General features: G+C 34.6%; 45 protein-coding genes (1 of these 45 running past the window's edge). 24 read left to right on the forward strand and 21 right to left on the reverse strand.

Annotated elements, in window-relative coordinates:
* Positions 1-243: 243 nt before the first annotated feature.
* From Q0845_RS00005 to Q0845_RS00015, 3 genes are all read right to left on the reverse strand, one after another.
* Complete coding sequence (locus tag Q0845_RS00005; protein WP_298507291.1) at positions 244-846, reverse strand: FAD-dependent oxidoreductase; 603 nt, start codon at positions 844-846, stop codon at positions 244-246.
* Positions 846-1,052: a hypothetical protein gene (locus Q0845_RS00010; protein ID WP_298507292.1), complete on the reverse strand. Its 207-nt coding sequence runs from the start codon at positions 1,050-1,052 to the stop codon at positions 846-848. Before Q0845_RS00010 ends, Q0845_RS00005 begins: the two co-directional genes overlap by 1 nt.
* An 86-nt stretch (positions 1,053-1,138) precedes the next feature.
* Positions 1,139-1,723: a MarC family protein gene (locus tag Q0845_RS00015; RefSeq protein ID WP_298507294.1), complete on the reverse strand. Its 585-nt coding sequence runs from the start codon at positions 1,721-1,723 to the stop codon at positions 1,139-1,141.
* Between the two features lie 159 nt (positions 1,724-1,882).
* Between Q0845_RS00015 and Q0845_RS00020 the strand changes: the two genes are divergently transcribed.
* The 3 genes from Q0845_RS00020 (at position 1,883) to Q0845_RS00030 (ending at position 6,297) form a co-directional block, all read left to right on the forward strand.
* Positions 1,883-2,452, forward strand: a complete 570-nt coding sequence (locus tag Q0845_RS00020) for a DUF3109 family protein (protein ID WP_298507296.1) — start codon at positions 1,883-1,885, stop codon at positions 2,450-2,452.
* 272 nt (positions 2,453-2,724) lie between these two features.
* Positions 2,725-3,705, forward strand: a complete 981-nt coding sequence (locus Q0845_RS00025) for a ribonucleotide-diphosphate reductase subunit beta (protein ID WP_298507297.1) — start codon at positions 2,725-2,727, stop codon at positions 3,703-3,705.
* A 153-nt stretch (positions 3,706-3,858) separates the two neighbouring features.
* Positions 3,859-6,297: a ribonucleoside-diphosphate reductase subunit alpha gene (locus Q0845_RS00030; protein ID WP_298507298.1), complete on the forward strand. Its 2,439-nt coding sequence runs from the start codon at positions 3,859-3,861 to the stop codon at positions 6,295-6,297.
* Between the two features lie 207 nt (positions 6,298-6,504).
* Here Q0845_RS00030 and Q0845_RS00035 read toward each other — a convergent pair whose 3' ends face one another.
* Both Q0845_RS00035 and Q0845_RS00040 read right to left on the reverse strand, forming a co-directional pair.
* The gene (locus tag Q0845_RS00035; RefSeq protein ID WP_298507300.1) at positions 6,505-7,209 is read right to left on the reverse strand and encodes a DUF6503 family protein; all 705 of its coding nucleotides are present in this window, start codon (positions 7,207-7,209) and stop codon (positions 6,505-6,507) included.
* Between the two features lie 110 nt (positions 7,210-7,319).
* Positions 7,320-9,791: an inorganic phosphate transporter gene (locus Q0845_RS00040; protein WP_298507301.1), complete on the reverse strand. Its 2,472-nt coding sequence runs from the start codon at positions 9,789-9,791 to the stop codon at positions 7,320-7,322.
* 230 nt (positions 9,792-10,021) lie between these two features.
* Between Q0845_RS00040 and Q0845_RS00045 the strand changes: the two genes are divergently transcribed.
* The 5 genes from Q0845_RS00045 to Q0845_RS00065 all read left to right on the forward strand — a co-directional run bounded on the left by Q0845_RS00045 (position 10,022) and on the right by Q0845_RS00065 (position 20,987).
* On the forward strand, positions 10,022-11,365 hold the full coding sequence (locus tag Q0845_RS00045) for a deoxyguanosinetriphosphate triphosphohydrolase (protein ID WP_298507302.1): 1,344 nt from the start codon (positions 10,022-10,024) through the stop codon (positions 11,363-11,365).
* Between the two features lie 40 nt (positions 11,366-11,405).
* Positions 11,406-14,303 (forward strand): M4 family metallopeptidase, encoded by a 2,898-nt coding sequence (locus Q0845_RS00050; protein ID WP_298507304.1) that lies wholly within the window; start codon positions 11,406-11,408, stop codon positions 14,301-14,303.
* Positions 14,304-14,361: 58 nt separating this feature from the next.
* On the forward strand, positions 14,362-17,166 hold the full coding sequence (locus tag Q0845_RS00055) for a T9SS type A sorting domain-containing protein (protein WP_298507305.1): 2,805 nt from the start codon (positions 14,362-14,364) through the stop codon (positions 17,164-17,166).
* 345 nt (positions 17,167-17,511) lie between these two features.
* On the forward strand, positions 17,512-20,328 hold the full coding sequence (locus Q0845_RS00060; RefSeq protein ID WP_298507307.1) for a T9SS type A sorting domain-containing protein: 2,817 nt from the start codon (positions 17,512-17,514) through the stop codon (positions 20,326-20,328).
* Between the two features lie 224 nt (positions 20,329-20,552).
* Positions 20,553-20,987 carry a DUF1801 domain-containing protein gene (locus tag Q0845_RS00065; RefSeq protein WP_298507308.1) on the forward strand — a complete coding sequence of 145 codons (435 nt, stop codon included), beginning with the start codon at positions 20,553-20,555 and terminating at the stop codon, positions 20,985-20,987.
* Between the two features lie 81 nt (positions 20,988-21,068).
* Here Q0845_RS00065 and Q0845_RS00070 read toward each other — a convergent pair whose 3' ends face one another.
* Positions 21,069-22,841, reverse strand: coding sequence for a 1-deoxy-D-xylulose-5-phosphate synthase (locus Q0845_RS00070; RefSeq protein WP_298507309.1), 1,773 nt, complete (start codon positions 22,839-22,841; stop codon positions 21,069-21,071).
* Between the two features lie 84 nt (positions 22,842-22,925).
* On the opposite strand from Q0845_RS00070, the gene Q0845_RS00075 reads away from it, so the two are divergent.
* Together Q0845_RS00075 and Q0845_RS00080 are read left to right on the forward strand one after the other, a co-directional pair.
* A complete protein-coding gene (locus tag Q0845_RS00075) occupies positions 22,926-23,381 on the forward strand; it encodes a nucleoside deaminase (protein ID WP_298507310.1) in 456 nt (151 codons plus the stop codon).
* Between the two features lie 372 nt (positions 23,382-23,753).
* Positions 23,754-24,674 carry a dockerin type I domain-containing protein gene (locus Q0845_RS00080; RefSeq protein WP_298507312.1) on the forward strand — a complete coding sequence of 307 codons (921 nt, stop codon included), beginning with the start codon at positions 23,754-23,756 and terminating at the stop codon, positions 24,672-24,674.
* A 140-nt stretch (positions 24,675-24,814) separates the two neighbouring features.
* Here Q0845_RS00080 and Q0845_RS00085 read toward each other — a convergent pair whose 3' ends face one another.
* The 7 genes from Q0845_RS00085 to aspS all read right to left on the reverse strand — a co-directional run bounded on the left by Q0845_RS00085 (position 24,815) and on the right by aspS (position 31,067).
* Positions 24,815-25,009 carry a cold-shock protein gene (locus Q0845_RS00085; RefSeq protein ID WP_298507314.1) on the reverse strand — a complete coding sequence of 65 codons (195 nt, stop codon included), beginning with the start codon at positions 25,007-25,009 and terminating at the stop codon, positions 24,815-24,817.
* 82 nt (positions 25,010-25,091) lie between these two features.
* Positions 25,092-25,331, reverse strand: coding sequence for a hypothetical protein (locus Q0845_RS00090; protein WP_298507315.1), 240 nt, complete (start codon positions 25,329-25,331; stop codon positions 25,092-25,094).
* A gap of 10 nt (positions 25,332-25,341) precedes the next feature.
* Complete coding sequence (locus tag Q0845_RS00095) at positions 25,342-25,863, reverse strand: hypothetical protein (protein ID WP_298507316.1); 522 nt, start codon at positions 25,861-25,863, stop codon at positions 25,342-25,344.
* Between the two features lie 15 nt (positions 25,864-25,878).
* Positions 25,879-27,657 carry a chloride channel protein gene (locus tag Q0845_RS00100; protein WP_298507318.1) on the reverse strand — a complete coding sequence of 593 codons (1,779 nt, stop codon included), beginning with the start codon at positions 27,655-27,657 and terminating at the stop codon, positions 25,879-25,881.
* 116 nt (positions 27,658-27,773) lie between these two features.
* On the reverse strand, positions 27,774-28,718 hold the full coding sequence (locus Q0845_RS00105) for a hypothetical protein (protein WP_298507320.1): 945 nt from the start codon (positions 28,716-28,718) through the stop codon (positions 27,774-27,776).
* Positions 28,690-29,226: a hypothetical protein gene (locus tag Q0845_RS00110; protein WP_298507321.1), complete on the reverse strand. Its 537-nt coding sequence runs from the start codon at positions 29,224-29,226 to the stop codon at positions 28,690-28,692. Before Q0845_RS00110 ends, Q0845_RS00105 begins: the two co-directional genes overlap by 29 nt.
* A gap of 92 nt (positions 29,227-29,318) precedes the next feature.
* Positions 29,319-31,067: an aspartate--tRNA ligase gene (gene aspS / locus Q0845_RS00115; protein WP_298507323.1), complete on the reverse strand. Its 1,749-nt coding sequence runs from the start codon at positions 31,065-31,067 to the stop codon at positions 29,319-29,321.
* 321 nt (positions 31,068-31,388) lie between these two features.
* On the opposite strand from aspS, the gene Q0845_RS00120 reads away from it, so the two are divergent.
* The 3 genes from Q0845_RS00120 (at position 31,389) to Q0845_RS00130 (ending at position 36,041) form a co-directional block, all read left to right on the forward strand.
* Positions 31,389-31,964, forward strand: a complete 576-nt coding sequence (locus tag Q0845_RS00120; protein ID WP_298507325.1) for a sigma-70 family RNA polymerase sigma factor — start codon at positions 31,389-31,391, stop codon at positions 31,962-31,964.
* A gap of 67 nt (positions 31,965-32,031) precedes the next feature.
* Positions 32,032-33,033 carry a FecR family protein gene (locus tag Q0845_RS00125; RefSeq protein ID WP_298507327.1) on the forward strand — a complete coding sequence of 334 codons (1,002 nt, stop codon included), beginning with the start codon at positions 32,032-32,034 and terminating at the stop codon, positions 33,031-33,033.
* Between the two features lie 20 nt (positions 33,034-33,053).
* The gene (locus tag Q0845_RS00130; protein ID WP_298507329.1) at positions 33,054-36,041 is read left to right on the forward strand and encodes a TonB-dependent receptor; all 2,988 of its coding nucleotides are present in this window, start codon (positions 33,054-33,056) and stop codon (positions 36,039-36,041) included.
* A gap of 66 nt (positions 36,042-36,107) precedes the next feature.
* Here Q0845_RS00130 and Q0845_RS00135 read toward each other — a convergent pair whose 3' ends face one another.
* Positions 36,108-37,007, reverse strand: a complete 900-nt coding sequence (locus Q0845_RS00135; protein ID WP_298507331.1) for a hypothetical protein — start codon at positions 37,005-37,007, stop codon at positions 36,108-36,110.
* A 27-nt stretch (positions 37,008-37,034) separates the two neighbouring features.
* On the reverse strand, positions 37,035-37,712 hold the full coding sequence (locus tag Q0845_RS00140) for a DUF6345 domain-containing protein (RefSeq protein WP_298507333.1): 678 nt from the start codon (positions 37,710-37,712) through the stop codon (positions 37,035-37,037).
* 251 nt (positions 37,713-37,963) lie between these two features.
* Here Q0845_RS00140 and Q0845_RS00145 point away from each other — a divergent pair, with 251 nt between their 5' ends.
* Positions 37,964-38,323, forward strand: coding sequence for a nicotinic acid mononucleotide adenyltransferase (locus Q0845_RS00145; protein ID WP_298507335.1), 360 nt, complete (start codon positions 37,964-37,966; stop codon positions 38,321-38,323).
* A 74-nt stretch (positions 38,324-38,397) separates the two neighbouring features.
* On the opposite strand, the gene Q0845_RS00150 is transcribed toward Q0845_RS00145, so the two are convergent.
* The 5 genes from Q0845_RS00150 to Q0845_RS00170 are packed head-to-tail and all read right to left on the reverse strand — an operon-like array spanning position 38,398 to position 45,608.
* Positions 38,398-41,931, reverse strand: coding sequence for an efflux RND transporter permease subunit (locus tag Q0845_RS00150; RefSeq protein ID WP_298507336.1), 3,534 nt, complete (start codon positions 41,929-41,931; stop codon positions 38,398-38,400).
* 12 nt (positions 41,932-41,943) lie between these two features.
* A complete protein-coding gene (locus Q0845_RS00155; RefSeq protein ID WP_298507338.1) occupies positions 41,944-43,113 on the reverse strand; it encodes an efflux RND transporter periplasmic adaptor subunit in 1,170 nt (389 codons plus the stop codon).
* Between the two features lie 53 nt (positions 43,114-43,166).
* Positions 43,167-43,529 carry a four helix bundle protein gene (locus Q0845_RS00160; protein WP_298507340.1) on the reverse strand — a complete coding sequence of 121 codons (363 nt, stop codon included), beginning with the start codon at positions 43,527-43,529 and terminating at the stop codon, positions 43,167-43,169.
* Between the two features lie 41 nt (positions 43,530-43,570).
* Positions 43,571-44,995: a TolC family protein gene (locus Q0845_RS00165; RefSeq protein ID WP_298507342.1), complete on the reverse strand. Its 1,425-nt coding sequence runs from the start codon at positions 44,993-44,995 to the stop codon at positions 43,571-43,573.
* A gap of 1 nt (position 44,996) precedes the next feature.
* Entirely contained in the window at positions 44,997-45,608 is a 612-nt protein-coding gene (locus Q0845_RS00170) for a TetR/AcrR family transcriptional regulator (protein ID WP_298507344.1), read from the reverse strand.
* A gap of 131 nt (positions 45,609-45,739) precedes the next feature.
* Here Q0845_RS00170 and Q0845_RS00175 point away from each other — a divergent pair, with 131 nt between their 5' ends.
* On the forward strand, positions 45,740-46,714 hold the full coding sequence (locus Q0845_RS00175) for a polyprenyl synthetase family protein (RefSeq protein ID WP_298507346.1): 975 nt from the start codon (positions 45,740-45,742) through the stop codon (positions 46,712-46,714).
* 142 nt (positions 46,715-46,856) lie between these two features.
* On the opposite strand, the gene Q0845_RS00180 is transcribed toward Q0845_RS00175, so the two are convergent.
* Entirely contained in the window at positions 46,857-49,130 is a 2,274-nt protein-coding gene (locus Q0845_RS00180) for a TonB-dependent receptor (protein ID WP_298507348.1), read from the reverse strand.
* A gap of 105 nt (positions 49,131-49,235) precedes the next feature.
* On the opposite strand from Q0845_RS00180, the gene Q0845_RS00185 reads away from it, so the two are divergent.
* From Q0845_RS00185 to Q0845_RS00225, 9 genes are all read left to right on the forward strand, one after another.
* A complete protein-coding gene (locus Q0845_RS00185) occupies positions 49,236-49,889 on the forward strand; it encodes a metal-dependent transcriptional regulator (RefSeq protein WP_298507350.1) in 654 nt (217 codons plus the stop codon).
* Between the two features lie 134 nt (positions 49,890-50,023).
* On the forward strand, positions 50,024-50,938 hold the full coding sequence (locus Q0845_RS00190) for a zinc ABC transporter substrate-binding protein (RefSeq protein WP_298507352.1): 915 nt from the start codon (positions 50,024-50,026) through the stop codon (positions 50,936-50,938).
* A 494-nt stretch (positions 50,939-51,432) separates the two neighbouring features.
* Positions 51,433-52,170 carry a metal ABC transporter ATP-binding protein gene (locus tag Q0845_RS00195; protein ID WP_298507354.1) on the forward strand — a complete coding sequence of 246 codons (738 nt, stop codon included), beginning with the start codon at positions 51,433-51,435 and terminating at the stop codon, positions 52,168-52,170.
* 109 nt (positions 52,171-52,279) lie between these two features.
* Entirely contained in the window at positions 52,280-53,353 is a 1,074-nt protein-coding gene (locus Q0845_RS00200) for a metal ABC transporter permease (RefSeq protein ID WP_298508751.1), read from the forward strand.
* Positions 53,346-54,737, forward strand: coding sequence for a metal ABC transporter permease (locus Q0845_RS00205; RefSeq protein WP_298507355.1), 1,392 nt, complete (start codon positions 53,346-53,348; stop codon positions 54,735-54,737). The genes Q0845_RS00200 and Q0845_RS00205 overlap by 8 nt, the downstream gene beginning before the upstream one ends.
* A 17-nt stretch (positions 54,738-54,754) precedes the next feature.
* Complete coding sequence (locus Q0845_RS00210; protein WP_298507357.1) at positions 54,755-55,315, forward strand: cysteine peptidase family C39 domain-containing protein; 561 nt, start codon at positions 54,755-54,757, stop codon at positions 55,313-55,315.
* A 490-nt stretch (positions 55,316-55,805) separates the two neighbouring features.
* A complete protein-coding gene (locus tag Q0845_RS00215) occupies positions 55,806-56,453 on the forward strand; it encodes an outer membrane beta-barrel protein (RefSeq protein WP_298507359.1) in 648 nt (215 codons plus the stop codon).
* A 170-nt stretch (positions 56,454-56,623) separates the two neighbouring features.
* Positions 56,624-57,286: an autotransporter domain-containing protein gene (locus tag Q0845_RS00220; protein WP_298507361.1), complete on the forward strand. Its 663-nt coding sequence runs from the start codon at positions 56,624-56,626 to the stop codon at positions 57,284-57,286.
* A 21-nt stretch (positions 57,287-57,307) separates the two neighbouring features.
* Positions 57,308-57,671, forward strand: the 5' portion of a protein-coding gene (locus Q0845_RS00225; RefSeq protein ID WP_298507363.1) for an outer membrane beta-barrel protein. The gene runs 281 nt beyond the window's last position; the window shows 364 of its 645 coding nt (coding positions 1-364); the start codon lies at positions 57,308-57,310; the stop codon falls past the right edge of the window.

Genomic DNA, 57,671 nt, shown 5'->3' on the forward strand with positions numbered 1-57,671 from the left:
AAAACTTGGAGTGACTTGATAGTGTATCTTTTCCATTTTTAAGTTAATGATTTATTGAATGCTAATCTAAAGGAGTGGTGAATCTCTGATTCGTTGTATCGAGAAGTCCTTTGAATAGCTCATTCTCGTCATACTGAACTTGATTCAGCATCGCATCAAAAACATTTAAAAGTATTCATTTACATCTTACACAATACCATAAGCGAGAAAACAATTCGTGGATTCGTGACAAAAAATAAAAAATCAAACCTTATCATGCACTTTCGTATGATTTCCATCATTCCAAAGTGTCAAAATATCGGTGGCTACTTGTGCGCCACTTCCAGCGGCAATGGCAAACTGACTTCTCCAGCCAGCAATCGTTCCACAAACGTACAAACCTTCTTTTATCAAATGATCTTCATTTTTTAAATACACACGATCTTTCTTTGCTGCGGCTCTTGGATGTGGAGCAATAAACTCGTCCAAACCATCAATAGTAAATGGTTTTGCATAATTTAGCGCAAGTACTACAAGCTTACTTTGATAGGTATTTTTATTGGTGATGATTTGAAAATTGCCAGCTTCACCTGTAATTTCGCATACTTTTTCGTTGGCAATTTGTTGTACATGCGGATATGTTTCTGACAATTGCGCTTGTCCTTCTTCCAGCACAGAAGCGCCTGTTTTTCCTTTCGGTAAACCTAAAACATTATTAAACAATGCATTTTGTAAATGTGAAGACTTTTGGTGTAGTACAATACCAATCTTCTTATCTGCCGCAAATGGTTTTTCCTTTGCAGAACCTAATACGAGCGCGCATTGCATTCCTGAAACGCCGCCGCCAATTACAAGTACATCAAACATTACTTCTTATGATTGTCTATTTTCTCTTGAATCTTTTTAGAAGTCAGAAAAATTAATAAAATCATAATGGCACACAAAGCTGCCACAATACTAATTGCAGCTACCAAACTGTCACCTTGAAACAGATTGTTAAAATCTAGTTTTGTTGCATTATAAATACTAAGTATTACTGCAAGTACAATAAATATATAAGAGAATTTTTTCATTTTCGATTTTCTTTAGAGCTGAATTTTTGTGCGCATGCAAAATCGAGTAGACTTTGCGTGCGCATCAATTTTTTCAGTTTACAAATTTACTTAAATATTTCCTGAATACCTGTGGTAAATATTTTAACAGCAATGGCTAATAAAATAACACCAAAGACTTTTCGTAAAATACGAATTCCATTTTGTCCTAACCAACGTTCAATTTGAGCAGAAGCTTTCAACACAGCATACATAATAATCATGTTGATTAAAATAGCAATGACAATGTTTGTGGCACTAAATTCTGCACGAAGTGATAGGATAGAAGTCAAACTTCCAGGTCCAGCAACTAATGGAAAAGCAATAGGAAATACGGAAGCATCACTCATACTGCCTTCACCATCTTCTTTAAATAAGGTAATTCCTAAAATCATTTCCAAGGCTAAAAAGAACAGCACAAACGAACCTGCGATAGCAAACTGACTAGCAGAAATGTCTATCAAGCTCAATAAGCTCTCTCCAACAAATAAAAATACGGTCAAAATAATGCCCGCAATAATGGTGGCTTTTCCCGATTGAATATGTCCTGTTTTACGACGTAAATCGATAATAATAGGAATGTTTCCAATAATATCAATAACAGCAAAAAGCACCATGCTCGCTGTTAAAATGTGTTTAAAATTTAAATCCATTTCGATACATTTTTAAATTCGCGGCAAAAGTACACTATTCGCCTAATTATCAAAGCGAAAAGACATATTTTTTAGGTTAAAAAAAAGGAAATAAATAGCGGGTTTTAAATTTGAATATGAAGTCAAAAAAAACAGTCAGAAAAAAAGTATATTTGCCACATGTTTCAGATAGGAAAAACCATCATTTCAGAAGATATTATTGAGAATGATTTTGCATGCAATTTATCGGCATGTAAAGGAGAATGTTGTATAGCAGGTGATGCCGGTGCGCCACTTGAAAAAGAAGAAGTCAAAATATTAGAAGACATATATACTAAGGTAAAACCATTTTTACGTAAAGAAGGTATTGAAGCCATTGAAAAGCAAGGAACCTATATAGTTCAAGAAAATGGAGACTTAGAAACGCCTTTGGTAAATGGTGCAGAATGTGCCTATGTTATTTTTGATGATAAGAAAACTGCTTTGTGCGGAATTGAAGAAGCATATAACAAAGGTTTGGTCGATTGGAAAAAACCTATTTCCTGCCACTTATATCCAATACGTGTGGAAGCTTACAGTGATTTTTCAGCTGTCAATTATCATAAATGGCCAATTTGTGATGATGCATGTTCTTTAGGAAAAGAATTGCAAGTGCCGATTTACAAATTTGTAAAAGAAGCACTGGTTCGAAAATTTGGAGAAGATTGGTATAGCGAATTGGAAAAGACTGCAAAAAAATTAGGTCGCTAGTTGTTAAAAAATCTTTTTCCCATTTTTTTTTAAAAACGCTGGTTTTATCGCTGCTAACAAAGGATTGATTCTTGTAAGTGTTTGATAATCAACAAAAAATGCCATTTTAGAAAATCTTAAAAAAGTAAGAAAAAACTGTATTGTTGTTAAAAACTCATGAACTTTGTGAATAAGTTACACTTTCATTTCCGACGACAATTTCCAATCTTTGTTATTCCCAAATCAAACAATAGTCTTTTACCCAATTTTACATTAAAAAACTCGATAATTTTATGTCATCAGCAATAGAACCCATCTTACAAGAGAACAAAGACAGATTTGTGATTTTCCCAATAAAACATGCAGATATTTGGGAGTGGTACAAAAAATCCGAAGCTAGTTTTTGGACGGCAGAAGAAATTGATCTTCACCAAGACTTGACAGACTGGACAACTAAATTAAATGATGACGAGCGTTATTTCATTAAACACATTCTTGCATTTTTTGCTGCATCAGACGGAATTGTAAATGAAAACTTAGCGGAGAACTTTGTAAATGAAGTTCAATATTCAGAAGCTAAATTTTTCTACGGATTCCAAATCATGATGGAGAACATTCATTCAGAAACATATTCGTTATTAATTGACACATATGTTAAAGATGAAAAAGAAAAAGAAAAGTTGTTTAAGGCAATTGATAATTTCCCTGCAATCAAAAAGAAAGCAGATTGGGCTTTACAATGGATTGAATCGCCAAGTTTTGCAGAACGTTTAATTGCGTTTGCAGCTGTAGAAGGTATTTTCTTTTCAGGAGCTTTCTGTTCTATTTACTGGTTAAAGAAAAGAGGAATTATGCCAGGATTAACGTTTTCTAACGAGTTAATTTCTCGTGATGAAGGTGTTCACTGTGATTTTGCAGTGCATTTACACAATAATCACTTGATAAATAAAGTTCCTAAAGAGCGTATTCGTGGTATTATAGTGGATGCACTAAATATAGAACGCGAATTCATTACAGAATCTTTACCTGTAAGTCTTATTGGAATGAATGCTAAATTGATGACACAATACCTGGAGTTTGTTACCGATAGACTTTTACAAGAATTAGGTTGTGAGAAAGAGTACAATGTATCAAATCCATTCGATTTTATGGATATGATTTCGCTACAAGGTAAAACCAACTTCTTTGAAAAAAGAGTATCAGAATATCAAAAAGCAGGTGTCCTGAATAAAGAAGAAGAGAAAGACAAATTTAGCTTTGACGCTGATTTCTAAAAGAAAACTCCTTTGATTTTGGTTGTACTACAATCAAAATTTTAAAACACATTAATAAAATCCCAACTACTGATTTTTTCGCCGAAAAATTGGTAAAATAACTAACCCCTTTTCTGAACGAGAGTCAGAAAAACAAAAAAAACAGATGAGCGTATGTTTGTAGTAAAAAGAGACGGAAGAAAAGAGCCAATGATGTTTGACAAGATCACTTCGAGAGTGAGAAAGTTATGCTATGGCTTAAACGATTTGGTAGATCCTGTAAAAGTTGCTATGCGAGTTATTGAAGGCTTGTATGATGGTGTAACTACTTCAGAATTAGATAACTTGGCAGCAGAAATTGCGGCCACAATGACGACAACGCATCCCGATTATGCACGATTGGCTGCGCGTATTTCCGTGTCAAACTTGCACAAGAATACAAAGAAATCATTCTCTGAAACAATGGTTGATTTGTATGAATATGTAAACCCAAGAACTGGTAAAGATGCTCCATTATTATCGGATGAAGTATATAAAGTAATTATGGATAATGCAGATCGTTTAGATTCTACTATTATTTATAACCGTGATTTTGGATATGATTATTTCGGATTCAAAACTTTAGAACGTTCATATTTACTAAAGTTAAACGGAAAAATTGCAGAACGTCCACAACATATGTTAATGCGTGTTTCTGTTGGAATTCACTTGAATGACTTAGATGCAGCGATTGAAACGTATGAGTTAATGTCTAAAAAGTACTTTACACATGCAACTCCAACGTTATTCAACTCAGGAACTCCAAAACCGCAAATGTCATCATGTTTCTTGTTAGCTATGCAAGACGATAGTATTGATGGAATCTACGACACTCTTAAACAAACGGCGAAAATATCACAATCAGCAGGAGGAATAGGCTTATCTATCCACAACGTTCGTGCTACAGGATCATATATTGCAGGAACCAATGGAACAAGTAATGGAATTGTGCCAATGTTACGTGTATACAATGATACGGCACGTTATGTAGATCAAGGTGGAGGAAAACGTAAAGGTTCGTTCGCTATTTATGTAGAACCATGGCATGCAGATATTTTTGACTTCCTTGATTTAAAGAAGAATCACGGAAAGGAAGAAATGCGTGCGCGTGATTTATTCTACGCAATGTGGATTCCAGATTTATTCATGAAGCGTGTAGAAGAAAATGGGCCTTGGACATTAATGTGTCCAAACGAATGTCCAAACTTATTCAATGTACACAGTGAAGAGTTTGAAGCAATGTATTTAAAATACGAATCAGCTGGAAAAGGAAGAAAAACAATCAAGGCGCGTGAGTTATGGGAGAAAATTTTAGAATCTCAAATTGAAACAGGAACGCCATACATGTTATATAAAGATGCTGCGAACCGTAAGTCGAACCAAAAGAACTTAGGAACCATTCGTTCATCAAACTTATGTACAGAAATCATGGAGTATACATCTCCAGATGAAGTAGCGGTTTGTAACTTGGCTTCGATTGCGTTGCCAATGTTTATCAAAGGAAAAGAATTTGATCATGACGAACTATTCCGTGTAACAAAGCGTGTAACAAAGAATTTAAATAAAGTAATTGATAGAAACTACTATCCTGTAAAAGAGGCAGAAAACTCTAATTTCCGTCACCGTCCAATTGGATTAGGTGTACAAGGATTGGCAGATACATTTATCAAATTAAGAATGCCGTTTACTTCAGATGAAGCTAAGAAACTGAACCAAGAAATATTTGAAACCTTATATTTTGCAGCAGTTACAGCTTCTATGGAAATGGCAAAAGTAGAAGGACCATACCAAACTTATGAAGGTTCGCCAATATCGCAAGGAGAATTCCAACACAATTTATGGGGAATTAAAGATGAAGAATTAAGCGGTCGTTGGGACTGGGGAAGTTTACGTAAAGAAGTTGCTGAAAATGGAGTGCGTAACTCATTATTAGTAGCGCCAATGCCAACAGCTTCTACATCACAGATTCTTGGAAACAACGAATGTTTTGAACCTTATACATCAAACATTTATACGCGTAGAGTACTTTCTGGAGAATTCATCGTGGTAAACAAGCACTTATTGGAAGATTTAGTGAACTTAGGATTGTGGACAGAAGATTTAAAGCAAGAATTAATGCGTGCTAACGGTTCTATCCAACACATTGAGGAAATTCCACAAGACATTAAAGATTTATATAAAACGGTTTGGGAATTGAGTATGAAAGATATCATTGACATGTCGCGTCATAGAGGATACTTCATTGATCAATCACAGTCATTAAACTTATTTATGGAAGGCGCAACGATGGCAAAATTAACATCAATGCACTTCTACGCATGGAAATCTGGATTAAAAACAGGAATGTACTACTTACGAACAAAATCGGCAGTAGATGCAATCAAGTTTACAGTGAAAAAAGAAGTGAAAAAAGCACCTGTAGCGGTAGAAGCTGCGGCTGCAATTTCAGTAGAAACTGTAGGAACAAAGCCAGCACCTGTTGCGGTGGAGCCATTAACGCCAGAAGAAATGAAAGAAATGATTGCAAGAGCAAAAAATGGTCAAGATGACGATTGCTTAATGTGTGGTTCTTAAATCATACGTTTTTATAGAAAACCGACAAATAAAAAAGGGAATACTATTTAAAGTATTCCCTTTTTTATTTTTTTAACTTGAGTTAAACGTGTAATTTCAGTCTAAGCAAGTCTAAGCAAGTCTAAGCAAGTCTAAGCAAGTCTAAGCAAGTCTAAGCAAGTCTAATATCTAGTAGCGAAGCGGTCTAAAATCTAACAGCAAAGCGATCTACTTTAATATATCTGTTCCTAAATATCCATTATCTTTATTATAATACCAAGCGCGTTTCTTTGGCATTTTAACTCCGTTAATGACAGTTTCTTCTGTTAATAAAATGTATTCTCCATCATTTTTTGCTTCATTCTTATAAAACTGATACACTTCCATCGCGTAAGTTTTTGGATCAAAATAAAAGTACCATGTATCTTTTCCGACACTTTCTTTATAAGTAGCTTTCAAAACCAAATATTCTTTGCCTTTAAAGGTTTTCTTCTGTACTGTAGGACTAATAATAGTACCTTCATCCTTCAATTTCATTGGCAAACCATACAAATACGTATAATAATTCTTGTATAAATTGGCGCGTTCGCAAGTTAAGTTGTTCTCCTTAGCAACTTCTTCAGAAATATCTGTTTTGCCGTTAAAAGCAATCGTACAGTCGTTTTTCTCTACGGTATATTCGGTTGTTTTTTCATCGCGCGTAGCTTTTACATAAAAATATTCTTTAGGTAAATTGATTTTAATAGTGCTTACGCGATTTGCATTATTGGGAGTTTCCATGGTAACCTGTAATGTTCCGTTGAATATTTTCCAATTTCCATTCGGATCGTGGTATTGAATGGCTTTATCGAGTAGTTCTTGCCCTGTCAATTCTTGTCCAAAAGAAATGGCAGTACATACTAAGAAAATGTATGTTAAGATTGGTTTGATCATGTTGGTAATTTTAAATTGATCTGTCTAAGATAGTATTTTTGGATTAGATCAAAACAAAAAAAACACAATCGCTTTGATTGTGTTTTTTAATACTGTATGTATGATTATTTTTATTCTTGTTCGTCGTTTTTATCCTTAATCTTAGCAGGTTCTACAGAGCTATCGTGTGCTTTATAATACACTTCCAATAAATCCATGGTAGCTTTAATTAAATCTTTAGTCTCTAATAATAAACCAAAATATAAAGTGGTATTCTTCGGACTTGATTCTTCTGTACGCGTACGTTCTACCTGTTTCTGAATCTTTTGTTCTACCAATTGAAAAATGGCTTCTCTATTTGAGAGTACATCTCCAATTTCTTCAAACGAACGAGAATCAAAAGCTTCTTTCGTTTTATTGAACAAGGTTTCCAACGCTTCATCAACTTGTTTCAATTCTTTAATCTGATTGAATTTAAGTTTCTTGTGATTGTTGTTTACGTGTTTTAAACTCGCTTTCGAAATATATTCTAACGACTGTGTAATGTCTTGTAAATACCCTAATATGTTAATATAGAAATTACTTGCACCTACACTAGTTTCGTCTAAATTTTTAATAAAGAAGAAAATATTGTCACGCAATTCATCAATCTCGTCAGAAAGTTTAGAGATGTTTTTTCGGTTCTTTTTCAGTTTATTTAAATCTTGCTTAGCCAAACCATTAATAGCGCTCGTGTAAATTCTATTTCCTCTCTTTAATACATTGGCAATATTGTCTGCACTTTCGTGAATAACACCTTGTACCGAACTGCTTTCTGCTTTCTTCAGACTATCTTCTACTTTTGCTTCTTTTGCTTTTTTATTGTGAATCATGTAGTTTCTGATTAACAAGAATGCTGCTAAACTTAATAATAGCAACAACATAATTTCAAGATGAATGTTCAGTAAAAATGCGATCAATCCTGCAGCTAAAAAGGCAACAATTGCCGTGAAGAACCAACCTCCAATAACATTCAATACACCTGCAACTCTGTATACAGCACTTTCTGCGCCCCAAGCTCTATCGGCTAATGATGTACCCATGGCTACCATAAAAGTCACATATGTTGTAGACAAAGGTAATTTCATAGAAGTTGCAATAGAAATCAATACACTGGCTACCATTAAATTTACTGCGGCACGAACCATGTCAAACGCAGGTATATCCTCTTTACTTTTATATGTTTTAGCTGGAGGCATGGTAAACTGTTTGTCGATCGTCTTTTTCCATGAATTTGGTGTGATTTGTGAAATTCCTTGTGAAATTCCAATAGAAGCACGCACAAAACCTCGTGATAAGGAATTTGGTCTAAAACGTTCTTTAGTTTGTTCTTGACTAGATAAATCTATCGATGTCTTTACCACCGCTTTTGCTTTGCTTGAAAACCAAAGAGTAATTACCATAATTAATCCTGCCAGGACTAAGAAAAGTGTAGGTGTTTCTACCGTTTTATCTAGAAAATCCATTTTAAAGGTAGTAGCAGCGTTATAAATTTCAGTCGCTGAAGCAGTATCTAAAGGTATAGATTTTGAAAATTCACCGTACGATTGCCAACCTGCAATAGGTACGCCAATAAAGTTAACCAAGTCGTTTCCAGCGAAAGCCAAAGCCAAAGCAAAGGTTCCAACAATAATAATAAGTTTATAAATATTCGTTTTAAGGAACGACATGATTGCATACGAAATCATAGACCATGCAACGAAACTGATAGCTACAATTGGCAATACATATACATCTAAGAAACCTTTAAGTGTTAATGCAGTTTCTCCTGTTGTTTCATTAATCTTAACAAGCCCTTTTGTGTCATCATGCTTTAGGATTTCTTCAATTGTTGTTAACGTTGTTCCAAAATATTCATTAACAAAAGCGACAACTCCATCAAGAGAACCATTATAAATAACACCTAGCGCTGATTTTGCATAATCAGTTCCTTTAATTCCTTTTACAAAAATAAAATAGGTAATAGCTGTTAAGGCGACTCCGCCAAACAAGGCGCCAACCCAACGTGCTTTTTTATTAAAATTATAGGATAATAATAATCGCGAAACCCACTGTACCAGTGCACCAATACTAAAGGCGACGACGACGGAAAGTAGAATTCCTATAATAATCTTTGTGGCTTGTGAGGTATTTATATATTGAAGTAAGGTATCGTACCCTTCGTCCTGGTTACTAATTTTTATTAACGCCATAGCTACCGCGGCACCAAGCAATTCAAATACAATGGAAACCGTAGTAGAAGTAGGCATTCCAAGCGTATTAAAAAAGTCGAGCAGTAAAATATCGGTAATCATGACGGCCATAAAAATGATCATGATTTCATGAAAAACGAATAATTGTGGCGTAAAAATTCCTTTCCGGGCGACTTCCATCAATCCACTGGAAAAAATAGCCCCAATGGCTACTCCAATACTAGCAACAATCATAATCGTTTTAAAGGAAATGGCTTTTGAGCCAATGGCTGAATTTAGGAAGTTTACTGCGTCATTACTAACTCCAACGACTAAATCGGCAATTGCCAACACAGTCAAAGCAATAATCATCAGTAAGTAAATATTGTCCATATGAGGATATTAAAAATAATTTACAAATATCAATACTGTCATCAAATGTAATGTTACCATAAGGTTATATCTTACGCATATGATAGCTTTGATAAATATAACAAATAACTCAAAAAGCACGGAAATATCTTTCATTTTACTTTAAATATTGCTATTCAACTCCTATAATTGTTAAGGATTGGCATTTCAATTATTAATGTAGTATATTGCGAGGAAAATGCTATTTTCTAATGAATTGGGAACAATTACTCTCGTTAAAACGTCACGGAGATACCCATAAACGATTGCGTAAAGAACAAGATGAAACCCGATTGGGTTTTGAAGTTGATTATGACAGGGTAATTTTTTCATCTGCTTTCAGAAGCTTGCAAGACAAAACGCAAGTTGTGCCTCTATCCAAAACAGATTTTGTACATACACGACTTACACACAGTTTGGAAGTATCGGTAGTTGGACGAAGTTTAGGAAGGAAAGTAGGAACAAAACTCTTAGAAAAATATCCGCATTTAAAAGAAGTTCATGGATTTCAATTCAATGATTTTGGTGCTATTGTAGCCGCAGCAGCGTTAGCACACGATATTGGAAATCCGCCATTTGGTCACTCTGGTGAAAAAGCAATTGGGGAATATTTTAAAATTGGAAATGGAACTCAATTTCAATCAGAATTAAGTGCAAAAGAATTTCAAGATCTATGTGATTTTGAAGGAAACGCTAATGGTTTCAAGATTTTAACAGAAAGCCGTAAAGGTGTTGATGGAAGCTTACGATTAAGCTATGCGACCTTAGGTGCTTTTATGAAATATCCGAAACAATCGCTTCCTAAAAAACCAACATCACATATTGCCGATAAGAAATACGGAATATTTCAGTCGCAAAAAGAAGCATTTGTCGATGTTGCTAATGAATTAGGTCTAAAAACCTATGGAGAAGGAGAAGAAGTTCGGTATGCAAGACATCCGCTCACCTTTTTAGTAGAAGCTGCAGATGATATTTGTTATACAATTATCGATTTTGAAGACGGAATTAATCTTGGATTAATACAAGAAGAAAAAGCACTAGAATATTTAATCAATTTGGTGCGAGATACCATTCAAAAGGAAAAATATAGCTTATTGCAACATCGTGAAGATCGTTTGAGTTATTTAAGAGCGTTATCGATCAACACACTTATAGAAGATGCAGTTCGTATTTTCTTAGAAAATGAAGAAGCCATTTGTGCAGGTGAATTTTCTATCGGATTGATGGAAAAAAGCAAATACAAAGCACAAATTGATGACATTATTAAAATAAGCATTGACAAAATATATAAAAGTGATGAAGTTATAGAAAAAGAAATCTCAGGATATCATGTATTGCAACATTTACTTAACACTTTTATTACTGCTGTAGAAAATCATCACAAAGGCACACTTTCTAACTATGACAAATTGATTTTGAAAGTTTTGCCTGAAAATGTAGACTATGAAGTAAACCATTTGTATAAACGACTGATGAACATTACCAATTACATATCTAGATTATCAGATAGTAAGGCGGTAATTCTATTTAACAAACTCACAGCAAAAACTGTGTAAATTATAAAAATATTTAGCCTCTTAACCTAATTTACTAAATATGTATTCAAATTACATTAAAACAGGAATACTTGTTTTTTGTGCCTTGCTAGCGATGCAAATGAAAGCACAACAAGCAGTTTCCGTGAACAAAACGATTAAGTTCACAAAAGAAATTTCTCCAGAAAAAGCACAAGGAGAATTTCTGCAAAAATTCAATTTAGATAGCAATCATACATTCCAAACAACGATTGTCAACCAAGACAGGACAGGAATGAAACATGAACGAATGCAACAGTATTACAACGGAATCAAAATAGAATTTGGAACGTTGATTATTCACTCAAAAAACAATGCTGTAAAAAGTATCAATGGAGAAGTGTATAATGGTCTTGGAGTCAATCTTTCTCCAGCCTTATCGCCACAAGAAGCTTTTGAAAAAGCAACTGCTTTTGTTGGAGCGCAAGAATACTTATGGTCAAATCCTTCGGAAGCAGCAGCAATGAACTACTCAAAGCCAGCAGGCGAATTGGTATTACTTCCAGAAATGGATCAATATTCAGGATTGCTAAACTTAGCTTACAAATTTGATGTGTATGCAACACAACCTGTAAGTAGAGGAGAAGTATATGTGGACGCACAAAATGGAGAAATTTTGTTTAATAACAAGATTATCAAACACGCCAACAATGAAGGACGTGAAATGTTAAACAATCCAGCAAACCTTAAAGTTACATCGGAAGCATCAACTGCTTTTGTTACAGGTTCTGCACAAACAAGTTATAGTGGATTAAGAGATATTGAAACACGTTTGGAAACAAGCGGAATGTATACGTTAAATGATGACGCTAGAAGTGTATTTACAAGAGATGCACAAAACATACCTTTTGGTGGTGGATACATCAACAACTTTGCTGAATTTACAGATGATGATAACATTTGGTCATTTCCAGGCTTAGACAATGCAGCATTAGACGCACATTGGGGCGCAATACAATCATATGATTATTGGTTAAATGTACAAGGAAGAGACGGAATTGATGGAAATGGTTTTGCAATGCGAAGCTATATTCATGTTGCCAATCCTAATGGAGGCGGAAGCTGGGTAAATGCAGCTTGGAATGGTTCTGTAATGTCATACGGAGATGGAGGCGGAGGTTTCCAACCCTTAACAAGTATTGATATTTGTGCACACGAAATAGGACATGGAGTTACACAATTTGCAAACAACTTAGTATACGCTAGAGAATCAGGTGCATTAAATGAAGGATATTCCGATTTATGGGGAGCAGCTATTGAATTCTATGCAAAAGGAAACGGCGATGACTTAAATCCAAATGCAGAAACTTGGCAAATTGGTGAAGATATTGCAGCAAACGGACTTGGAATTCGTAGTATGAGCAATCCAGGTTTATTTGGAGATCCAGATACTTATGAAGGAAACAATTGGAGACCAACATCGCTAGCGGGTTGTCCAACACCAAATAATAGCAATGACCAATGTGGAGTTCACAGTAATAGTGGTGTACTAAACTTTTGGTTTTACTTATTAGTACAAGGTGGATCGGGAACAAATGATGCATTCAATGCGTTCAATGTAACGGGAATTGGAATGCAAAAAGCTGAAGAAATAGCATACATAGTGCTAAGAGACTACTTAACTCCAAACAGTACATTCCTTGACACAAGAAACGCAGCGGTAGATGTAGCACTAAGCTTATACGGATCAAACAGTCCAGAAGCTATTGCAACACAAGATGCTTTTTATGCAGTAAATGTTGGACCACAATATGTAGCACAAGCTACAGATGCTAGATTGGTATCTGTATCAGATCCAGAAATTCACTGTGGATTAAATACGTACTCACCAAGAGTTCGTGTAGAAAACTCTGGAATTACCACAGCGATCACAAGTTTAGATATCAACTATACAATTGATGGAGGCGCGGTAAACACATACACATTTAACGGAAATATTCCTGTTGGAGCAACACAAGACATCGATATTCCTGCAATTACTTTAACGAAAGGATTGCATGCATTGAGTTTTACAGTTGACTTAACAAATGATGGTGATGTAACAAACAACCAAGAAGGTTTTGCGCTACGTGTAAACGAAATTGGTACAGTGCAAGAAGTCTATGATTTTGAATCTGCAGATGATGAATTATTAACCTATGCCGATGGTATTCCGCAATTATGGAGTAGAGGTCTTTATTCACAAGCGGGAAGTGTATTTGAAACAACTACTTTAGAAGGAAATGTATATGCTACCAACTTAAATGGAAACTATTTCCAAAATACTAGAAGCTACTTGGTAACAGATTGCTATAACTTAGATGGTGTTGTAAACCCAGAGCTAAGATTTGATATGGCATTTGATATTGAGCAAAACTGGGATTTCTTATATGTAGAATATTCAACAAATGGTGGTTTAAACTGGAATGTACTTGGAAGCGCAACTGATGCAGACTGGTATAACAGTGATCGAACATTTGCTTCTTCTGGAAACACAGATTGTTTTACATGTATTGGATCACAATGGACAGGTACAGACACAACAATGCAAGAATATAAATATAATTTATCAGCATTTGATGACCAGTCAAGTATTGTATTCAGATTTGTGTTAGTTACAGATCAAGCAACAAATAATGAAGGAGTTATTGTTGATAATTTAATTGTAGATTCTGTATTAAGTGTAGAAGATATTGCAAACAACAATGCTTTTTCAGTATATCCAAATCCATCAAATGGAAGCTTTAGCATCAAAGCAGCAAGAAACTTAGGTGACGTATCTGTAAATGTATATGACATCAACGGAAGAAGCTTATATACAAAAGATGTAACGTTAACAGGAACTATTGATTTTAATTTAGATAGCTTACAATCAGGATTGTACATCTTGCAAGTTGCAGGAGAAGATTTTGTGCAGTCTACTAAAATTATTATTGAATAGTCGCCTGAACCATATATAAAACCAATCCTACCAAAAAAGAAAAAGAAAACAAAAATTGATGGAAAGGAAAACAAAAATAAAGGCATTTGCTGGCCTTTTATTTCTAGGAATACTTGGGTATACGGTTATTGACAAATTTGCTAACGAAGAAAAAGAAAGCATCTCGGAAGTTCAAACACTGCAAGAGAAGCATGCGTATTACTTAGCAAACAGTCCTTTTAAAGAGACACAAAAATTATCTAGAAAAGAGCGTAAGGCACAAGGATTACCTCCAAATGCCTATAACGAACAACGATGGGAATTAACGATGAATCCAAACATAGGAAGACCAACTCCAGAAAATCTTCCTGCGATTCAACGACAACTAAATCAATCTCAATTGCAAGAACGTGCGCCAGGAGATGCCATCGATAATACATGGGAAGAAAGAGGTCCTAACAATATTGGTGGTCGTACACGAGCATTGCTATTTGATCCTAATGATATCAACAATGCAAATCCTGCGGATGACTATACACGTGTATTTGCAGGTGGAGTTGCTGGAGGATTATGGGTAAATGAAGATATTACGGATGCAAATTCATCTTGGCAAATTGTAGAAGGATTTCCCGGAAACCTTTCGGTTACTGTAATTGTTTCAGATCCTAATGATGCTAATACAATGTATATTGGTTCTGGAGAATCTTATACTTTTGGATCTGCAGTTGGAAGCGGAATTTACAAGTCTTCTGATGCTGGTGTCACTTGGCAACAAGTTGTTGGAGGAAATGCAGGAACAACAGATTCTTTAAACGGAATATTTCTTGTAGATGGTATTTTCTATGTAAATGATGTTGTGGCAAGAGATAATAACGGAACTACCGAAATTTATGCAACGTTTGCTAGTGGAAGATATAGAGAAGCACAAGGACCATTTAATGTTTTAGGATTTAACGAAAGAGGATTGTACAAATCGGATGATGGCGGAGCAACGTGGTCGCGTTTTCCAATCCAATTTCCTGATGGAACGTACATGAATCCAAATGATATTGAGATAGATTTAAACAATGATATTTGGTTGACAACAACTAGTGATAACTTTGGAAACCAAGGAGGCGCAATTTACCAATCTACAGATGGAAATACATTTGACTTTGTATTTTCTTTACCAAATACGCAACGTACAGAGTTAGAACCTTCATCTCTAACGCCTGGAACATTTTGGGTAGCGGCAGATGTTGGAAACGGATCGCAAGCAAACTTATATCAAACTACAGATAGTTTTAACTCTATTACATTACTAACAGAACCAAATGATGCAGATAATGGGATTCCTCCAACAGATTATACAAGGCAACAAGCTTTTTATAACTTGCCGATTGAAGTAGATGAAAATGATAACCTATACGTAGGTGGTATTGATTTATTTAAATTTAATACGACTTCAAATACTTGGGATCAGATTTCTAAATGGCAAACTGGAGGTGGACAACAGAATATTACAGCTTCTTTTGTGCATGCAGATCAACATGCGATTGTGTTTCGTCCAAATGATAACACACAAGCCATCATAGGAAATGATGGAGGTGTGTATTACAGTGCTGACTTTGCAAACTCAGCTGGAAATGCTACAGCAATTCAAGCGAGAAACTTAAATTATAATGTAACGCAATTTTACTACGGAGCTATTGGCGATACAGATGCTGCCGATGGAGATGATATTGCTGGAGGAACACAAGATAATGGAAGCTTAACGGCAATTGATGCCGCTGCAGGAATAAACAGCTTTGGCGAACTTTTAGGAGGAGATGGAGCGTTTACAGACATTGATGGTAATGATGGATATATGATTGCATCATTTCCGTTTTTAACTCATGCATTTATTCCATATCCAGCATTAAACTTCTCTGGAGCTTATTTTTTAGCGAATGATGGAAATAGTGGAGACTTTATCAATACAGCAGAATTAGATAAAAATACCAACACATTTTATGCCAATACATCGGTTGGTGGTACAGCACGTATAGGACAGTTTCAAAATATTACAGGCGGAGCTGGAAATGTAGTGCGAGCCGATTTAACAAATGGGTTATTAAACAGTAGACCTTCCGCTTTCAAAGCAACTACGGATGGACAAACATTATATGCTGGACTTCGAAACGGACGTTTATTAAAAATTGAAGCAGCATTAACACCTATCAGAATTTGGTCAAATATACAAGATCCAGGATTTGTTGGAAGTATCTCAGATATTGAATTCGGAGAAACTGAAAATGACTTATATGTTACTTTCCATAACTACGGAGTAAATAATGTGTGGTATTCACCAGATGCAGGAGTTACTTGGGAACAAAAAGATGGAGACTTACCAGACATTCCTGTCATGGCAATTCTAAGAAATCCATTAGTTGCTGATGGAGCCGAAGTAATCATTGCTACAGAATTAGGAGTTTGGAGATCAGCAAACTTTAATACGGCAAATCCAAATTGGGTACGTTCTAACAACGGAATGCGTTCAGTGCCAGTATTAGATTTAGACTTAAGAGCTTCAGATAATAAAGTACTTGCTACGACACACGGAAGAGGCTTCTTTACAGGTCAATTCTTGCCGGGAATCTTAAGTACAGAAGAATTTAGTGCTGTCAATAACTTTTCTATCTATCCAACAATTTCAGACGGAAATATTACGCTGAAAGCAAAAGATAGCGGAAAAACTACGATTACAGCTTATACATTAGCAGGACAACAAGCAAGTGTAAAAGAAATCAACTTAAGTAGAAATACACCATCAAACTTAAACTTATCTGAGTTATCATCGGGAATTTATATTTTAAAAATTCAACAAAACGATGCCATCAAAACTCAAAAGATTGTCATAGAATAATTAGTGCTTAATTGTTACTAAAAACAAAAAGCGAGCTTATCTATAAAGCTCGCTTTTTTTGTATGATATAGTCTAGGTTGTTTCGCATTTGTCGTTTTAAGCGCAGTCAAAAAACTAAAGAAAACAAACATTTCCACTATGCCATGCGCATATTTTTAAGTATCTTCTAAATGGAATATCTCTACTGATGCATCTGTTCAACACAAATTAAAGGTAATTTATCTACGAAAAGATGCAAATTCAGTAAGAACAGTTAACTTTGAGTTAGGTTATTTATATTTGAGATTATACAGCGTAAGAGAAGCAGCATCACAATCGAAACCTTCTCTTTCGAACCTCTGGATTATGGACGATAAAACGAGAAAAAGAAGGGTATTTATAATTTTGTTGTTTCTGGCAATTATTGGTTATGTCATCAGTAGTAAAAAGAAAGCAGAAGCAGCAGAAGAAAAAGTTCCAGCAAAAACGCTTCAGGAACAACATGCATATCATCTTCAAAACAGTCCATTTTCAACATCAAAATACATGGCTCGATCCGATCGTAAAGCACAAGGAATGCCACCAAATGCCTATTACGAACAACAATGGGAATTGACGATGAATCCAGCTTTGGGACGACCAACTCCTGAAAATTTACAACGATTACAACAAGAATTATCTTCACAAAATACACAAGAACGCGCACCTGGAGACGATTTTGACAATGCTTGGATAGAAAGAGGTCCAAACAATATTGGAGGTCGTACACGTGCTATCTTATTTGATCCGAATGATATCAACAATCCAAATCCAAACGACGACTACACACGTGTTTTTGCAGGAAGTGTTTCGGGTGGTTTATGGGTAAACGACGACATCACAGATGTAAATGCATCATGGCAATTGGTCACAGGTTTGCCAGATAATATCTCAGTCACGGTTTTAGCAGCCGATCCAAACAATACCAACATTCTATATTTGGGCTCTGGAGAATCCTATACAAGCGGATTTGGTGTCGGAAGCGGAATCTATAAATCTACCGATGGCGGTACAACATGGCAGCAAGTTTTAGGTGGAAATGAAGGAACTTCTTCCGTAGACGGCGCTTCGTATTATGTAGATGGAATTTTTCATGTAAATGATATTGTTGCAAGAAACAACAATGGAACTACCGAAGTTTATGCAGCCATTGCAAGCGCTTCGTATCGTGATGCAGCAGCACCATTCAATATTTTAGGATTTGATCAACGCGGATTGTACAAATCTACAGATGAAGGCGCAAATTGGTCGCGATTTCCATTGCAATACACTAGCGGATTATATGTAAATCCGAATGATATTGAACTGGACATCAACAACAATATTTGGCTAGCAACTACCAACGATTTCTTCAACAATCCTGGCGGTTATATCTATCAATCTACAGATGGAAACACGTTTACGTTAGAATATACCATTCCAAATGGACAGCGTACAGAAATAGAACCTTCGCAAACAGATACAGGGACTTTTTGGATTTTGGCAGAAATCAATCGACAAGCAGATGTATTTATTACTACAAATAACTTTGGATCTGTAAATACACTAACAGAACCAAATGATGCTGATAGCGGAATTGCGGCAACCGATTTTACACGCGGACAAGCTTTTTACGATTTGGTCATTGAAGCCGATGTAAATAATAACTTATATGTTGGCGGAATCGATCTTTTCAAATACAATTCGGTCAATAATAATTGGGATCAAATTTCTAAATGGAAAAACGATAGTGGATTGCAAAATATAACGGCTTCTTTTGTACATGCGGATCAACATGCCATTGCATTTCGTCCCAATGACAACAATCAAGCTATTATAGGAAATGATGGCGGCGTATACTTTAGCAATGTTTTTTCCACTTCCGTGAATAATGCCACTGCGATAGAAGCGCGCGTAAAAGATTATAATGTGACGCAATTTTATTATGGCGCTCTTGCAGATTCAGACATTTTGGATGGCGATGATATTGTTGGCGGAACTCAAGACAATGGAACTTTGTCTGCAATTGATGCGACTGTGGGAATTAATAACTTTTCAATAGTTGCTGGTGGCGATGGTGCGTATACTGAAATTGACGAAGCTGATGGATATGCAATCATTTCGTTTCCGTTCTTAAATCATGCTTACGTTCCGTATCCTTCATTTGATCTTTTTTCAGGCTATTTTATTGCTTCAGAATCGAATCCGTTTAGTTTCCGTGAAGGCGAATTTATCAATGTGGCAGAATTAGACAAAACAAACAATGTATTGTATACGAATGCTTCTATTTCGAACGGAGCTTTTCAAATAGGGAAACATTCCAATGTAAATGGCGGAAATGGCAATGTAATTACGTTTGAATTCCAAGATGCTTTACTAGACAATGCGCCAACAGCATTGAAAATTTCTGCTGATGGACAAACCTTGTATGCAGGTTTAAAAAACGGAAGATTGCTCAAAATAGACAATGCACATACAGAAATACCAACGTTTACAGACATAAGTGACAGTAATTTTGCGGGAAGCATCTCGGATATTGAATTTGGCTTGAATGAAAATCAACTTCTAGTCACCTTTCATAATTATGGTGTGGATAATATTTGGTATTCACCCAATCAAGGAACTTCTTGGAGCACTAAAGAAGGAGATTTACCCGATTTGCCTGTAAAATGTATATTGATGAATCCGTTAACTTCTGGTGTAGAAGTCATCATTGGAACAGAAATGGGCGTGTGGCGAACACAAACTTTTGAGACAGCTTCTCCAACTTGGGTACAATCTAACAACGGAATGCGCGCGGTTCCTGTATTGGATTTAGATATGCGCGATTCGGATAAAATTGTCTTAGCAACAACGCACGGACGCGGATTCTTTACAGGACAATTCTTATCGGGAGTTTTAAGTACCGAAGAAATTACTAAAAAAGATACATTTACCATATATCCAACGGTTTCAAGCGGAACCATTCATATTCAAAGTAATGTGAGCGGAAAAGCAAACATTCAAGTAGTCAATCTTCAAGGAAAACAAGTTTTTACAAACAAGTTAACTTTGTCAAGCAATCAGTCGAATACAATTACTTTAAACGGATTATCTTCGGGAATGTATCTAATGAAAGTTCAGCAAGGATTACAATCTAAAGTAACTAAAATTATTATAGAATAGTATTTAGAAGCCAAACATTATTTTGATTTCTATAGCAAAAACAAGGAATTTTCGTAAGAATTTTGTCTTTTTACCACGAATTCACGAATAATTTTATGTGTTTTATTGAAATATTCAATCGTCACTTCGAGTGATTTTTCAAAGAAAAATAGTATCGAGAAGTACTTTTAAACACATAATTTTATAGTATTAAAAATACTTTTTCTAACATAAAACTTTTAATTATGGCAAAAAAGAAAACATTGGTAAATGCAGAAACGGACAAAGATGTAAATGCTTTTGTAGAAGCTGTTGAAAATGGAAAGCGAAAAGCAGATGCGAAAGTTTTGTTAGAAGTATTTAAGGAAATCACAGGGAAAGAACCGAAAATTTGGGGAACTAGTATTATTGGTTACGGGAAATATACATATCAGCGAAAAAACGGCGACGAATTTGAATGGTTTCATACAGGATTTTCGCCAGGAAAAGCACATCTATCTTTGTATATGACCTATGATGTCAATACTGAGGAAGAATTATTAAGCAAGCTCGGAAAACACAAAACAGGACGTGGTTGTTTATACGTTAAAAGTCTCGCAGATGTCGATATGAATATTTTAAAACAACTCATCACAAAAGCGATCGTTGGCAACGATAGATTCAATGTACCAATTAGTTGATTTGAAAATGCATACGTTGGCGCAAGTTTAAAACTTGTGCCAGTAAACAACTTTGTTAGATTGTTGAAAAAACAATCTAACTCAAGGACGAAGTAAAGACACTAAAAGTTCTTTGATGGCATCTTTAGAAATTCCGCATTCTTCATACAATTCTTCTACGGTTCCATGTTCAATAAACTCATCTGGAATTCCACGTACATGAATATCATTTGTATAATTAAACTTGGAAGCAAACTCAATAACAGCACTTCCAAAACCGCCATTAACAACGCCATTTTCAAGCGTTACAATCTTTTGAAAATTCGCAAACACTTCGTGGAGTAAAGTCTCATCTAAAGGTTTCACAAATTGCATATCATACATAGCAATTCGTTTAGATAAATCGAATTCCTTCACTGCTTCAATCGCAACTGATCCAATATGCCCAATGCTCAACACAGCAACATGCGTTCCTTCTTTAATACATCTTCCTTTTCCAATTTCTATTTTCTCAAAAGGCAATTTCCAATCTTGTAGCATTCCTCGACCTCTTGGATAACGAATCGCTATTGGATGTTTTAAACCAAGTTGCGCGGTATACATTATATTTCGCAAGGCAACTTCATGTAAAGGAGCAAAAATGATGAGGTTTGGAATGCAGCGCAAATATGCCAAATCAAACACTCCGTGATGTGTAGCACCATCTTGTCCGACTAAGCCAGCTCTGTCCAAACAAAAAATTACGGGTAAATTTTGCAATGCTACATCATGAATCACCTGATCATACGCACGTTGCAAAAAGGTTGAATACACATTGCAAAACGGAATCAAACCTTGTGTTGCCATTCCAGCTGCTAAAGTTACGGCGTGTTGTTCGGCAATACCTACATCAAACGCACGATCTGGGATAGCTTCCATCATAAACTTTAACGAACTTCCAGTAGGCATGGCAGGAGTAATTCCCACAATCTTTTCATTTTCCTGTGCTAGTTCTACAATCGTATGTCCAAAAACATCTTGAAACTTTGGCGGCAAATGCGCAGTATTTTTAGGCTTTAATTCGCCTGTATGTTTATCAAACTTTCCAGGCGCATGATATTTCACTTGGTCTTCCTCAGCTTTGCGCAAGCCTTTTCCTTTTGTGGTAATTACATGCAAAAACTTTGGACCTTTTACCGTTTTTAAACGTTCCAATTCAGCAACAATACCCAAAATATCATGTCCGTCAATTGGTCCAGAATAGTTAAAATTCAACGCTTCAAAAATATTATCTTGCTTCTGCGTTCCTTTCTTTACATTCGTCAAATACATTTTTAAAGCACCAACACTCGGATCAATTCCAATGGCGTTATCGTTCAGAATAATTAAAATATTCGTGTCGGTTACGCCTGCGTGATTCATGGCTTCAAACGCCATTCCGCTTGCAATAGAAGCATCACCAACAACGGCAATATGTTGTTTTGAAAAATCATGCTTCAATTTAGATGCAATCGCCATTCCCAAGGCTGCAGAAATTGCGGTAGACGAATGTCCCACACCAAATGTATCATATTCACTTTCATCGCGTTTTGGAAAACCTGAAACGCCGTTTTTTCGACGGTTTGTATGGAAAATTTCACGTCGTTCCGTTAAAATCTTATGTCCATACGCTTGATGTCCCACATCCCAAACGAGTAAATCATTTGGCGTATCAAACACATAATGCAAGGCAATTGTCAAATCTACGACACCTAAGCTTGCGCCTAAATGTCCTTCTTTTACAGACACAATATCAATAATAAATTCCCGTAATTCTTTAGCGACTTGTGGCAGTTGCTCTTTGGAAAGTTTCCGTAAATCTACAGGTGAATCAATATGTGAAAGTAATGTGTGCATTCAAAAAATTAAGAATGGTAAAATTACGATTTTTGCTATTGGTTCACTAAAAACTTCTTAGTTTTACGCCATAATCTTTTCAATATGCAACTCGAAAACATCTTTGACGACACCTACTTCATGAAAAAAGCGCTGCAAGAAGCAGAAATGGCGTTTGAAAAAGGCGAAGTTCCTGTTGGTGCTGTGATTGTGATTGACAATAGAGTAATTGCGCGCGGACATAACTTAACGGAAACACTAAATGATGTGACGGCACATGCGGAAATGCAAGCAATTACTGCGGCGGCAAATTTTTTAGGTGGAAAATACTTAAAAAGATGTACGTTGTATGTGACGCTAGAACCTTGTCAAATGTGTGCAGGCGCGTTGTATTGGAGTCAAATTTCTAACATTGTGTACGGTGCACGTGATGAAGAACGCGGTTGCATTAAACTAAATACAAAACTCCATCCAAAAACGGTGATGAAAGGCGGCGTTATGGCAGAAGAAGCTTCACAACTACTCAAACAATTCTTTATTCAAAAGCGAAATTTGAATTAACAGAAACATTCAACAAAATTCCTTCTTAAACGCAAAATCGATACATTTCTGTGCAGCATTCTTTTTATAAAATGCGGCATGCTCTTTTGTTTATGCTGTTGTTTCAAGCTTATTGCTTCCATAAAAAAATAGCCAAAAAACGATAAAATATTTCGCAACATTCTTTTTATAAAACAACGGTATGACCCTTTGTTTGGTGAGATTTCTCTAGATACTTTTAGCATGTCGACAATTAAAAATAGAATGCCTTTTTATCTCTGAAAAGTAGTTTTTGTGATCATGAAATTATATGTAATTCATCAAAAAACACAGTTGGAATACGAACGTGCATTCAACGTAAATTTTATAAACAGCAATTAAAAATTATCACGTATGAAAAATTTAAAATGGATTTATGCATGTGCAATGGTGACACTATTATTGGTTTCGTGTAGTAAAGAAAATGTGGATACTTTAGACAACGATCAGGCTACTGATTTGGAAATATTATTAAAAAAATATCCAGCAGAAATGACTATCGACAATTGGGAAGAGTTTTTGTATGCGCCAAAGGAAGTCATGGATTACTTTGAACAAAAGGAGTTGAAATTGAGAAGCACTCATGAAGAAATTGTATTGTCAGATGCGCAACAGGAACGACTTATATTTGGTAATTATTTACTTGGGGAAGTTCAAGTAATTGGAGCAGGAATTGATCCAAATACAAACTATTTAGGAGGAACAAGAATAACTTATGATGTTAATTTTGATGGACTTGATGATATCACTGATCCAAGTCCAGTAATTTCTTTTCCAAATCCTATTTTTGGAGGGCAGAATTTTTACTTCCTATTTGATACAAGTTCAGCGGGCGAGCTTTGTTTTTATCATGAAAATAATTTGACAGGAAATTATACATATTTAGAGTGGATTAATGGTGTGACTACGTTCGATTTAATAAAAATCAACAAACATTTATTAGGAATTGAAGTATTCACGGAATTATGGCAATATTTAGCAGCAGATGTAAATGGAGATGGTGCTGTAAGTACTTTAGATGCGATCATTTTAAGAAAATTAATCGCAAATACAACAACTGAATTGCCAGCGATGCAAAAAGGTGCCTACAACCAACCCGTAATTTATTTTCCACAAGATGAATATGATGCCGTCAATGCAGATTTAAGCGGAAACCTTCCTTTTATTACTGCTTATTATGGGAATTTAACCTGTCAGTCTATAAGTCCTACGAATCAAGATACAGACACTTATGCAATAAAACGAGGAGACTTGAATGGAAGTTGGAATTTCTAAAAAGTTGATTTTTTCTTTATAACCAATTCTTAAAATTGTCAGGTGATATATATTATTATCTGGCAATTTGTGATGTATAACCATAAAAAAACGCGCAATGTATATTGCGCGCATAGCTTGTAATGGTGGGTTGAAACAATTTATTCAATAATTTGTACTTGTACTGCAACCATTCCTTTTCGGCCTTCTTCTTCTTCATACGATACTCTATCGTCTGCGTTTAATACTAAGCCATTTAAATTGGAAACATGAACAAAAATGTCTTTTCCTGTGTCGTCGTTGGTAATGAATCCAAAGCCTTTGTCTTCATTGAAAAATTTAACTGTACCAGTCATTTGTGATAAAAAATAAAATTAATAGAAACCTAAGTTAACATTTTTCAAGGACAACCTTGGCAAATAAAGTGTATTTTTTACGTTATTCTTTTCGACCATAGTCGTTCATTTCCTTCAATTTCTCGTTGGAAAGTATAAAATCTTCCTTTTTTCTTCCTTTATAACGATGGTAAATAAACAGTGGCATCCAAATAAAAGAAAAGGTCAAAATACAGATACCAATGACTTTTTGATCGTAGTCTTCTTCGGCAAATTCGTAGTTGTAAGCGAAAATTCCAACGCCTACTAATACCACAATGAGTATGATGAGAATGTATTTCATAATATAGTGTCTATTCTACTTTTATTGAACTAAGTATTTTTTGGGTTTTATTAAATAATTGCATAAAATCTTTTGTTTTTTTTGAAGGATCTCTCCAATAAGCAGTGGCAGTTGTCATAATTATTTTTCCATCATGTTCAAAAGCAGTACATATAAGTTCCGTTGGAAGATGCGCCATTGTTGCAGTACAAAAATAGTATATTCCTTTTTTATCACCAGATTGGAACTCTTTTTTCAGTTTAATTTTACAATCTTTATAGGTAGTATTATTTAGCAACTCTTTTTCATATTGCTCGCAAAACACCGCTAAAGTTTGCTCATCTTTTGTAATTTGTAATCCTAAAGTTGTGATGAAGCCTTCCGATTCTTTGGCAGATTCTATGATATAAATAAGATTGCCAGGCATTTCTTTTTCTTCCCAGTTAGATGGAAATTCTATTGAAAATCCATCGCGATCAACCGTTATTAATTCTTGAGATATAACAGTGGACGAAAAAAATAGGAATGCTATCCATATACTAATAAGTCGCATGTAAAAAAGTATAAATTATCGCGTAAAAGTAATCAACTTTCGTCGATACGCTGTTAATAATTTGGATTTTGAAACGAATCCGTAATATTTTTCATCTTTCAATACAGGCAAATTCCAAGCGCTACTATCTTGAAATTTTTTCATCACAGTTTTCATATTATCTTCTTCGTAAATAATATAATCGGGCGCGTTGTGCATAATGTCATCTACGTGAAGTGAATCATACAAAGAAGTATCAAACATAAACTCGCGAATATCATCCAACAAGATAATTCCAACCAAATTGTCTTCATCATCTACAACAGGAAATAAATTACGACTCGATTTTGCCACTGCTTCATGCAGCATTTTTCCTAAAGTCATTTGTGGTTGAATGACACTGAAGTTTTTCTCGATCACACTGTCCAATGCCATGAGCGTGAGTACCGTTTCATCTTTATTGTGTGTTAGTAAATCGCCTGTAGCAGCCAATTCGCGTGTGTAAATAGTATAATTCAATAGATTTTTTGTGATGAGAAATGAAATGGCGCAGGTAAGCATTAGCGGAATAAACAAATCGTATCCGCCCGTAATTTCTGCAATCAAGAAAATAGCTGTTAATGGCGCATGCAATACACCAGCAATCAATCCTGCCATGCCCACTAAGGTAAAATTTGATTCTGAAACATTAAACCCAAACTGATTGATGATTTTTGAAACCACATTTCCCAACGCACTTCCCATCACCATTGTTGGGATAAAAATTCCACCAGAACCACCAGCGGCAAAGGTTGTTGTCATGGCAATGGCTTTAAAAATGGTAATTCCGATCAATAATAGAATGACAATCCAAATATTGTCTATATAACTGTCTAAAGGTGTCGTGCCAAGTGCTTCTATATGATTGCCATCCAACAAATTGGTAATAAACCCAAAACCTTCTCCGTACAATGGCGGAATAAAATACAGCATGGCTCCAATGGTCAGTCCGCCAAAAATAAGTTTATGTTTTTTCTGCTTAAAGCGCTCAAAAAACTTTGTAATGGCAAAATGCATTTTGGTAAAATAAATAGAAGCAAAAGCAGTTCCCACGCCAAGTGCAATATAAAAAGGAATATCGCCTAGCTTGAATTGTTCCGATAAGGTAAAATTGAATAAGTTTTCATTTCCCAAGAAAAAATACGAAGTCACGACTGCCGAAACCGACGCCAATAATAGCGGGATTAAGGAAGTCAAAGTTAAATCGAGACTAAAGACTTCTATCGAAAAAATGATGGCAGCAATGGGCGATTTGAAAATAGACGAAATTGCACCAGCGGCGGCACAACCAATCAATAACATTCGCGTTTTGCTATCAATATGAAACAGTTTGCTAATATTAGAGCTAATTGCCGAACCAGAAGCTACTGCAGGACCAAGCAATCCTACCGAACCACCAAATCCAACGGTTAGTGGCGCTGTAATTAATGGTAAATACATTTTGTAATTGGCAATGATTCCTGTGCGTTTTGACAAGGCATATAAGATAGAGGAAATGGCGTGTTCGGTTTCTTTTTTAAACACATATCGCAACAAAACATAGACTAAAAAAAGACCTATGACAGGCAAAATAAAATACAATTGATTTTTAGAAAAGATGATTCCGTTTTCCAACAAGGCTTGAATGGAGAACGTGATGTTTTTAATAGTAACCGCAACCAATCCAGAACCCAATCCGACTAAAACGCTTAAAATAAAGACGAAGTTTTTGTTGGAAATATGTTTGTATCTCCAAATCAAAAAGCGTGTAAAGCGTGATTTTTTCTGCGCAGGCATGATTGATAATTAGTTGAATTTCAACTTTTAGTATACAAAACATCTCGACTGCGCTCGATGTGACAAAACGGAGCAAAATGAATAATAGCTAAAAATATACTTTTAAAAGTACAAATCTAATGCATCGATTCCAATTTCGCTTTTAGGTTTGTATAATCTTCCAAATATAATTGTCGTAAAGTTTCTACATACGGACGCTGATTTGAGTATCCAGTGTTGAAATTAACAATGGCTTCATCAATGATTGTTAAGGCTTCTTCAAGTTTTTCTTGTTTTTCTTGCGTAAGCATTTTTGCTAAACGATTGTTGCTACGTGTTTGCTCTTCAAAATTGATTCTCAACTCTAGTGATTGGCATTCGTCAAATAAGATCAACGCTTTGTAGTATTTGGCATCTGCAAAATCGGCGTTGTATTTTAATAATGTATTGAAGTCTTGTAACGACAATTCAAATTTATGTGTTTTGATGTTACTCAGATATTTTTTATTTTTTTCTGCTTCGTAATGCGCAATTCCGCGATATAAAAACGCTTCATGTTCCACCCAATCTTCGCCAGCTTCGTCAATTTCTTTTTGAATGTGCTTGTCAAAAAAGGCAATGCTTTTTTCGTGATTTTTTAATCCTAAATAGGCAATTCCGCGCCAAAAATCGACACTATGACCTTGTGGTGCATCTATAAAATTTGGTGTCAAAGTATCCGTTGCATCAAAATCTGCAATGGCACTTTTATAATCGCGATAAAACCATAAATAATTATAACCTCTGTAGCCTTGCCACACAACAGGATCGAGTTCTACGGCTTTGTCAATATACTTTTTCCACAAATGTGGCATGCCTCTTTTTAAGAAAGGAATGGATAATTCGCGCCATGATTCTGCATGTGTTGAATCGAGTTCTACCGCTTTTGCAAATGCATTGATGCTTTCTTGAGTTCCCTGATAATGGTACATTCCATATTCAAAGCATTCCATAGAACGCTTTTTTGTGTCTATCTTTTCTTCGCAAGCAAACAACACAAGAATTATGATACTACTAAGGAAGAATTTCTGTAATGTTTCCATGTTCTATTCGGTATGAGATGTACATATAGGTATCGTGAAAAGCGCCACTAATAAAATTCGGATTCCAATCTTTTAATTCTGTAGTGAGCTTAAAAAGTTGTTCTTTCAAGTCTTTGGTAAAGGTTGTTGGTTCTAAATTCAAATCATTTTCATGAATGACATAACGGCCAGCTTCTCCATTGCAATTAATGACAAAACGAATGTTTAAATAACCAGAATCTGTATAGTTTTTGTTGGTATAGTTTGATAAAATATAATTGCGAAGTTCGTTTTTGCCTTTGCTATAACGAGCGTGTTCCGGATTGTAATATTGTAAAATATAATCTTCATTACAGACTGTAAACCCTTCACTTAATAACGCTGTTTCAGGATCAATATAATGCGCGTCTGCTGTAAAAGCATTTTCTGAGGGAATAAAAGTTTCCTCTTTTTGCTTTCCGCAAGAAGCGACACAGAGTGCTACAATGATAGCAATTGGAAATAAAGAATTGATTTTGGTTGTTAGCATAGTATAAAACTAACGAAAAAACCCTGCAATTTGCAGGGTTTCTATATATAATACGAGTGTAATCGTATGAATGTATTTCTTAGTAGTATAAACTACAAATCAAGTTTAATACTTAATTCTTTTAATTGTTCATCGTCAATTGGTGCAGGCGCATCAATCATTACATCGCGACCAGAATTGTTTTTCGGGAATGCGATAAAGTCACGAATCGTTTCTTGTCCGCCTAAAATAGCTACCAATCGATCCAATCCGAAAGCCAATCCTCCATGTGGCGGCGCTCCATATTGGAAAGCATCCATTAAGAAACCAAACTGTGCTTTTGCTTCTTCTTCGGTGAATCCTAAGTGTTTGAACATAACGGCTTGCATTTCTTTATCGTGAATACGAATAGATCCTCCACCAATTTCATTTCCGTTTAATACTAAATCGTATGCATTTGCTTTTACATCGCCAGGATTTGTACCTAACATTTCTAATTGTCCTGGTTTTGGAGACGTAAATGGATGGTGCATTGCGTGATAGTGTCCTGTTTCTTCATCCAATTCTAATAATGGGAAATCAACAACCCAAAGTGGTGCAAATTCTGCTGGATTACGTAAGTTTAAGCGTTCTGCCATTTCCATACGTAAAGCACTTAATTGCGCACGAACTTTATTGGTGTTTCCAGACAATACACAGATTAAATCGCCAGCTTTAGCTCCAGTAGCTTCCGCCCATTTTGCCAAATCTTCTTGATCGTAAAACTTATCTACAGACGATTTAAATGTTCCATCTTCATTGCATTTTACATATACCATTCCTAACGCACCAACTTGCGGGCGTTTTACCCAGTCAATGAGTTTGTCGATTTGCTTACGCGTATAACTTGCGGCTCCTGGCACAGCAATTCCAACTACCAATTCTGCAGCATTGAATACTTTAAAATCTTTGTGTTGTGCTACTTCATTTAATTCACCGAATTCCATTCCGAAACGGATATCTGGCTTGTCATTTCCATAGGTTTTCATGGCGTGATCAAACGTCATTCTTGGGAATTTTTCAACATCAATTCCTTTGATTTCTTTTAATAAGTGACGCGTTAATCCTTCAAAAATATTTAAAATATCTTCTTGCTCAACAAATGCCATTTCGCAGTCAATTTGCGTAAACTCTGGTTGTCTGTCGGCACGTAAATCTTCATCACGGAAACACTTTACAATCTGGAAATACTTATCCATTCCACCAACCATCAATAATTGTTTGAAGGTTTGTGGCGATTGTGGCAAGGCGTAAAATTGTCCTTCGTTCATACGAGATGGCACAACAAAATCACGTGCACCTTCTGGTGTAGATTTAATTAAATATGGTGTTTCAACCTCAATAAATTCTTGATCTGACAGATATTTACGAACTTCCATCGTTACTTTATGACGGAACATCAAACTGTCTTTTACAGGATTTCGACGAATATCTAAATAACGATATTTCATTCGGATATCTTCTCCACCATCGGTTTCATCTTCAATCGTAAAAGGAGGCAATAAAGAAGCATTTAAAACGGTGAGTTCTTTTACTAAAATTTCAATATCTCCTGTTGGAATTTTTGAATTTTTAGCTTCACGCTCAATCACTTCACCTTTTACTTGAATGACAAACTCTCTTCCAAGTGTTTTTGCGGTTTCAAAAACGTTGGTTGGTGTGCGTTCTTCATCAAAGATTAATTGTGTGATTCCGTAACGATCGCGAAGATCGACCCAAATCATAAATCCTTTGTCTCTAGACTTTTGTACCCAACCTGCTAAGGTAACTTCTTGTGTAACGTGTGATGCTCTTAACTCACCACAACTATGTGATCTGTACATGTATATGCGATTTTAAAAGCGCAAATTTAATGGTTTTTGGCGGATGAAGTGTGTTGGAATAGAAATATTTTGGAAATTTAAGAACTGAATTAAACCGACAGATTTGTGTATTTTATGAATAATTCTTGATCGATTTTAGATTCTTGACATTTGAAAGATACTTTTTGTAAATTAGCATTTTCTGAAACTGTGAAAAGTAGCAGAAAACTAAAAAATCCTCCACGTAAAAACATCTTTTTACATAGTCTAAATTACCTAAAATAGAAATGTTAAAATTTATTTTAATAAATTAGTAACATCTTATTACATAATTGTTTGGGAATGGATAACTCAGAAAATACTTTATGGTATTCTTTTTTGTCGGGTGATAAAAATGCGTTTTCTGTAATTTTTAAAATGAATTACAGTGAGTTATATAATTATGGTTTGAAGTTTTCCAAATGTTCTTCCTTGACAAAAGACTGTCTTCAAGATTTTTTTATTTATCTGTATACACATAGAGATTCTATTAAAGAAGTAAAATCAATTAAAGGGTATTTATTTGTGTCTTTTAGAAGATCGTTATTGAAAAAACTTAAAAATGAGCGTCGTTTTGTAGGTGTAGATATAGAAAGTGCCTATTTCTCTAATTTTGAATTTTCTCCAGAGGAAATTGCAATACGACAAGAAATATCAGCTATTAAGTCTGATACGCTAACAACTATCTTAAATAATTTATCTCCCAGAGAACGCGAAGCTATTTACTTAAAGTACTATAGCGAATTGAAGGTTTCTGAAATTTCTTCCATAATGAATATTTCTTATCAAAGTGTTTTAAATACGATTCAAAAGGCGTTTAAAAAAATAAGAAATGCTTCTGAAAATGAGATCATTTCAAATATTTTAAAAAAATATTGAAAAATATAGGGTATAAAAACAAAGCTTTTGTCTCTATACTAATAGACAGCCAAACTTTTTAGGGTACATGAATCAAAAATCTAACATACATTTAGAGGGTCTTCTAGACGATGACTCATTTAAAAATTGGGTACATGAAAGTAATCAAAATGATGTTGCTTTTTGGAAAGATTGGATTAAAAAACATCCAGAACATATCGATGTAGTGTATACGGCTAAAGCTATGATCTTAGGTATATCTTTTAAGAAGAATAGTGTAGATACCACGGAAATTAATGAGTCTCTACAAAGTGTATTGGACAGTATATCATCAAAACCGACAATAAAAAAGTCTGCTAAACTTATGGTATATACTAGGTATGCATTGTCAATTGCTGCTGTAGGGCTTATTATTTTCTTTTCGCTACTAAATTTCTTTAATGTTTCTAATGAAATAAATTATAAAACTGGATTTGGTGAGGTAGCTAATATTAAATTACAAGATGGAACATTGGTTACATTAAATGGAAATTCAGAATTAAGTTATCAAAAGGATCAACCAAGAAATGTAACGCTGAGAGGAGAAGCATATTTTAAAGTAAAATCTATACCATCTACAAAAGCCAAGTTTTGGGTGAATACTAATGATCTTACCGTTGAAGTATATGGAACCGAATTTAATGTAAATAGTAGGTTAGAAAAAACAGATGTTATTCTTGATGAAGGCTCTATAAATCTAGTCTTTAACAATGGTAAACAGAAGATTATGAAACCAGGCGAAATAGTTTCAGTGTCTTCTGAGAAAGAAACAATTTCCTATAAAAAAATAGAAAAGAATAATACTTATGCTATATGGAAACCTAAGACCTATGTTTTTAACAAAAAGACCTTAGAATCTGTGATGAAGCATATAGAAAATACCTATGGATTATCTGTTGAATTTGATAATGATAGCTTAAAATATTCTGAAATATCAGGCGGTATACCAAATGAAAATTTAGAGATATGTTTGAAAGCTATAGAGAAAATAACAGATGTTAAAATTGAGAAAAATAAAGAGAAGCTATTAATATATAAACCAATAAACTAACCAAAGTAAATGTAAATATTATGATTAAAAAATCGACCGTAAGTTTGTTACTTGTCATTGCCTTGTTTTTTGGCGCTATACAAGTAATTGAAGCGAGCAATTCAGAACTGGATACCGGAGATTATATTTCCCTTCCAAAATTTTTAGATAAACTAAGTAATGAACATGCTGTGTTCTTTTCTTATAATGCAAAGGATGTAGTTGATACGAAACTAAACCCTAAAGATTATAATTACAAAAACCTAAGTAGAGTCATTAGGAAATTAGAGCAAACCACACGTTTTGTGTTTGAACATCTTGGAGATAAATATTATGTAATTTATAACAAGAAGAACAATAGAGCTAAAGCGATTGCTAGTAATCTTGATCAAAAAGGTGTAAACTCTAGTTTGGTATTAAAAGATATAAGGCTTCAAAATATAATTAAAGGAACGGTTATAGATGCTGAAACTGGAACTCCATTGCCTGGCGCTAATGTTTCTGTAAAAGGATCATCATTAGGAACTGTCACTGACTTCGATGGGAAATTTATACTCGATGTAGCTGAATTACCCGTGACACTTATTTTTTCCTCAATAGGTTTTGAGCCGCAAGAAATGTCTGTGAGTTCTACAAGAACTGTAAATGTTGCCTTAAAATCTGGTTTAGCCTTAGATAAAATTGTTTTAGTAGGAAATAGAGCAAAACCTAGAACAGTTTTAGAGTCTCCTGTACCAATTGATAATATTAGTGCTAAAGAGTTGGCCATTAGTGCGCAACCTGAGGTTGATAAAATGTTGAGTTACCGTGTCCCTTCTTACAATTCAACAAATCAAACAATCTCGGATGCAACGGCACATTTTGACCCTTCTGAACTTCGTAATTTAGGACCAAGTAGAACTTTGGTACTTATAAACGGAAAAAGAAAGAATCAAAGTGCTTTGGTATATGTAAATGAAACGCCTGGTAGAGGTGAAGTTGGTGTAGATATGAAGAGTATTCCAGCTTCTGCTATTGAACGCGTGGAAGTACTTAGAGATGGAGCTTCTGCACAATATGGTTCTGATGCCATTGCAGGTGTGATCAACATTATATTAAAGGAAAAGCCAAAACAAACTACGATTAATTTAGGATCGGGAGTTACTTCTCAAGGAGATGGTTTCCGATACAACGCAGATATTAATACTGGATTTACTTTTGGAGATGGTGGTTATTTTAATGTAACAGCCGAATTTTATCACCAAGATTATACCAATAGAGCAGGAGAGCCAGGAAACGATTTATTGTTTGGAAATATTTTTGGAGATTCAAGTTTACTTGATGGAACAAATCCATGGATTCAAGCAAATCCTGATTTAGGAATGATTGTAGGACAGCCTGAGTACGATAAGTTTGGATTGTCATTTAACAGTGGAATGCCATACGATGATGATAAAGCAGAGTTTTATGTTTTTGGAAGTTTGCAACAACGTAACGGAACAAGTTTTGCATTGTACAGAGCGCCGTATTGGATTACAGATGATTTCGGTTTATTAACGCCTCCAGGACAGCCATATAATGGTTTTCAGCCTACGTTTGAAACGGATATTAGAGACAATACACTTTCTATTGGAAACCGCTGGGAAATGTTTAACGGGTGGAAATTTGACCTGAGTTATACATTTGGTAGAAACGCAGTAGATTATACTATTGGAAATACCATCAATCCTAGTTTAGGAGCCAATAGTCCAACAGAATTTAATCCAGGAGGATATAGCTTTAAAAACGATATTGGAAACTTAGACATTTCAAAAAGCTTTGGTGATGTTTCTATTTCATTAGGATCTGAAATACGAAGCGAACAATTTGTTACAAAAGCAGGAGAAACGGCTTCTTTTATAAATGGAGGAGCACAATCTTTCCCAGGATTACGTCCAGAAAATGCTTTACGTGAAAAGCGTTCTAATATTGGTGTATATGGAGGAATAGATTGGGATGCTTCAGAACAATTATTAGTTGGTGGAGCTGTTCGTTATGAAGATTATAGCGATTTTGGAAATAATGTTTCTTGGAAAATTAATGCAAGATATTTACTTCCTGAAAAGAAAGGAGCTATTAGAGCTTCTGTAAATACAGGATTTAGAGCACCATCATTACACCAAATCTATTTAAGTAATATTCAAACATTACAATTAGCAGACGGAACTATTGGTCAGCAAGGAACGTTTAACAATGCAGATCCAATTATTATTGATCCAATATCAGGATTAGGAGTACCACAATTAGATGCGGAAGAATCATTTAATATTGCGGCTGGATTTACGTATAAATTTACACCACAGTTTACAGTTTCTTTAGACTACTACAATATCAGAGTTGATGACAGAGTATTATTCACAAATCCATTAGGGTTTGATGGAGATGATACTACAACCAATGCAGTAGAGCAAGTATTAATAAATAATAGTATTGGAAATATTACGTTCTTTGTGAACGCAGTTGATACAAAAACACAAGGAATTGATTTAGTTGCAAATTATAGAGGTATTGAATTAGGAGAAGGAAAATTAGCAATTAATGGTGCTTTTAACTGGAACAAAACTGATATTGATGGAACAATTTCTGTACCTGAAAAAATCTTAAATGCTGGATATACAGATATCTTTAATAGAGAAGAGCAATCAAGAATTACGACTGCTCGTCCTAACTTAAAAGGTGTAGTAGGATTGGAGTACGAACTTGGAAAATGGTTCTTTGCATTGAACAATACATATTTTGGAAAAGTTACTTGGCAACATCCAAGCAATCCATCTTTTGATCAAACATTTGCAGGAAAGGTTATTACCGATTTTACAGCATCGTATGATTTTTGTAAATCAATGTCAGCTAAAGTATCTATCAATAATTTATTAGATGTGTATCCTGACGAAATTAATACATTCGGAGATTTTGGAACTGACTTAGGTGGTCGTTTCAGATATCCTTGGGAAGTAAACCAGTTTGGATTTAATGGTATGACATTAAGCGCTGGAATTACGATTAACCTATAATAAATTATAGTACATATTAAAAAGAAAGACGCTTCTACATTAGAAGCGTCTTTTTTGTTTTTAATATTAATTAAATACGGTTTCTAAAGGCTGATTGGCAAGTCCTCTGCGTTTTGCCGTTTCTTGACTTTCTCTGGCGGCAATTACAAATAAATTAAAGTCATATCTTTCCAATTCAGGTGTAGATACACTTCCTTGTACTTTGTATACAGGAATTAAGAATCTTTGTAAATCTGACGGACTTGAGGCAAAATACCCAAGACGTACATCTGTAATTTCTCCAGCACTTTTTCCTTGTTCTTTGATAATGGCAAATCGTTTGTTGTCAAACACTTGTTGTACTGCTTCTTCGGGTGAAATTACTTCTATTTTCCCTACTTGTTTTGGAGTTCTATTAAAGTGTACAAATTGCACTAATTGATCATTATTTATAAAAGATACTTGTGTTTTTGCACCAGCTCCAAATATTGGTAAACCTTCCAATTCGTGTGTAAAATTGACATTCATACTGGTTGGAAATCCTTCAGGGTTTCTGTCTTTTGGTGATTCGCTTGTAGCGGCAAAAGAGTTTGAAACAGAATGCACTTTCATCGTGCTTTCGTCAATTTTTAGCTTTTCTAAAAGCTTTCTTGCATTGTGAACAGCTTCTTCTTCAGAAGGTAAGTTTCTAGATAGTTCTTTGTTTTCGCTATATGCATTTTCACGATCTGTCCACCAAAACGAATCGCTTCCTGTGTATATTTCTAATGCTTCTTTGTCGTTTCTTATAATGAGTTGATCTCCTAAATCTCTGAGTTCACCTTCTGTTTTAAAATTTGAACGTAAAAACTCTGTACGTTTTGCTATATACTCGGCGTATTCTTTGTTTTTGCTAGAAGCAGTATCAAAGTGAAACGTTTTATACATTGGTATATGACCAACATGGTTTGGTAATTTTGTATTGAATTTGAATAATGAATCTTTCATTTTGTAGTATTTTTTGATGGTTGAATGTTAACAGCTTCCGTTTGCGTATGCCAATAGTGTAGGATTGTCAGGATCGATACTTACCGAACCTTTTCCGTGCCAATGATCATTATACGTGCTAATGCTTCCTTCGTTGGCGCGTAAGTACGCCCATTTTGTAGCTGCTGGTTCTGTTTCGATACAGGCTTTAATCCATGCTTCGCGAACCGTCCAAGAATCGTTCAAACGTTTTGCAAATTTTTCTCCACGATTTTTTTTGTCATAACATATCGTAGCAAATCCTAAGATATAGTGCAATCCTTTAAACAATCCCCATCCCCAACGTGGAAATACGCCATTATATTCCAAAGCTTGGCAACCGTCAAAAACAATCCATTCCAAATCTTTATCACCTAATTCCATTTCAGTATGTCTTGCTTTCCCATTATCAAGATCGTTTCGTCCAAAAAGCAAATAATCTCTCCAACCATGACCAGAGAAAAATGCAATATCTACATTGTCAATATAAGTTGTGTCTGTTCCCGAAGACGGAGAACCTTTTCCTGATTGTTCAAAATCACGATCCCAAGCAGAATTATTACCATAATCAAATTGCTTTACACCATGTAGTGTATTGTAAAAACGTCTCGCATTGTCGTCATTATTACTCAGGTCAGAGGCATTTCCGTTGTATTCGTTTACCCATTCAATTCCTATTGAAGCCATAAATAGTAGTTTTTAGTTTTTCCCCAAAGCTACTTTGTAATGAAGAAGATTAACGCCATGTAAACCCTAAAAACGGCTAGGTGTTTTCCCCCTTTTTGCAATTTGTTAAATATATAAATGATTGATAATCAATTTTCAACAGCTTCAATGTTAACTTAATGTTACGTAAAAGTTGCTAAAAAGTAAAAAAAAGGTTAAGTTTGTAATATAATTATTAACAAGCGCCTCAAATTTTTTAAAAATATATAGATATGAAGAAGTTACTTTTAATAGCAGTGTTCCTAGTTTCGGGAGTTGCTGCATTCGCACAAAATAGTGATAAACCAACGTTAGAGAAAAAAGGAGATTTAGTAAAAGCTACCTATTACCATGACAATGGAGTAGTAGCGCAAACAGGCTATTTTACCTTAAATGGAAAGTTGCAAGGAGAATGGAAATCATTCGATGCAAAAGGAAACAAAACTGCCGTTGGAAATTATGATAAAGGACAAAAAGTTGGAAAGTGGTTCTTTTGGAACACAAACCAATTGAGCGAAGTAGATTATAATGCAAGTAAAATTAAAGATGTAAATACTTGGAAACGTTCTACTTCTGTTGTGAGCAACAAATAAGCTTTTATAACAATCAAAAAAAATCCCGAAATCTAACTTAGATTTCGGGATTTTTTTGTGGATATAATTCGATATTATACCGTTTCTACTGGCAAATCAATTTCGTTTATATCAATATCATCACCTTCATTTGAATCGTTTTTAATACCACCATATTCAACTGGACGCTTACTTTTAAACGCCCAGAATTTGAATTTTGTGATCAGGTAGAATAATACCGGAACAATAATTAATGTTAAGAACGTAGCAATGATTAATCCGTAGATTACAGTCCATGCCAATGGTCCCCAAAATATTACATTGTCTCCACCTATATATATTTTTGGATCAAATTCACTGAATAGAGAGAAGAAGTCAATATTGAATCCTATCGCTAATGGAATTAATCCTAATACTGTAGTAATTGCTGTTAGTAATACAGGACGCAAACGTGCTTTCCCCGCTCTTACAATTGCTTCATATACATATGGCATTGGTAAGTAGATAGTTTCAGGAATATTTAATTCATGTTTCTTTCTATCAATGAGCAACTGTGTATAATCTAAAAGTACTACACCATTGTTTACTACAATTCCCGCCAGTGAAATAATTCCCATCATCGTCATCATAATTACGAATGGCGCACCTGTAATTAATAATCCACCAAAAACACCAATCAAACTCAAGAAAATGGCGATCATAATGATGGTCGGTTTTGAGATCGAGCTAAATTGGAAAATTAAAATCAACATAATCAATCCTAAACCAGCAAAGAATGCGCCCATTAAGAACATCATTTGTTTGTTTTGCTCTTCAATTTGCCCAGTGTAGTCAATTTTTACACCTTCTGGCTTAAAGTCATCACCGATTTCTGCTTTTATTTGATCCACAATAGCAGCAGCATCTGTATATCCTGGTGCTAAACCAGAGTATACGGTTACAACACGTTTGTAATCGTTGTGTTTAATGGCGCTAAATCCAGATGTATTGCGTTGTTTTGTTACCGCAGAAACTGGAATTTGTTTCAACTGTCCCATTTGATTTCTAAAAATCAACTGTTGGTTGAATAACGAACTTGTGTTGTAACGGTTGTCTTGATTAAAACGGACATAAATGTCATAATCTTCTCCATCTTCTTTATAAACTGCCGCTTTTACACCAAATAGTGAATTACGCAATTGTTGTCCAACTTGTCCCGCAGAAACACCTAACTCTCCTGCTTTTTGTCTGTCAACCACCACTTGCATTGCTGGCTTTCCTTTATTTACGTCAATTTTTAACTCTTCAATTCCTGCAATATTCTTTGTATTGATGAGGTCACGTAATTTTTCTGCTTCCGCGATCAATTTTGTATAGTCGTTTCCTTCCAATTCAATATTGATAGGATATCCAGCTGGTGGACCTACGGCGTCTTTTTCAACAGAGATTGCAACTCCAGGATAAATTCCTTTTAAAGCTTCGGTTACTTTTGTACGCAATACTTCACTGTCTTCTCCTTTACGGAATTTATATTCGCGCATGGACGCTGTAATTTTTCCTTTATGCGGCATTTCAGCTGATGAACCTCCATCTGTTTGTGGATTTCCAGCTCCTTCACCAACTTGTGATACTGCCGATTCTACCAAGAAGTTTTCTTCTCCGTCCATGTATGTATTGTCATTTAATACAGCATATACACGTTGCTCAATATCTTTGGTAATTTCATTTGTCTTTTCAATCGCAGTTCCCTGTGGATATTCGATATAGACAATAATTTGATTTGGTTTATTGTCTGGGAAGAATTCTACTTTGGTACGCTTGCTTCCAATCGATTCTCCAAACATCATAAACGTAACAATTAATAATACAAACGTTCCGATTGAAAAAGCATAAGATTTCCATCCTGTTAAAGCAAAACGTAAGAAACGTTCGTACGCTCTTTCAAGTGCCGCTAAAATTTTGGTTTGGAAATAACGTGCCATTGGCTTGAGTACATATTTGTATGCCCAAAACATAATTGCTGTAAAGAAAAATAATGTTCCTAAACCTTTAGCGCCACCGCCAATGATATAGCATATAACTCCTAAGAATACCAATACACTTGTTAGAATGATAAGTTGCCTAACTTGAAGCTTACGTTCTCCAACTTCCATAAATTGTGATACCATCATAGAGTTGATAAAAATTGCCACGAACAGTGACGAACCAAGTACAACGGATAGTGTAATAGGGAAGTAGATCATAAATTGCCCCATAACTCCTGGCCACATTCCAAGCGGAACAAAGGCAGCTACTGTTGTTGCAGTAGAGATGATAATTGGAAAGGCAATTTCACCAATTCCTTTTTTGGCAGCTTCTATACGCGACATGCCTTCTTCATCCATTAAACGGTATACGTTTTCTACTACTACAATTCCGTTATCTACCAGCATTCCTAATCCCATAATTAAGGCAAAAAGAATCATGGTATTCATCGTGTATCCAAGTGTGTTTAAGATCATGAATGACATGAACATGGACATCGGAATTGCCAATCCTACGAATAAGGCATTTCTAAATCCTAAGAAAAACATTAAGACAAATACTACCAGAATAATTCCGAAAATAATATTGTTTACCAAGTCATTTACTTGGTTGATCGTTTTTTCAGATTGATCATTTGTAATCGTAACTTCTAAATCTTCATGCGACTCTTTAAACGTATCAATAATTACATTGATTTGTTCTGCGGCAGCAACCATGTTTTTCCCTGCACGCTTTTTCACGTCGAGCATGACTACACTTTCACCAAATTCACGTGCATACGTAGTTTTGTCTTCTTCTTTAAACTTAACCGTAGCAATATCACGTAGATATACAGGTCCGTCTAATGATTTTACAACAAAGTCATTCAATTCTTTAGGATCTTCAATTTCTCCCAAAATTCGAATTGTACGTCTTTGTCCAGAAGAAATCATATTTCCTGCAGAAATCGTAACGTTTCCATTAGCAATAGCACTTCGTACGTCTTCAAAGTTTACTTGCGCCGCCATCATTTTATAGACATCTACGGCAACTTCTACTTCTTTTTCTTGTGCTCCACGAATATCAACTTGTTTGATTTCTTTTAAATCTTCAATTTCATCTTCTAAAAACTCAGCGTATTCTTTTAATTTTTCTACGGTATAATCTCCAGAGATATTAATGTTTAGAATAGGCGTTTCTTCCGAAATATTTAAGTCAAAAACATTCGGTTCAACTTTAGCATCATTAAAAATTGGCCAATCTTCACCGCCTTTTTCAGCATCTACTTCGTCTTTTACCTTTTGTTTCGCAGCTTCAACCGAAAGACTTTCATCAAATTCGACAACAATAATTCCGTAATCTTCTTGTGAAGTAGAAGTTACTTCTACTACATTACTTACATTTTTGATGCGATCTTCAAGCGGATCTACAATAAGCTTTTCAATATCTTCGGCAGTATTTCCGGGATATATCGTACTAATGTAAATCTTAGTTTCTTTAATTTCAGGGAAGTTTTCTCTAGGCATACTAAAATATGCAGAAAGCCCTAGTACTAAGAGTAATCCCATGACGACATAGATAATTGTTGCATTATCTATCGCCAATGAGGACAATTTAAACTCTTTATTGATTTTTTTATCAGACATTGGTTGGTCGTATTATTTTTTTATAATCGTTATTTCTTGTCCATCGTTTACACTACGTGCACCTTCGTCTACAATAGCGTCACCGTTTGTTAATCCTTTAAGAATTTCAATAAAATCACCTTGCGTTTTTCCAGTAGTGATGTATGCTCTTTTTGCTTTGGCAGTTTCTCCTTTAAGTGAATCTGCGATATATACATATTGCTCGCCTTCTGCATTTTCAGAAATAACACTTTGAGGAATTAAGATGGCTTTTGGATTCGTATAATCGTTAATTTTTAGCTTTGCCGTTAAGTTTGGTTTGATGTTTCCATCTTTATTTGGCACTGCAATTTCTACTTTGAACGTACGGTTGTTTGGATCAATGAAATCTCCTGCTTGACGTATGGTTGCATCAATCGTTTTTCCTAATACAGGGAAATACACTTCTACTTTTTTCCCTTTGGTTACACTCGTTAAGTATTTTTCAGGAATTACAGCTTCAATATACATATCACGTAAGTTTACAATACGAATTATTTGTGATTGTCCCGCAGCAACGACCGAACCTTGTTCCGTAATTACATCATCTACAACACCTGTAAAAGGCGCTCTAATCGCAGTTTTGCTAAGTTGAACTTTTATTTGATCAACTGCTTTTTGTTGTGCTTCGTATGCCGATTTTGCTTGTAAATATTGAATTTCAGAACCAATTTTTTGATCCCACAATCTTTTTTGACGCTCGTAGGTTGTTTTGGCTAAATCTGCTTGAATTTGCAATTGTGCCACTTGCTGACTCATTCCGCCATCATCTACTCTTGCTAAAATTTGTCCTTTAGAAACGCGTTGTCCTTCTTTGACAAAAACTTGCTTTAAAATTCCGCTCATTTCAGGAGTAATCACAATATTTTTCTTCGTATCTACATTTCCTTGCAACTCTAAGTAGTGACTAAAAATGCTGTCTTTGGCAGAAAATAAGGTAATATATGTTTTCTTTTTTGTAGGATTGATTTCTTCGATAGCTTCCGAAAGTTGCTTTATTTTAGCATCAAGTTCTGCTTTTTCTACTTTTAAAGCATCTCTTTTTTCAGTGATAGCAGCTACGTTTTTTTCTGAGATTAACGTATCAATATCTTTTTCTTTTCCACCGCCACAAGAAGCTAGTACAAGTACTAAAGGGAGAAGAAGTATATTTATTTTTTTCATTATGATTGATTTTTCTTGTTGTTGTTTTTCTATTAGTTTATATGTTTAGAAGTTTATTGGTTTAGCTGTGATTTGCGTAATGCGTTCAACATTCTACTAATTTCTTCTATATCTTTTCTTGTAGATTCATATTGGTCTTTTGTAATTAAGTTTAGATCATACGTTATTATGAATTGATTTAATAGTTCCATTAAAGATGCATATGCAATTTCTGTAAATCGTGCCTTATCTTTTGGAGAATTTCTTCCTGTTCCTTCAGCAATATTTGAAGCTACTGAAATACTACATCGTCTTATTTGACTTATAAGTCCAAAGCGTTCTGTATCAGGAAACTTTTCTGTGATCTTATATAGATTCACAGACAAGTCCTTTGATTTCTGCCAGACATTTAATTTTTCAAATGAAAATTGTTTCATAAACTCTTAAACTTATAAACTCTTAAACTTAATTTTAAAGATTAATTCGTTTGATTTAAAATAGTTTCTAAAGCTGCTTTTTTGTTAATGACATCGAGCATGGCTTGTAAATATTCTTGCTGTGCTGTATACAATTGTGTTTGTGCTTGACGTAGTTCGAAACTTGATCCAACACCTTCAAAAAACTTCACTTGATTTTTCTTTTCAATACGTTCAGAAAGCCTTAAGCTTTTCTTTGAAGTTTCGTATTCTTCTATAGATAATTGATAATCACTTTTAGCAGAAGCCACTTGTAATTTTAATTGTTGTTCTACTTCTGTCAAATCATCTTGCGCTTTTTCTAAATTGATTTTGGCGCGTTGTGTAGAAGCACTTCGTTGTAAAGAGCTAAATATTGGAATGTTTAAATTAAAACCAAAAGCAGCAGTTCCAAACCATTGTTGTTCTCTTTGAAAAAAGTCGAAAGAATTTCCATTTCCATTATAACCAGCAGTCACAAATCCTGAAAGAGATGGCAACGCTTTGCTTTTTTCTAATTTCAATAATAATTCTTTAGATCTTGTATCATTCGCTGCAATTCTAAAATCAACTGTTTTAGTTACATCGTCATCAGCAGCTAACAAGGAAAGTGTTATGTTTTCTAGCGTAAGTGCTTCTAGTGTATCTGAAAGTTTCGTATCATTATTTAAATCGATTCCCATCGTAATATTGAGCATCTTATATGATAAATCGCGCAAACGCTTTACATTTCTCAAATTACTCTCAATACTTGCCAAAGTAATTTCCAATTGTTCTACATCTTCTTCCTCTGTAAGTCCGTTCTCGTAAATTTTTCGAGTTTCGTTGAGGTTTTTCTGAAGAGTTGCTTTATTGCGTTCAAAAATTAAAACACTTTCTTCAGAAAGCAATACGTTTCCGTAGGCATTCACAACTGCTTTGCGTATTTCTAAATCAGTTTTTTCTTTTGCATTTTGAGAAATTTCTAAAAATACTTTTGCAGATTGTAATCCTACCAAGTAAGAACCATCAAAAATCAACTGATTTAAGGTGATATTGGCATTTACGGATTGCTTGGTTCCAAAAATGACCGGAATAAAATCGTCTGAACCTGGCGCAGTAGGAATGTTATCGATTACGGGTAAACTACTTAAGTCATAAAAATCTTCCAGTTGTCTAATTTGATTAAACGGATCAAAAGCACTTGCAGGAAGTAATGAAACTTGCTGCTTTATATTGTTTTGATAATTAACGGCTCCATTAACTTGTGGAAGTCCAGTGGCTGTAGTTTCCCATTTTTGCTTTTTTGCTGCTTCAATATCGCGAACGGCATTTTTGGCAGTTCTGTTATTTTCGAGTGCAAAAGCAATGGCTTCATCCAAAGAAAAACTCTCTGGTATCTCTTGATTCTGAGAAAATCCCAAACTCAGAAAACATAAACTAAAGATAAATATTAGTTTGTTTCGCATGTTATGATGATTGATTTGTTGTTGTTATAAATTTTTGTAATGTTTCTAATCCTTGTGGTGTACAAATTCCACGCAAGTGATATTCTAAAAATTGATCCATCAAGTTGTGCATTGGGAACATTTTGGTAGGAAACAATTCGTTATCCTTGATGCCAATAACTCCCGTAAAATAAATTCGCGATACAAACTCTACATCTATATTGCTTCGGTACATTCCGGAGTTTACACCGCGATTTAAATTGTCTTTTACACAATCTTGCATGACGTCAAATTGCTTTTTTTTCAGTGTTGCATAGATTTTTGGATAATATTTTTGTAATTGATATTGTGGTGATGCTTTTTCGTTTTTTAAATGTTCCATGACAAAGCGTTTGATCTCGTACAACTCTTCAATAGAGTTCTTTTCGGATGCACAAATCAAATCGATGCCTTCACTAATTACACAAAATAAAGAGCCAGTTACTTCGCTAACCAATGCTGTTTTATTACTAAAATGTGTGTAAATCGTCTTTTTGGATATGCCCATTTCGCTGGCAATATCGTCCATGGTAACACTCTTAAACCCTAGATTTAAGAATAATTCTGTTGCTGTTATTGTAATTTTTTCTTTCATAAGTAGAGTGCAAATGTAAGATGGAAACTTTAAAAACAAAAAAAGTTTCCTAAGTTTTTACAATTATTTAACAAATGATTTTAATTTGCAAGAACAGGAAATATGGTATTTTTGTTAAAATTTTTACATTCATGGTAGCTATTGCTCAATACAGAGAAACATTCCTAAAGTATTTAGATGAAAAAGTGGTTCTTACAGAACCTAAAAACTTATATGAACCTATTGTGTACATTCTGCAACTTGGCGGAAAACGCTTGCGTCCTGTATTGACTTTAATGACGGCTGAAATTTTTGGGACACCTCATGAAAAAGCACTAGATGCTGCCTTAGCAGTTGAGGTTTTTCATAATTTTTCTTTGGTACATGATGATATTATGGATGAAGCACCTTTGCGTAGAGGAAAAGAAACGGTACATGAAAAATGGGATCTGAATACGGGAATTCTTTCGGGAGATGCGATGTTGATTTTAGCTTATCAACTATTTGAAAATTATGATGGAAAAACATTCAAAGCTTTAGCAGAATTGTTTAGTAAAACGGCAATTGAAGTTTGTGAAGGTCAACAATACGATGTTGATTTTGAGACTAGAAACGATGTTACGATTCCTGAATATTTGAAAATGATCGAATATAAAACAGCCGTTTTAGTAGGAGCTGCTATGAAAATGGGAGCAATTATCGCTGAAACGAGCGAAAAAGATGCAGAAGGCATTTATGATTTTGGACGTTATTTAGGATTGGCATTTCAATTACAAGATGATTACTTAGATGCGTATGGCGATCCAAAAACGTTTGGAAAACAAGTTGGTGGCGATATTATAGAGAATAAAAAGACATATTTATATCTGAAAGCGCTAGAAAATAGCTCAGAAGCAAACAAACAGAAATTAATGCAATTGTTTTCTGAAAAACCGACAGAGACTTCTGAAAAAGTGGAAACCGTAAAAGCGATTTTCAACGAAGCAAATGTGCCAGAAATTATGAAAACTGCCATTTCTGACTATACACAAAAGGCTTTTCAAGTATTAGATACTTTAAATATTGGTGATGAAGAAAAGCAAATACTAAAAGTATTCGGAGAGCAATTGATGAAACGAACTGTTTAGTTAGTAGTTAGATTTTAGTTGTGAGTATTGAGATTTTCTCACTCTTATGTGATGCTGAATCGAGTTCAGCATGACGTGTCGTCCACAAACAAATCAACAAAAGAACAAAAAGTCTAACATCTAGCAGCAAAGCGATCTAAAATCAAAGGTCAGTTCCAAACTTTAATCCTATAAAAATAGTTCGTGGTTGTGAAGGTCCGTAAATATAATTCGGATCTCTGTCAATCGTTTGATCAAAATCATCTTGGTATGCATTGAAAACATTCTTTACTCCGCCATTAATCTCCAATAAGTAGTTATCAGAAATCGTAAAAGTTCTGCTAGCATTCAATCCAATTTCAAGCAAATTCGGAGTTTCTTCCAATACAGTTTCCGGAATAAAACCAGCAACATGCGGTACAAACATTTTTCCGGTATACACACCATTTAAATTAAAAGCCCATTGTTCATTTGGCGTATAATTCAACAACATATTTCCATACACATTTGGTGTACGCGTAATTTTATTGGTAACAATTCCTTCTTCAGGTTCATACGATTGTTCAAAATAACTATTCTGAAAAGTTCCGCCCAATTGGAATAAAAACTTCGGATTCGGACTGTATTTTGCTTCTAAATTAAAACCATTCACAATAGCATTATCGCCGTTAATTTTCTCTTTAATCTCCAGACCACCAACATCACCACGCGCTTCATATACAAAAGGATCGTTGATTGTAGTGTAAAAACCTTCAAACGTCAATACCAATTGGTGATTTTCATGCTGATGCGAATATTCTAAAGAACCAATAAAACTATGCGACAATTCTTCTTTTAAATTTTCCGCCAAACGCACACGACGCACTTCACCAGTAATGATTTCAGAATGTACATCTTCCGAATAAAACTGCGGCGCTCTAAATCCTTGCGAATAGCCAGTTCTAAAACTAACGGTTTCAGTAATATTATATAAAATACTCACACGTGGATTCACAATAAAAAGTGATTCGTCATTCAAGTTTGACGTAAATAATTCACCACGCGCACCAGTTAAAACCTTTAAATTGTCCAAAATTTTCCAGTCGAGTTGTGTGTAAATTCCAAGTGTATTGGTGTTTTGTGTGATTGGAATTATGAGCGGATTTTCTCTACGTTCTTTAATGCGATTAAAACGATGTTCTACACCAGAAGTCAAATCCATACTTCCGTTGAAGAAATTTTCAAACTTAGCTGTATGTTGAATTCCAGCAACTGTTACAAAATCTTTCGTCAAACCAAAACCATTTGGATCTTGATTCGTTCCGTAATAATTGTCAGATCGTGTATTTTGAATGTTTCCGTAAGCTGAAAACTTTTGCAAATAATCTTCTGAAAAATAGTCGAATGTAATGCCAGCGCCAAGTACGTTACTTGTAATTTCCTCTGCGATATTGGCAAAAATGGGTGATTTATCAATGAAATCGCCGCCACGTCTATATTCATGTGATGTATTAAATTCGAGTGTCAACTTACGTTGGAAATCAAATTTGTAAAAGGATTTCAAGCCAAAATTCAAATTACGCAATTTGGTCATTTCGGTAAAGCCATCACCGTTGTTGTCGTAGCCTTCACGATCTCGATGCATTCCAAAAAACGTAATTCCTTTATTCAAATCATCTGATACGAAAGTGGAATTAAACGTTGTAACTGCATCGGTACTTTCTCCATCAATCAATCCAATTTTAGAAGCCACTTGAAACTGATTTTCAATAGGATCTTTCGTTATGATATTAATGGTTCCTGCAATAGCATTTGAACCAAAAATGGCCGATCCGCCACCGCGTGTTACTTCAATTTGTTCAATCATATTGGTTGGAATCTGCTCCAAACCATAAATTCCGTTCAAAGAGCCAAAAACTGGTCGACTATTCACTAAAATCTGTGAATACGCACCATCCAAACCATTGATTCGAATCTGAGAAAAACCGCAATTCTGACAATTTACCTCCGTACGCAATCCAGGTTGAAAATTCAAGCCTTCAAATAAAGTTGCGGCCTGTACATTTTTTAAAGATTCTGCATTCGTTACCGTTACTAAAACTGGTGCTTCGCGTCGATTTAATGCCGTTCTTGTAGCAGAAACAACTACTTGATCTAAGCCTAAAATGTCTTCTTCTAAGCTAAAATTCAAAGTCATGATAGTATTTCCAACGGTAATTTCTTTTTCAACCGTTTTAAAACCGATAGATTGTGCAACAATTGTATGACTTCCTGGTGTAATTTTAAACGAATACATTCCTTTTTCGTCTGTCATTGTACCTTTATTCTGATTCTTTACATATACATTTACAAAAGGCACAGGACGATCATTATGTGATATAATTCCTTTTATTTCAGTGTCTTGAGAAAAACCCGTGAAATAAGTTAAGAGTAGAATAAAACAAACTTTTAAGTTCATTACAAACAATTTTTTTGCAAATATAGGTTTAATTTTTAGTCTAGTCTAAAAAAATAACAAGCATAAAAGTAAAAATTGTATATTTGTACTGTTAATTAAAGAATTATGATGACACTTTCGGAAGAAAACTACCTAAAAGCAATCTATCATCTGAGTGATACTTTTGATGGAGGAATTAGCACAAATGCTATTGCAGAAAAGATGAAAACCAAAGCTTCTTCCGTAACAGATATGATTAAAAAACTATCTGAAAAAGAATTGGTGAATTACAGACGCTATAAAGGTGTAGAGTTGACAGTTGAAGGGAAATTGGTAGCTGCTAATATCATAAGAAAACACAGGCTTTGGGAAGTGTTTTTGGTAGAAAAACTCAATTTTACTTGGGATGAAGTGCATGATGTTGCCGAACAATTGGAGCATATAAAATCTGAAAAATTGATCAATCAGCTAGATGAATTTTTAGGATTTCCAAAGCGCGATCCGCATGGCGATCCAATTCCTGACAAAGACGGAAACGTATCAAATCATACGGATGTATTATTAATGACGCTGAATAAAAATGACAAAGGAATTATTGTTGGTGTAAAAGATTCATCATCATCATTCCTAAAATATTTAGACAAACAAGGAATTGCCTTAGGCAAGAAGATTAAAGTCATTGACAAAGAACCGTTTGACAATTCTATGAAGATTCGCATCAAAAAAGAAGAATTCACAATTTCACAACAAATCGCAAATAATATTTATATCAAAAAGTAGGCTTTTAAAGCTTTAATTATAAATGTTATATGTTGAATTTTGAATTGTCATATCGAGCGCAGTCGAGATATATTTTGAAAATATAAGTTTCATCACACAAACAACAAATAACCAAATCAATAGGTTCATAAAAAATGAAAAAATACACATACATACTTCTAGTCGCAATTGGCATAACAAGTTGTAAAACAGAAGTAAAACAACGAGATGGAAAACTGCAAATTGTAACGACAACGACCATGATTACTGATATGGTTGAACATATTGGTGGTGACGCTGTGGTTGTAAACGGTTTAATGGGAAGTGGCGTTGATCCGCATTTGTACAAAGCAAGTGAAAGCGTGGTAAGTAAGTTATTCAATGCAGATGTAATTATTTATAACGGATTGCATTTAGAAGGAAAATTAGAAGATGTTTTTGAAAAATTGCGCAAGCAACAAAAGAAAACCATTGCAATTTCTGATGCTATTGATAAAAAAGGATTGATCAGTTCTGAATATTTTGCTTCGAATTACGATCCGCATATATGGTTTCATATAGATTATTGGAAGCAAGCAACACAATTTGTAATTGATGAACTCAAAAAATTAGATCCAGACAATGCTGCTACTTTTGAAAAAAATGGACAAGCATATATTGCAAATCTAACGAATTTGGCTACTGAGATTTCTCAAAAAATAGAAACACTGCCTGTAGAAAAACGAATTTTAGTAACCGCACATGATGCATTTAATTATTTTGGAAAACTACATAATTTTGAAGTGGTTGGTTTGCAAGGATTATCAACAGCTACAGAAGCTGGCGTACAAGACGTACAAAGACTGGCAAGTTTTATCATAGAAAAGAAAGTAAAAGCCATTTTTGTAGAAAGTTCTGTGCCAAGACGTACGGTAGAAGCATTGCAAGCGTCAGTACAAGCAAGCGGACATGAAGTAGCTATTGGCGGAACATTATATTCGGATGCATTAGGTGACGCTGGAACTGAAGAAGGAACGTATATTGGAATGTATATTTATAATGTAAAAACGATTGTGGAAGCGTTGAAATAGTTTAGTTGTTTATGAGTTTAGAAGTTTAAGCTTTTTATAGAATAACGCTAGGTCAAATAACAAATTGACAAATCAACAAAACTGATAGTGGAAGCGTTAAAATAGTTTAGTTGTTTACGAGTTTAGAAGTTTAAGCTTTTTATAGAATAACGCTAGGTCAAATAACAGATTGACAAATCAACAAAACTGATAGTGGAAGCGTTGAAATAGTTTAGTTGTTTATGAGTTTAGAAGTTTAAGTTTATGAAACAATGTTAGGTTAAATAACAGATTGACAAATCAACAAAACTGATAGTGGAAGCGTTGAAATAGTTTAGTTGTTTACGAGTTTAGAAGTTTAAGTTTATGAAACAATGTTAGGTTAAATAACAGATTGACAAATCAACGAATCAACAAAAAACAAGTAAAGAGTAAGCAAACCAAATTAACAAAAAAACAAATCAACAAAAACTAAAAACAAATAGCCAACGGCTAGAAGCCAAAAACAACCAAGTATGGAAAAAAAATACGCCATTTCGGTAGATGATCTTACTGTTGCCTACAACTACAAACCTGTACTTTGGGACATTGATTTGGCGATTCCTGAAGGTGTATTGATGTGTATTGTTGGACCTAATGGTGCAGGAAAATCTACCTTGATCAAAGCAATTTTGGGAATTTTGAAACCCATTGCTGGAACCATTTCAATTTTTGGAAAACCGTATGCAAAACAACGTTCATTAGTAGCCTATGTGCCACAAAAAGGAAGTGTAGATTGGGATTTTCCAACTACGGCTTTAGATGTCGTGATGATGGGAACGTATGGAAGTCTCGGTTGGATCAAACGTCCAGGGAAAAAACAAAAGAAAGCAGCGTTGGAAGCCTTAGAAAAAGTAGGGATGTTGCCGTTTAAAAATAGACAAATAAGTCAACTTTCAGGTGGACAACAACAGCGAATTTTCTTGGCAAGAGCCTTGGTGCAAAATGCTTCTATTTATTTTATGGATGAACCGTTTCAAGGCGTTGATGCAACAACCGAAAAAGCAATTATCAACATCTTAAAAGAACTCCGAAAAGCAGGAAAAACTGTGATTGTAGTGCATCACGATTTGCAAACAGTTCCCGAATATTTTGATTGGGTAACGTTCCTCAATGTGAAAAAAATTGCTACTGGTCCGGTAAAAGATATTTTCAATGATGATAATTTGACCAAAACCTACGGAATCAACTATAAAGTAAGTGTTCAAGAGTAATATAAATGCATGAAAACTAAAACTTCAAAAAACAACTAAAAACCAAAAAACCATAGATTTTCAAGGATACATAGAGCTCATTTTTTCCAACTATACCGCACGAATTGTGATGTTAGGAACTGCAATTTTAGGTGCTATTTGTGGTATGTTGGGAAGTTTTGCAGTATTGCGAAAGCAAAGCTTGTTGGGCGATGCCATTTCTCACGCTGCTTTACCCGGAATTGCTATTGCTTTCCTAATTACGGGCGTAAAAGACAGCAATCTATTCTTGCTAGGCGCTTTGATTAGCGGATTGATTGGTACATTTTGGATTCGTAGCATCACGAAAAATACACACTTAAAATCTGATACAGCTTTAGGTTTAACACTTTCTTTATTTTTTGGCTTTGGAATGTTATTGCTAACCTTTATTCAAAAACAGCCGAATGCCAGTCAAGCTGGATTGGACACATATTTATTCGGGCAAGCAGCTACTTTATTGGTAGAAGATGTATGGCTAATTGCGATTGTGGCAGGAATTGCACTGTTGATTTTGCTCGTTTTCTGGAAAGAATTTAAAATACTATTGTTTGATGAAGATTATACCAAAACGCTCGGTTTCAACACACGTTTTATAGACATTTTAATTACCACATTTATTGTAATTACCATTGTATTAGGACTGCAAACGGTTGGTGTTATCTTGATGAGTGCAATATTATTAGCGCCAGCAGCGGCAGCACGACAATGGACAAATAGTTTGGGAATGATGGTCATCTTAGCAGCCATATTTGGAGCATTTTCAGGAGTTATTGGTACAGGAATCAGTACGGTAGTTGGAAATCTTTCTACAGGTCCCGTTATTGTATTGGTAGCAGCAAGTATTGTATTGTTTTCATTTATATTTTCACCAAAAAGAGGGTTGTTATTTAGGGAAATTCGCTTCCGAAAAAATAGAAACAACATCAAAATGCATAAAACTTTGGCGTTTATGTATGAAATTGCCAAAACACACGAAAACATATCACATCCGCACGCAATTAAAATTTTAAATGGATTTCAAGGATTTTCAAAGCGTTCGTTGCAGGAATTGGTAGATTTAAATTATGTAGAAATACATGGACAACAATGGTCTATGACACAAAAGGGCTATATAACTGCAGCTAATTTATACAATCAACAAATAGAAAATCTCCATGAATAGCGCTCAAATCACCATACAAATTATTGTGACCTTAGTCGCTATTGCTTGTGCCATTCCGGGAACATTTTTGGTGCTGCGAAGAATGTCATTAATAAGTGACGCCATTAGTCATTCTATTTTATTGGGAATTGTGATTGGGTTTTTTATTGTGGAAGATACTTCTTCGCCATTGCTCATCGTTTTAGCGGCTTTGGCTGGTGTTGTCACGGTGATATTGGTCGAATTCATTCAAAAAACAGGACTGGTCAAGGAAGATACTGCTATCGGATTGGTATTTCCTGCCTTGTTTAGTATTGGTGTGATTCTGATTTCAAAAAATGCCAATGATGTACACTTAGATATCGATTCTGTGATGGTTGGTGATTTAAGCTTAGCACCATTTGATCCTTTATTGATCAATTGTCAAGAAGGAATACTCGATTCTTGTATCAACTTGGGTCCAAAAGCCATTTGGGTGATTGGAATTATTTTAGCCATTACTTTAATTTTATTAATTACATTTTTCAAAGAGTTAAAAGTCAGCACGTTTGATGCTGGTTTGGCAGCAGCTTTAGGATTTTCGCCAGTAATCATGCACTACGGATTAATGACGGTTTCGTCTGTAACCATTGTTGGTGCATTTGATGCTGTAGGTCCAATATTGGTTGTCGCACTGATGATTGCACCTGCTGCAACAGCTTATTTATTTACCAAAGATTTAAAGAAAATGTTAGTGCTTTCCTGCTTCTTTGGAGTATTGGCAGCTATTGCAGGCTATTGGTTGGCACATTTTCTAGATGCTTCCATTTCGGGTTCTATGACGACCGTATTGGCAATTCTTTTTCTATTGGTCTATGAACCTATTATTACTTCAATTATTGTAGGTCTCATCACTGGAATTAGTATTATATTCTATCAATACTATGATTTTGTGGTGAATAGTGTCGCTGGTTACGATCGTTTTCTATTAGGCGAAAAAATACGTGCTGTATTTTCACAATTTTCATTTTTAGATTACGTCTATATATTGTTAATTGCAGCAGCATTAGCGTCAGCTCTTATTTATATTTTGCCAAAAAGAGGTTTGGTATACGGATATTATAAAGTACGACAGCAAAAAACCGAAATCATGTTGTTGGTGTTTTTACTACACATTCGCAACCATGCAGAAGAGAGTGAGCGCCATGTAAAACATTTGAATGAGCATATTAACTGGCAACGTTTGCGTTCACAATCTATTGTAGCATTGGCGCAAAAAAACAATATGATTACCATTACAGATCAAATTATTTCTTTAACGGAAAAAGGAGATGATTTTACTGAAAAAGCCATCGATTATATCATCACAAACAAAGACACTGAAATCGAAGAAATGAAAGATGATTTCTTTCTATTTAGAGGTTAAAACACAATTTCATTTTTATGGAAATTATAAAAATACTTTGGTATATATTCTTTATGCTTTTCTCGTCAGGAGAAGAAGAAAAAGTAGCTGAAACATCATTTCCAGTTACTTTACAAACATCTGCTATGGAATGTGGTCCACGATGTTTGCAAATGATAAGTGCTTACCATGGTGAACGATATAATATCAATACTTTAAATAAGCTTTGTAATTTAAGTGAAGAAGGAACTTCTATGGGCTATATTGCTGATGCTGGAGAATTGATAGGATTGCATACCTTGGCCGTTAGTGTAGACTATGATACTTTATTAAACGAAGTGCCATATCCAGCGATGGCACATTGGCGAAGTAGGCATTTTATTGTAGTATATGATGTGAGTAAAGATAGTGTTTGGGCTGCCGATCCTGCTTTTGGTTTGGTCTCATACCCTAAAGAACAATTTATACCAGCTTGGACGGACAGTAGTCCTGATAAAGAAACAGGAGAAGGTTATTTGCTGCTTTTTGAACCAACAGAAAAATTTTATAAGCAAAGCACAAAACAAGAGGCAATACGAAAGGCAAACCTTAAAAAATAACAAGAATCAAGAGTGATTCTTTAGTATTATGATGACAAACGATACACTTAAAAAACGTATATTCTTTCAAAAAAGTAATACTATCCTTAAAACTAACTAACAAACATTAGTTAATTGATATTCAGTCATTTACAATTTTTAAGAATTACCATTCATCGAATAATCTAGTACATTTATCGAACAACTATGTGCATTAACCTAATTAATGAACATTTCATGGATAAAGAATGTACTTTAGTATTGAGTAATTTTAGAAATCATTTAGTTGTTTAACTTAAGACATTAATTAACAACTTTTGTTAAGAAAAGAGAGTGAGGCTTAACACTCTCTTTTTTTATGCCCTTATTTTTCTTCTTTTTCCTTATAGTTTTGATAAACAAGGAATCTTCCCAATAGTCATAAATCGATAAAAAAGTGTTAAACATATCGTATGTTTGAATAGGCTAAGATACATTTGAAAAATTAATTTAACATTAAAAAATAATTACGATGAAAAAAATTACCTTATTTGTATTCCTATTCGCATTTGCAGTGGTTAGTGCACAAAAAGATGACAAAACAACAGACAAGCTCAGCTTTAAAAAGGGAACACAATTTATCAACCTAAATTTATCGCTGAATACTTCTTCTTCTGAATTAGACGCACAAACTCAAAATCAGGAATCAAAAAACTTTGGATTATCTATTAATCCATCATACAGTTATGCAATTAGCGATGACTTTTTCTTAGGATTAGGACTTGGATACGGAACCAATACAAGAGAAAACGAATTAAATGGCGTTATGGAGAGTGAAGCTTCGACCAATTCATTTGCAGTATTTCCATATGTGCGTTACTATAAAGGAATTGGAAAAAAGCTAGCATTTTTTCTACATGGAGAAACACGTTATACTTATTCAAAAAATGAAGTAAATAACACCAATCCAAGAACTACAAACTCGTTCTTTTTTGGAGTACGACCAGGATTTGTATTTATGCTCAACAAAAACTTAGGTTTAGAAACTTCTATCGGAGCTTTAGGATATACAACAAGCAACGTTGAAGACGAAGGAAACAACTCAGAATCTGATTTTAATAGTTTCAACTTTTCATTAAACTCATCAAACTTATTGGTTGGTTTGAGCTATTATTTCTAAAAGATATACCATTATAAATTATAAACCGCAAAGGTCTTCTTGTAGACTTTTGCGGTTTCTTTTTGCGTTAAACTTTATTAAAAAAGGCTAAAAAGCTGTTAAATGCATATTTCTGTTGTGGTTGCTTTATTACATTTGGTCGTAACATTAAACATTAAAACCAAATTAATATGAAAAAAATTACACTATTCGTGTGCCTGTTCACTATTGCCTTTGTAAATGCTCAAGATGCTGATAAAACTACTTCAGACAAGCTCAGTTTTGAGAAAGGAACACAGTTTGTAAATCTAAATTTCTCTGTAAATAGTTCTGAAACCAATTTTGAACGACAAACTCAAGATCAGTTAGATACAGGTGAAACGAAAGCGTTCGGATTTAGCATCAATGCTTCCTATGCGCATGCAATCAACAATAATCTATTTTTAGGATTAGGTGTAGGTTATGGAAGTAATAAAAATGAAGCAACCAATATTGATGGAAGCGTAAACGAGAATGATAGTAAATCATATCAAGTGTTTCCATATGTTCGTTATTACAAAGGAATTGGAAAAAAATTAGCACTTTTTATACAAGGTGAAGCGCGCTATTCTCATTTTGAAAATGAATTGAATGCCTTAAACGATGGAGAATCTGACAACTTCTTTGTAGGGATACGACCTGGAATTACCTTCATGCTCAATAAAAATTTTGCATTAGAAACTTCTTTCGGTGCATTAGGATATACACATTCGAAGATAGATAATGGACGATTTAATACTGAAGCGACAAGCAACTCATTTAATCTCTCATTAAACTCTTCTAATTTATTTTTTGGGTTGAATTACTATTTCTAAAAAACATAACAAAATATACTTATGAAAAAATATATATACTATATATGTTTGCTTTTAGTTGCATTTGTTCATGCACAAGAAGTAGACACAAACGACGCTGATGTGCTTCGTTTTGAAAAAGGAGCGCAATTTTTAAACCTAAACCTTTCGCTAAATCATTCAAATGAAGAAACAATACTTTCAAGTCAGGAAGTAATTGAAACCAAACGAAGCAATATTACGATTAGAAGTTCGTATGCATATGCCATTAGCGACAATTTCTTTTTAGGACTTGGTTTAGGATATGTGCATAGCACTAGTGATACAAAAAACGGAACTACTAATGTAGATGATAATAGTTTGGTAGGAAACACATACACTATATTTCCATACGCACGCTATTACA

The organism is uncultured Kordia sp., assembly GCF_947489565.1.
Lineage (GTDB): Bacteria > Bacteroidota > Bacteroidia > Flavobacteriales > Flavobacteriaceae > Kordia.

Excerpts from the sequence above, each read along its gene's own strand:
- Q0845_RS00005 (WP_298507291.1), bottom strand. The coding sequence starts at position 846 with ATGTTTGATGTACTTGTAATTGGCGGCGGCGTTTCAGGAATGCAATGC.
- Q0845_RS00010 (WP_298507292.1), bottom strand. The coding sequence starts at position 1,052 with ATGAAAAAATTCTCTTATATATTTATTGTACTTGCAGTAATACTTAGT.
- Q0845_RS00015 (WP_298507294.1), bottom strand. The coding sequence starts at position 1,723 with ATGGATTTAAATTTTAAACACATTTTAACAGCGAGCATGGTGCTTTTT.
- Q0845_RS00020 (WP_298507296.1), top strand. The coding sequence starts at position 1,883 with ATGTTTCAGATAGGAAAAACCATCATTTCAGAAGATATTATTGAGAAT.
- Q0845_RS00025 (WP_298507297.1), top strand. The coding sequence starts at position 2,725 with ATGTCATCAGCAATAGAACCCATCTTACAAGAGAACAAAGACAGATTT.
- Q0845_RS00030 (WP_298507298.1), top strand. The coding sequence starts at position 3,859 with ATGTTTGTAGTAAAAAGAGACGGAAGAAAAGAGCCAATGATGTTTGAC.
- Q0845_RS00035 (WP_298507300.1), bottom strand. The coding sequence starts at position 7,209 with ATGATCAAACCAATCTTAACATACATTTTCTTAGTATGTACTGCCATT.
- Q0845_RS00040 (WP_298507301.1), bottom strand. The coding sequence starts at position 9,791 with ATGGACAATATTTACTTACTGATGATTATTGCTTTGACTGTGTTGGCA.
- Q0845_RS00045 (WP_298507302.1), top strand. The coding sequence starts at position 10,022 with ATGAATTGGGAACAATTACTCTCGTTAAAACGTCACGGAGATACCCAT.
- Q0845_RS00050 (WP_298507304.1), top strand. The coding sequence starts at position 11,406 with ATGTATTCAAATTACATTAAAACAGGAATACTTGTTTTTTGTGCCTTG.
- Q0845_RS00055 (WP_298507305.1), top strand. The coding sequence starts at position 14,362 with ATGGAAAGGAAAACAAAAATAAAGGCATTTGCTGGCCTTTTATTTCTA.
- Q0845_RS00060 (WP_298507307.1), top strand. The coding sequence starts at position 17,512 with ATGGACGATAAAACGAGAAAAAGAAGGGTATTTATAATTTTGTTGTTT.
- Q0845_RS00065 (WP_298507308.1), top strand. The coding sequence starts at position 20,553 with ATGGCAAAAAAGAAAACATTGGTAAATGCAGAAACGGACAAAGATGTA.
- Q0845_RS00070 (WP_298507309.1), bottom strand. The coding sequence starts at position 22,841 with ATGCACACATTACTTTCACATATTGATTCACCTGTAGATTTACGGAAA.
- Q0845_RS00075 (WP_298507310.1), top strand. The coding sequence starts at position 22,926 with ATGCAACTCGAAAACATCTTTGACGACACCTACTTCATGAAAAAAGCG.
- Q0845_RS00080 (WP_298507312.1), top strand. The coding sequence starts at position 23,754 with ATGAAAAATTTAAAATGGATTTATGCATGTGCAATGGTGACACTATTA.
- Q0845_RS00085 (WP_298507314.1), bottom strand. The coding sequence starts at position 25,009 with ATGACTGGTACAGTTAAATTTTTCAATGAAGACAAAGGCTTTGGATTC.
- Q0845_RS00090 (WP_298507315.1), bottom strand. The coding sequence starts at position 25,331 with ATGAAATACATTCTCATCATACTCATTGTGGTATTAGTAGGCGTTGGA.
- Q0845_RS00095 (WP_298507316.1), bottom strand. The coding sequence starts at position 25,863 with ATGCGACTTATTAGTATATGGATAGCATTCCTATTTTTTTCGTCCACT.
- Q0845_RS00100 (WP_298507318.1), bottom strand. The coding sequence starts at position 27,657 with ATGCCTGCGCAGAAAAAATCACGCTTTACACGCTTTTTGATTTGGAGA.
- Q0845_RS00105 (WP_298507320.1), bottom strand. The coding sequence starts at position 28,718 with ATGGAAACATTACAGAAATTCTTCCTTAGTAGTATCATAATTCTTGTG.
- Q0845_RS00110 (WP_298507321.1), bottom strand. The coding sequence starts at position 29,226 with ATGCTAACAACCAAAATCAATTCTTTATTTCCAATTGCTATCATTGTA.
- aspS (WP_298507323.1), bottom strand. The coding sequence starts at position 31,067 with ATGTACAGATCACATAGTTGTGGTGAGTTAAGAGCATCACACGTTACA.
- Q0845_RS00120 (WP_298507325.1), top strand. The coding sequence starts at position 31,389 with ATGGATAACTCAGAAAATACTTTATGGTATTCTTTTTTGTCGGGTGAT.
- Q0845_RS00125 (WP_298507327.1), top strand. The coding sequence starts at position 32,032 with ATGAATCAAAAATCTAACATACATTTAGAGGGTCTTCTAGACGATGAC.
- Q0845_RS00130 (WP_298507329.1), top strand. The coding sequence starts at position 33,054 with ATGATTAAAAAATCGACCGTAAGTTTGTTACTTGTCATTGCCTTGTTT.
- Q0845_RS00135 (WP_298507331.1), bottom strand. The coding sequence starts at position 37,007 with ATGAAAGATTCATTATTCAAATTCAATACAAAATTACCAAACCATGTT.
- Q0845_RS00140 (WP_298507333.1), bottom strand. The coding sequence starts at position 37,712 with ATGGCTTCAATAGGAATTGAATGGGTAAACGAATACAACGGAAATGCC.
- Q0845_RS00145 (WP_298507335.1), top strand. The coding sequence starts at position 37,964 with ATGAAGAAGTTACTTTTAATAGCAGTGTTCCTAGTTTCGGGAGTTGCT.
- Q0845_RS00150 (WP_298507336.1), bottom strand. The coding sequence starts at position 41,931 with ATGTCTGATAAAAAAATCAATAAAGAGTTTAAATTGTCCTCATTGGCG.
- Q0845_RS00155 (WP_298507338.1), bottom strand. The coding sequence starts at position 43,113 with ATGAAAAAAATAAATATACTTCTTCTCCCTTTAGTACTTGTACTAGCT.
- Q0845_RS00160 (WP_298507340.1), bottom strand. The coding sequence starts at position 43,529 with ATGAAACAATTTTCATTTGAAAAATTAAATGTCTGGCAGAAATCAAAG.
- Q0845_RS00165 (WP_298507342.1), bottom strand. The coding sequence starts at position 44,995 with ATGCGAAACAAACTAATATTTATCTTTAGTTTATGTTTTCTGAGTTTG.
- Q0845_RS00170 (WP_298507344.1), bottom strand. The coding sequence starts at position 45,608 with ATGAAAGAAAAAATTACAATAACAGCAACAGAATTATTCTTAAATCTA.
- Q0845_RS00175 (WP_298507346.1), top strand. The coding sequence starts at position 45,740 with ATGGTAGCTATTGCTCAATACAGAGAAACATTCCTAAAGTATTTAGAT.
- Q0845_RS00180 (WP_298507348.1), bottom strand. The coding sequence starts at position 49,130 with ATGAACTTAAAAGTTTGTTTTATTCTACTCTTAACTTATTTCACGGGT.
- Q0845_RS00185 (WP_298507350.1), top strand. The coding sequence starts at position 49,236 with ATGATGACACTTTCGGAAGAAAACTACCTAAAAGCAATCTATCATCTG.
- Q0845_RS00190 (WP_298507352.1), top strand. The coding sequence starts at position 50,024 with ATGAAAAAATACACATACATACTTCTAGTCGCAATTGGCATAACAAGT.
- Q0845_RS00195 (WP_298507354.1), top strand. The coding sequence starts at position 51,433 with ATGGAAAAAAAATACGCCATTTCGGTAGATGATCTTACTGTTGCCTAC.
- Q0845_RS00200 (WP_298508751.1), top strand. The coding sequence starts at position 52,280 with ATGTTAGGAACTGCAATTTTAGGTGCTATTTGTGGTATGTTGGGAAGT.
- Q0845_RS00205 (WP_298507355.1), top strand. The coding sequence starts at position 53,346 with ATGAATAGCGCTCAAATCACCATACAAATTATTGTGACCTTAGTCGCT.
- Q0845_RS00210 (WP_298507357.1), top strand. The coding sequence starts at position 54,755 with ATGGAAATTATAAAAATACTTTGGTATATATTCTTTATGCTTTTCTCG.
- Q0845_RS00215 (WP_298507359.1), top strand. The coding sequence starts at position 55,806 with ATGAAAAAAATTACCTTATTTGTATTCCTATTCGCATTTGCAGTGGTT.
- Q0845_RS00220 (WP_298507361.1), top strand. The coding sequence starts at position 56,624 with ATGAAAAAAATTACACTATTCGTGTGCCTGTTCACTATTGCCTTTGTA.